At 41.9% G+C, this 57,671-nt stretch carries 58 protein-coding genes, 1 pseudogene and 4 riboswitches (2 of these 63 running past the window's edge); of the genes and pseudogenes, 43 read left to right on the top strand and 16 right to left on the bottom strand.

From position 1 onward, the window contains the following. Positions 1-1,801, bottom strand: the 5' portion of a protein-coding gene (locus SB658_RS08055) for an EAL domain-containing protein (RefSeq protein WP_029726983.1). The gene continues 602 nt to the left of window position 1, outside the view; 1,801 of the gene's 2,403 nt are visible here — the first part of the coding sequence; its start codon is at positions 1,799-1,801; its stop codon lies beyond the left edge, outside the window. Positions 1,802-1,981: 180 nt separating this feature from the next. Here SB658_RS08055 and SB658_RS08050 point away from each other — a divergent pair, with 180 nt between their 5' ends. The 4 genes from SB658_RS08050 (at position 1,982) to rsgI (ending at position 5,859) form a co-directional block, all read left to right on the top strand. After that, on the top strand, positions 1,982-2,647 hold the full coding sequence (locus SB658_RS08050; protein WP_029726984.1) for a DedA family protein: 666 nt from the start codon (positions 1,982-1,984) through the stop codon (positions 2,645-2,647). Positions 2,648-2,694: 47 nt separating this feature from the next. Continuing rightward, a riboswitch (yybP-ykoY riboswitch) is annotated at positions 2,695-2,798 on the top strand. Positions 2,799-2,903: 105 nt separating this feature from the next. Then, positions 2,904-3,698, top strand: coding sequence for a TerC family protein (locus SB658_RS08045; protein ID WP_003245669.1), 795 nt, complete (start codon positions 2,904-2,906; stop codon positions 3,696-3,698). Between the two features lie 263 nt (positions 3,699-3,961). Further along, a complete protein-coding gene (gene sigI / locus SB658_RS08040; protein ID WP_003245855.1) occupies positions 3,962-4,717 on the top strand; it encodes an RNA polymerase sigma factor SigI in 756 nt (251 codons plus the stop codon). After that, positions 4,714-5,859 (top strand): anti-sigma-I factor RsgI, encoded by a 1,146-nt coding sequence (gene rsgI / locus SB658_RS08035; protein ID WP_029726985.1) that lies wholly within the window; start codon positions 4,714-4,716, stop codon positions 5,857-5,859. The genes sigI and rsgI overlap by 4 nt, the downstream gene beginning before the upstream one ends. 10 nt (positions 5,860-5,869) lie before the next feature. Here rsgI and sspD read toward each other — a convergent pair whose 3' ends face one another. Together sspD and htpK are read right to left on the bottom strand one after the other, a co-directional pair. Continuing rightward, positions 5,870-6,064 (bottom strand): acid-soluble spore protein SspD, encoded by a 195-nt coding sequence (sspD, locus tag SB658_RS08030; RefSeq protein ID WP_003218568.1) that lies wholly within the window; start codon positions 6,062-6,064, stop codon positions 5,870-5,872. A gap of 130 nt (positions 6,065-6,194) precedes the next feature. Beyond that, positions 6,195-6,896: a transcriptional regulator HtpK gene (gene htpK, locus SB658_RS08025; RefSeq protein ID WP_003245220.1), complete on the bottom strand. Its 702-nt coding sequence runs from the start codon at positions 6,894-6,896 to the stop codon at positions 6,195-6,197. Positions 6,897-7,066: 170 nt separating this feature from the next. Between htpK and htpX the strand changes: the two genes are divergently transcribed. The 4 genes from htpX (at position 7,067) to SB658_RS08005 (ending at position 9,971) form a co-directional block, all read left to right on the top strand. Then, the gene (gene htpX, locus SB658_RS08020) at positions 7,067-7,963 is read left to right on the top strand and encodes a protease HtpX (RefSeq protein WP_029726986.1); all 897 of its coding nucleotides are present in this window, start codon (positions 7,067-7,069) and stop codon (positions 7,961-7,963) included. 173 nt (positions 7,964-8,136) lie between these two features. Continuing rightward, the gene (gene ktrD / locus SB658_RS08015) at positions 8,137-9,486 is read left to right on the top strand and encodes a Ktr system potassium transporter KtrD (RefSeq protein WP_003244672.1); all 1,350 of its coding nucleotides are present in this window, start codon (positions 8,137-8,139) and stop codon (positions 9,484-9,486) included. A gap of 144 nt (positions 9,487-9,630) precedes the next feature. Beyond that, positions 9,631-9,786 (top strand): hypothetical protein, encoded by a 156-nt coding sequence (locus SB658_RS08010; protein WP_003232510.1) that lies wholly within the window; start codon positions 9,631-9,633, stop codon positions 9,784-9,786. Between the two features lie 2 nt (positions 9,787-9,788). Then, positions 9,789-9,971, top strand: a complete 183-nt coding sequence (locus SB658_RS08005; RefSeq protein ID WP_015715779.1) for a hypothetical protein — start codon at positions 9,789-9,791, stop codon at positions 9,969-9,971. Positions 9,972-10,012: 41 nt separating this feature from the next. Here SB658_RS08005 and SB658_RS08000 read toward each other — a convergent pair whose 3' ends face one another. After that, on the bottom strand, positions 10,013-11,035 hold the full coding sequence (locus SB658_RS08000; RefSeq protein ID WP_003245573.1) for an acyltransferase family protein: 1,023 nt from the start codon (positions 11,033-11,035) through the stop codon (positions 10,013-10,015). Between the two features lie 252 nt (positions 11,036-11,287). Here SB658_RS08000 and kinE point away from each other — a divergent pair, with 252 nt between their 5' ends. From kinE to SB658_RS07985, 3 genes and pseudogenes are all read left to right on the top strand, one after another. Further along, positions 11,288-13,504, top strand: coding sequence for a sporulation two-component system sensor histidine kinase KinE (kinE, locus tag SB658_RS07995; protein WP_041850901.1), 2,217 nt, complete (start codon positions 11,288-11,290; stop codon positions 13,502-13,504). Next, positions 13,501-13,990: pseudogene (gene ogt / locus SB658_RS07990) on the top strand (methylated-DNA--protein-cysteine methyltransferase). The gene kinE and the pseudogene ogt overlap by 4 nt, the downstream one beginning before the upstream one ends. 90 nt (positions 13,991-14,080) lie before the next feature. Beyond that, complete coding sequence (locus SB658_RS07985; protein WP_003232500.1) at positions 14,081-14,206, top strand: hypothetical protein; 126 nt, start codon at positions 14,081-14,083, stop codon at positions 14,204-14,206. 33 nt (positions 14,207-14,239) lie between these two features. Here the strand turns inward: SB658_RS07985 and mtnA are convergent, their stop codons facing one another. The 3 genes from mtnA to SB658_RS07970 all read right to left on the bottom strand — a co-directional run bounded on the left by mtnA (position 14,240) and on the right by SB658_RS07970 (position 17,614). Continuing rightward, positions 14,240-15,301: an S-methyl-5-thioribose-1-phosphate isomerase gene (gene mtnA / locus SB658_RS07980; RefSeq protein ID WP_021479417.1), complete on the bottom strand. Its 1,062-nt coding sequence runs from the start codon at positions 15,299-15,301 to the stop codon at positions 14,240-14,242. Positions 15,302-15,308: 7 nt separating this feature from the next. Continuing rightward, the gene (gene mtnK, locus SB658_RS07975; protein ID WP_144500798.1) at positions 15,309-16,502 is read right to left on the bottom strand and encodes an S-methyl-5-thioribose kinase; all 1,194 of its coding nucleotides are present in this window, start codon (positions 16,500-16,502) and stop codon (positions 15,309-15,311) included. Between the two features lie 92 nt (positions 16,503-16,594). Then, positions 16,595-16,751: riboswitch (SAM riboswitch) on the bottom strand. A gap of 83 nt (positions 16,752-16,834) precedes the next feature. Continuing rightward, positions 16,835-17,614 (bottom strand): carbon-nitrogen family hydrolase, encoded by a 780-nt coding sequence (locus SB658_RS07970; RefSeq protein ID WP_144500797.1) that lies wholly within the window; start codon positions 17,612-17,614, stop codon positions 16,835-16,837. Between the two features lie 94 nt (positions 17,615-17,708). Between SB658_RS07970 and mtnE the strand changes: the two genes are divergently transcribed. The 5 genes from mtnE (at position 17,709) to mtnD (ending at position 22,188) form a co-directional block, all read left to right on the top strand. Then, positions 17,709-18,905, top strand: a complete 1,197-nt coding sequence (gene mtnE / locus SB658_RS07965; RefSeq protein WP_017695072.1) for a methionine-glutamine aminotransferase — start codon at positions 17,709-17,711, stop codon at positions 18,903-18,905. 38 nt (positions 18,906-18,943) lie between these two features. Beyond that, a riboswitch (SAM riboswitch) is annotated at positions 18,944-19,044 on the top strand. 84 nt (positions 19,045-19,128) lie between these two features. After that, a complete protein-coding gene (gene mtnW, locus SB658_RS07960) occupies positions 19,129-20,346 on the top strand; it encodes a 2,3-diketo-5-methylthiopentyl-1-phosphate enolase (RefSeq protein WP_032677426.1) in 1,218 nt (405 codons plus the stop codon). Beyond that, a complete protein-coding gene (gene mtnX / locus SB658_RS07955) occupies positions 20,343-21,050 on the top strand; it encodes a 2-hydroxy-3-keto-5-methylthiopentenyl-1-phosphate phosphatase (protein ID WP_003232486.1) in 708 nt (235 codons plus the stop codon). The genes mtnW and mtnX overlap by 4 nt, the downstream gene beginning before the upstream one ends. Beyond that, positions 21,008-21,637, top strand: a complete 630-nt coding sequence (locus SB658_RS07950) for a methylthioribulose 1-phosphate dehydratase (RefSeq protein ID WP_003232485.1) — start codon at positions 21,008-21,010, stop codon at positions 21,635-21,637. Before mtnX ends, SB658_RS07950 begins: the two co-directional genes overlap by 43 nt. A gap of 14 nt (positions 21,638-21,651) precedes the next feature. After that, a complete protein-coding gene (gene mtnD, locus SB658_RS07945) occupies positions 21,652-22,188 on the top strand; it encodes an acireductone dioxygenase (RefSeq protein ID WP_003232483.1) in 537 nt (178 codons plus the stop codon). A gap of 40 nt (positions 22,189-22,228) precedes the next feature. Here mtnD and SB658_RS07940 read toward each other — a convergent pair whose 3' ends face one another. After that, positions 22,229-22,549, bottom strand: coding sequence for a YkvA family protein (locus SB658_RS07940; protein ID WP_003232481.1), 321 nt, complete (start codon positions 22,547-22,549; stop codon positions 22,229-22,231). Positions 22,550-22,751: 202 nt separating this feature from the next. Here SB658_RS07940 and spo0E point away from each other — a divergent pair, with 202 nt between their 5' ends. Further along, positions 22,752-23,009 carry an aspartyl-phosphate phosphatase Spo0E gene (gene spo0E / locus SB658_RS07935; RefSeq protein WP_003232480.1) on the top strand — a complete coding sequence of 86 codons (258 nt, stop codon included), beginning with the start codon at positions 22,752-22,754 and terminating at the stop codon, positions 23,007-23,009. Between the two features lie 85 nt (positions 23,010-23,094). After that, positions 23,095-23,526 carry a hypothetical protein gene (locus tag SB658_RS07930; RefSeq protein WP_003232479.1) on the top strand — a complete coding sequence of 144 codons (432 nt, stop codon included), beginning with the start codon at positions 23,095-23,097 and terminating at the stop codon, positions 23,524-23,526. 27 nt (positions 23,527-23,553) lie between these two features. Here the strand turns inward: SB658_RS07930 and kinD are convergent, their stop codons facing one another. Further along, a complete protein-coding gene (gene kinD, locus SB658_RS07925; protein ID WP_072557174.1) occupies positions 23,554-25,074 on the bottom strand; it encodes a sporulation kinase KinD in 1,521 nt (506 codons plus the stop codon). 192 nt (positions 25,075-25,266) lie between these two features. Between kinD and mhqR the strand changes: the two genes are divergently transcribed. Next, on the top strand, positions 25,267-25,704 hold the full coding sequence (gene mhqR, locus SB658_RS07920; RefSeq protein WP_003232475.1) for a MarR family transcriptional regulator MhqR: 438 nt from the start codon (positions 25,267-25,269) through the stop codon (positions 25,702-25,704). A 39-nt stretch (positions 25,705-25,743) separates the two neighbouring features. Here mhqR and motB read toward each other — a convergent pair whose 3' ends face one another. From motB to clpE, 3 genes are all read right to left on the bottom strand, one after another. Then, entirely contained in the window at positions 25,744-26,529 is a 786-nt protein-coding gene (motB, locus tag SB658_RS07915; protein WP_003232473.1) for a flagellar motor protein MotB, read from the bottom strand. Then, entirely contained in the window at positions 26,501-27,313 is an 813-nt protein-coding gene (gene motA, locus SB658_RS07910; RefSeq protein ID WP_003232471.1) for a flagellar motor stator protein MotA, read from the bottom strand. Before motA ends, motB begins: the two co-directional genes overlap by 29 nt. 382 nt (positions 27,314-27,695) lie before the next feature. After that, complete coding sequence (clpE, locus tag SB658_RS07905; protein ID WP_029317717.1) at positions 27,696-29,795, bottom strand: ATP-dependent protease ATP-binding subunit ClpE; 2,100 nt, start codon at positions 29,793-29,795, stop codon at positions 27,696-27,698. A gap of 365 nt (positions 29,796-30,160) precedes the next feature. Between clpE and SB658_RS07900 the strand changes: the two genes are divergently transcribed. The 5 genes from SB658_RS07900 to queF all read left to right on the top strand — a co-directional run bounded on the left by SB658_RS07900 (position 30,161) and on the right by queF (position 33,857). Further along, on the top strand, positions 30,161-31,204 hold the full coding sequence (locus SB658_RS07900; RefSeq protein WP_003232467.1) for a YkvI family membrane protein: 1,044 nt from the start codon (positions 30,161-30,163) through the stop codon (positions 31,202-31,204). 138 nt (positions 31,205-31,342) lie between these two features. Continuing rightward, positions 31,343-31,387, top strand: a riboswitch (PreQ1 riboswitch). A gap of 129 nt (positions 31,388-31,516) precedes the next feature. Then, positions 31,517-32,176, top strand: a complete 660-nt coding sequence (queC, locus tag SB658_RS07895) for a 7-cyano-7-deazaguanine synthase QueC (protein ID WP_003232465.1) — start codon at positions 31,517-31,519, stop codon at positions 32,174-32,176. Beyond that, positions 32,169-32,618 carry a 6-carboxytetrahydropterin synthase QueD gene (gene queD / locus SB658_RS07890; RefSeq protein ID WP_003232462.1) on the top strand — a complete coding sequence of 150 codons (450 nt, stop codon included), beginning with the start codon at positions 32,169-32,171 and terminating at the stop codon, positions 32,616-32,618. Before queC ends, queD begins: the two co-directional genes overlap by 8 nt. Further along, a complete protein-coding gene (gene queE, locus SB658_RS07885) occupies positions 32,611-33,342 on the top strand; it encodes a 7-carboxy-7-deazaguanine synthase QueE (protein WP_003232460.1) in 732 nt (243 codons plus the stop codon). Before queD ends, queE begins: the two co-directional genes overlap by 8 nt. A 17-nt stretch (positions 33,343-33,359) precedes the next feature. Further along, entirely contained in the window at positions 33,360-33,857 is a 498-nt protein-coding gene (gene queF / locus SB658_RS07880; RefSeq protein ID WP_003218613.1) for a preQ(1) synthase, read from the top strand. A 581-nt stretch (positions 33,858-34,438) separates the two neighbouring features. Here queF and SB658_RS07875 read toward each other — a convergent pair. Further along, positions 34,439-34,798 carry a winged helix-turn-helix transcriptional regulator gene (locus SB658_RS07875; protein ID WP_038428878.1) on the bottom strand — a complete coding sequence of 120 codons (360 nt, stop codon included), beginning with the start codon at positions 34,796-34,798 and terminating at the stop codon, positions 34,439-34,441. A gap of 168 nt (positions 34,799-34,966) precedes the next feature. On the opposite strand from SB658_RS07875, the gene SB658_RS07870 reads away from it, so the two are divergent. From SB658_RS07870 to SB658_RS07850, 5 genes are all read left to right on the top strand, one after another. Continuing rightward, a complete protein-coding gene (locus tag SB658_RS07870) occupies positions 34,967-35,713 on the top strand; it encodes an SDR family NAD(P)-dependent oxidoreductase (RefSeq protein WP_101172465.1) in 747 nt (248 codons plus the stop codon). A 651-nt stretch (positions 35,714-36,364) separates the two neighbouring features. Then, a complete protein-coding gene (ykvP, locus tag SB658_RS07865; RefSeq protein WP_410601438.1) occupies positions 36,365-37,564 on the top strand; it encodes a spore protein YkvP in 1,200 nt (399 codons plus the stop codon). Positions 37,565-37,579: 15 nt separating this feature from the next. After that, positions 37,580-37,807, top strand: coding sequence for a LysM peptidoglycan-binding domain-containing protein (locus tag SB658_RS07860; RefSeq protein ID WP_017695061.1), 228 nt, complete (start codon positions 37,580-37,582; stop codon positions 37,805-37,807). 96 nt (positions 37,808-37,903) lie between these two features. Then, on the top strand, positions 37,904-38,839 hold the full coding sequence (locus SB658_RS07855) for a glycosyl hydrolase family 18 protein (protein WP_029726995.1): 936 nt from the start codon (positions 37,904-37,906) through the stop codon (positions 38,837-38,839). Positions 38,840-39,573: 734 nt separating this feature from the next. Continuing rightward, positions 39,574-39,864 (top strand): YkvR family protein, encoded by a 291-nt coding sequence (locus tag SB658_RS07850; RefSeq protein ID WP_032677385.1) that lies wholly within the window; start codon positions 39,574-39,576, stop codon positions 39,862-39,864. A 120-nt stretch (positions 39,865-39,984) separates the two neighbouring features. Here the strand turns inward: SB658_RS07850 and SB658_RS07845 are convergent, their stop codons facing one another. Continuing rightward, entirely contained in the window at positions 39,985-40,170 is a 186-nt protein-coding gene (locus SB658_RS07845; protein ID WP_003232446.1) for a YkvS family protein, read from the bottom strand. Positions 40,171-40,335: 165 nt separating this feature from the next. Between SB658_RS07845 and SB658_RS07840 the strand changes: the two genes are divergently transcribed. From SB658_RS07840 to pfeT, 5 genes are all read left to right on the top strand, one after another. Beyond that, a complete protein-coding gene (locus SB658_RS07840) occupies positions 40,336-40,530 on the top strand; it encodes a hypothetical protein (RefSeq protein WP_003218622.1) in 195 nt (64 codons plus the stop codon). Between the two features lie 298 nt (positions 40,531-40,828). Continuing rightward, positions 40,829-41,455: a cell wall hydrolase gene (locus tag SB658_RS07835; RefSeq protein ID WP_003232442.1), complete on the top strand. Its 627-nt coding sequence runs from the start codon at positions 40,829-40,831 to the stop codon at positions 41,453-41,455. A 117-nt stretch (positions 41,456-41,572) separates the two neighbouring features. After that, the gene (gene ykvU / locus SB658_RS07830; protein ID WP_003245552.1) at positions 41,573-42,910 is read left to right on the top strand and encodes a sporulation protein YkvU; all 1,338 of its coding nucleotides are present in this window, start codon (positions 41,573-41,575) and stop codon (positions 42,908-42,910) included. Between the two features lie 50 nt (positions 42,911-42,960). Continuing rightward, a complete protein-coding gene (gene stoA, locus SB658_RS07825) occupies positions 42,961-43,458 on the top strand; it encodes a sporulation thiol-disulfide oxidoreductase StoA (protein WP_032677382.1) in 498 nt (165 codons plus the stop codon). Positions 43,459-43,693: 235 nt separating this feature from the next. Beyond that, positions 43,694-45,607, top strand: a complete 1,914-nt coding sequence (gene pfeT / locus SB658_RS07820; protein WP_003232436.1) for a metal-transporting ATPase PfeT — start codon at positions 43,694-43,696, stop codon at positions 45,605-45,607. A 37-nt stretch (positions 45,608-45,644) separates the two neighbouring features. Here the strand turns inward: pfeT and SB658_RS07815 are convergent, their stop codons facing one another. Continuing rightward, positions 45,645-45,848 (bottom strand): hypothetical protein, encoded by a 204-nt coding sequence (locus tag SB658_RS07815; RefSeq protein WP_014476643.1) that lies wholly within the window; start codon positions 45,846-45,848, stop codon positions 45,645-45,647. A gap of 165 nt (positions 45,849-46,013) precedes the next feature. Here SB658_RS07815 and papB point away from each other — a divergent pair, with 165 nt between their 5' ends. From papB to splB, 8 genes are all read left to right on the top strand, one after another. Beyond that, positions 46,014-47,105 (top strand): di/tri-peptidase, encoded by a 1,092-nt coding sequence (gene papB, locus SB658_RS07810; protein ID WP_003232433.1) that lies wholly within the window; start codon positions 46,014-46,016, stop codon positions 47,103-47,105. A 281-nt stretch (positions 47,106-47,386) separates the two neighbouring features. Beyond that, entirely contained in the window at positions 47,387-48,352 is a 966-nt protein-coding gene (locus SB658_RS07805; RefSeq protein WP_032677380.1) for a LacI family DNA-binding transcriptional regulator, read from the top strand. Positions 48,353-48,414: 62 nt separating this feature from the next. Beyond that, positions 48,415-49,281, top strand: a complete 867-nt coding sequence (gene glcT / locus SB658_RS07800) for a glucose PTS transporter transcription antiterminator GlcT (RefSeq protein ID WP_003232429.1) — start codon at positions 48,415-48,417, stop codon at positions 49,279-49,281. Positions 49,282-49,509: 228 nt separating this feature from the next. After that, on the top strand, positions 49,510-51,609 hold the full coding sequence (gene ptsG / locus SB658_RS07795) for a PTS glucose transporter subunit IIABC (protein ID WP_003232428.1): 2,100 nt from the start codon (positions 49,510-49,512) through the stop codon (positions 51,607-51,609). 97 nt (positions 51,610-51,706) lie between these two features. Next, positions 51,707-51,973 (top strand): phosphocarrier protein HPr, encoded by a 267-nt coding sequence (locus tag SB658_RS07790; protein WP_003154654.1) that lies wholly within the window; start codon positions 51,707-51,709, stop codon positions 51,971-51,973. Beyond that, positions 51,973-53,685 (top strand): phosphoenolpyruvate--protein phosphotransferase, encoded by a 1,713-nt coding sequence (ptsP, locus tag SB658_RS07785; RefSeq protein ID WP_003218638.1) that lies wholly within the window; start codon positions 51,973-51,975, stop codon positions 53,683-53,685. The genes SB658_RS07790 and ptsP overlap by 1 nt, the downstream gene beginning before the upstream one ends. 90 nt (positions 53,686-53,775) lie before the next feature. Next, complete coding sequence (gene splA, locus SB658_RS07780) at positions 53,776-54,015, top strand: splAB operon transcriptional regulator SplA (RefSeq protein ID WP_003218644.1); 240 nt, start codon at positions 53,776-53,778, stop codon at positions 54,013-54,015. A 77-nt stretch (positions 54,016-54,092) separates the two neighbouring features. Continuing rightward, entirely contained in the window at positions 54,093-55,121 is a 1,029-nt protein-coding gene (gene splB / locus SB658_RS07775) for a spore photoproduct lyase (RefSeq protein ID WP_003232425.1), read from the top strand. Here the strand turns inward: splB and SB658_RS07770 are convergent. Continuing rightward, entirely contained in the window at positions 55,114-55,815 is a 702-nt protein-coding gene (locus SB658_RS07770) for a GNAT family N-acetyltransferase (protein WP_003232423.1), read from the bottom strand. The genes splB and SB658_RS07770 overlap by 8 nt on opposite strands. 134 nt (positions 55,816-55,949) lie before the next feature. On the opposite strand from SB658_RS07770, the gene mcpC reads away from it, so the two are divergent. Then, on the top strand, positions 55,950-57,671 hold the 5' portion of the coding sequence (mcpC, locus tag SB658_RS07765) for a methyl-accepting chemotaxis protein McpC (protein WP_032677375.1). It continues 246 nt past the right edge of the window; only the first 1,722 of its 1,968 coding nucleotides appear in the window; its start codon is at positions 55,950-55,952; its stop codon lies off the right edge, out of view.

Below are 57,671 nucleotides of genomic sequence, written 5' to 3'. Positions count from 1 at the left end.
CACCGATGAATTCTCCGGGCGGACGCAGTTGCCCGTCTGGTGTCACAAGGCGTATCAGTGCTTCTGCTCCTGTCATTTTTTGTTTTTTCACACTGAATTGCGGCTGATAATGCAAGACAAATCTATCGTTTTCGATTGCTTCTCTGAGTACCATCTCTTGGTTAAGCTTAACGGTTTCTTTGTTGCCGATTGAAAAAGAATAGTATCTGTATTTGCTTTTGTTTCGTTCTTTAGCCGCATACATCGCCATATCAGCCTTTTTCATCAATTCAAGGCCATCCGTCCCGTCTTTTGGAGATATCGCAATCCCGATACTGACAGATGTGACAAGGGTGTGATCTTGAATTTTGAAAGGTTTTTTGAATTTTTGGATAATTTTTCTTGCTAAAACATCTGCTTCGCCTGTTCCTGTATTGGCGTCTGTTAATATAATAATAAATTCATCACCGCCAAGACGGGCGATAAATCCGTTATCAGGGACTACAGATGACAGGCGTTTAGCTGCAAACTGAAGCAATTGATCACCGACATTATGCCCTAATGCATCGTTAATCACTTTAAACCGGTTTAAGTCAAGAAAGAATACAACAGTGTTATAATGCAAGGAATGCTCGCGATTCAGCACCTTTGTTAGATGAGAGATGGCATGCCTTCTGTTAGGTAAGTCTGTAAGCGAATCATAATGAGCCATTCTATGGATTTCTTTTTCTGCTTTGTACTGCTTCGTCATGTCTTTACAAATGACATAAATGCTGTCTAGTTCCTGATTGACCTCAACAGGTATAAGCGTAATATTTAAGTGAAACTGGCCTTTTTCAGTGATAAGATCGCTATCGCTGTTCATCGCTTGTTTATCTTTTTTAACTTGCTCAAAAAGGCGCTTAATCTTCTGTGATGTGTAATTCCTCCAGTCATGCATGCTGAAGCCAAATTTGCTGATCATTTCCTCACCAGCGTGATTGGAAGATATTATGTCTCCTTCTAATGATAAAATAAAGATTGCATCAATATTGTGGACGATTAAAGACTGAAATCGCTGTTCGTTATCCTTTATGCGTTCGCTCTGTTTAATAAACTTTCGATCTGCATGGGAACTGAATAACAATAACGTTTGGATACAAAAAATAATTAAAGTAACAAAAATTGACCAATGAAACGTTTGCACCTCCATATGGCTTCCGGGCGGAGCCATGTCCTTATGGAAAGTTGCCGCAAGCATCCCTGTGTAGTGCATGCCCGAAATCCCAATACCCATTACAATTGAACTGACGACTTTATAGAATATAAGATGCTCAGAATGTTTTTTCACGGCCAAGTCAAAGAATATTTTTAACGAGACGAAAGAGGCTGCAATCGCAATGATAATTGAAACTGTAAATAAAATCGGTTCGTAAACAATCATTACCCGGGAAATGGCAGACATTCCGATATAGTGCATAGAAGCAATAGATGCGCCAAGCACAACTGATCCGGTAAGCAGTCTGTAATATGTAAGAATGTATCGGCTGACAAAATATAATGACACAAATGATCCCGAAACAGATGCGCCAATGGCTGCCATTAATGGCATGAATTCATATTCCATCGGCATTTCCATATGGACGGCCATCATCCCTACAAAATGCATTGACCAAATACCGAATCCCATAATAAGTGAGCCGCCGATCAGCCAAATTTTACTTTTTAATCCTGTATTGATGGTGACTTTCCTTGATAGTTCAAGGGAAATATACGAGGCGGTACAGGCAATTAGAATAGATAAACATATGAGCGTCGTATTATATGTAACGTGTATTTCCAAATGGAGATTCCCCCCGTATCGTGTGTTCCAGTCTTGTTGACTCTCTTTATTATCGGCTGCTTAACCGCAGAGTTTCAGCCTTCAAAACGATAGAAATACGAGGGAGATCTATTTTTAGTTCAACTGACCGTGAAAAATGTGTTAAAATCATCTTGACGTTTTCCGAAAAAACAAAAATGTATAATACATAAACATGAAACAAGGGAGTTGGTGGCTATCGAAGAGCTGGTTATGTCATGGATAGAAGCATTTAAAAGCTTATCTTATTTTGGAATATTTCTAGCGCTCAGTATTGAGTTTATCCCGGCCGAAGTCGTCTTGCCGCTTGCGGGCTATTGGGTATCTAAAGGCGATATGACACTTGCCGGCGTTGTTTTGGCAGGATCGCTTGGAGGAGTGGCCGGTCCGCTTACGCTGTATTGGATAGGCCGGTACGGAGGAAGGCCGTTTCTTGAACGTTTTGGGAAGTATCTCTTTATTAAACCTGAAGCGCTTGATAAGTCAGATAAATTTTTCAAAAAACATGGTGGCTTTGTCGCGTTCAGCGGCCGTTTCTTGCCTGGCATCAGGACATTGATTTCCATACCGTGCGGAATTGCAAAAATGAATGTTTGGGTGTTTTCGCTTTATACATTCATTGCTATGCTTCCGATTACATTTGTATATGTTTATCTCGGTGTGAAGCTCGGTGAAAATTGGAAGGAAGTCGGCTCTATTCTTGATCAATATATGCTTCCGATCGGGATAGCCATTTTGGCGCTTTTCCTGCTCTACTTACTGATGAAAAAGAGGAAGAAACGCACGCACTCCGAACAATTATCTGTATTTTTGAAAAATAAACGTTGACAAATCATTGCGCTGCGCATATCATTGACGTATAAAATCATATTTCTTGAAATCCCAAAGGGGAGTAGCGTCCGGAATGTATTCCGGAAACAAAGTCGTCATTTCATGGATTGTATCCATCGGCTTTGTTGGCATGCCTGAATTCATGTCTAGCAAGACCTTTGCCTTATGTCGGCAAAGGTCTTTTTTGCATGGTCCGGCCGGCATAAGATCGGATGAAGAGAAAGAAAACAACTTTTTTGGGAGGGTATCATTTATGGATGCAGCATTATTATTAGAGTATGGTTGGGTTCTTCTCGTCTTGATCGGGCTGGAAGGGATTTTAGCCGCCGATAACGCGCTGGTTATGGCGGTAATGGTAAAACATTTGCCGGAGGAAAAAAGAAAAAAAGCGTTATTTTATGGATTGGCAGGGGCTTTTGTTCTGCGATTTGGCTCTTTATTCGCCATTTCATTTTTGGTCAACGTATGGCAGGTTCAAGCGATTGGCGCGATCTATTTGCTGTATATCTCAGCAAGCCACTTATTGAAAAGATATGTATTTAAGAAAGAAGACACACATAAAGAGACGAAGCAAAGCGGTTTTTGGCCGACTGTTTTAAAAGTTGAACTGGCAGATATCGCGTTTGCTGTTGATTCCATCTTAGCAGCAGTAGCGCTGGCGGTTACACTTCCTGGGACATCACTCCCGAAGATCGGCGGACTTGACGGAGGACAATTTCTCGTCATTTTGGCCGGCGGTATCATCGGACTGGTGATCATGCGGTTTGCGGCTTCCATGTTTGTGAAGTTATTAAAGGAACGTCCAAGCCTAGAAACAGCAGCCTTTGTGATTGTCGGCTGGGTCGGAGTGAAGCTTGCTTTATATACGCTTGCCCATCGCGACATAGCGGTTGTTTCTGAGCACTTTATCCATTCTGGAACATGGAAGCTGATATTCTGGGGTGTCTTAGCAGCAATCGCGGTTTGCGGCTGGTTTATGTCAGGTGGGAAAAAACAGCCGGAGGGCGCACAAAACGAACAAAAAAACAGCACCCGTGAACGGGCGTAATCTGAAAGACTCTGCTTAAAAGCAGAGTCTTTTTGTGTTTGAAGCGTTTTCATAAGCGAAATAAAATAACATTTTTATAACATCTTTGTTACAAAAAACACGCATAAAACCCCCTTAATTCTTTAGAAAGGCACGAAATCATGTATAGGACGACAGAATGGTTTGTCATAATTGAGACATTGGAAATCAATATTTCTTTTTCTCCTTTGCGAATCCCTATCAAATTAGCTATCATTAATGAGTAGTTATAGGGAGGAACTGAGGTGAAACCAGTGCTTAGCCTTTTGTTTAAATTGGGAAAAAAGAAGCAAACACTTGAAAAAGCTGTTGAGAGTATACAAAAAGGCAATAAAGATCTGCAAAATGAATTAATACAGCAATATAAGCCATTTATCGCAAAGACGGTTTCATCCGTTTGTAAACGATATATAGATGAAAAAGACGATGAGTTCAGTATTGGACTGATCGCGTTTAATGAAGCTATAGAAAAATATTCACCTGAAAAAGGAAATTCTCTGCTCGCATTTGCTGAGCTTATTATAAAAAGAAAAGTCATTGATTACATTAGAAAAGAAGCCAGAAGCGCACAAAATATAAATATCGATTTACAGGAAGGAGACGATCAGGAGTCATCACAAAGCCTGATTGAAGCCGAGCTTTCCATAGATGAATACCGCCGTCAGATTGAACAGGAGCAGAGGCGGGAGGAAATCCTCTATTTTCAAAAGCAGCTCAAGGATTATGGTTTATCGTTTAAAGAACTGCTTGAAAATTCTCCAAAGCACACGGATGCAAGGCAAAACGCCATAAAGGTGGCAATGACGCTTGTTGAACATGAAGAATTGGCCGCTATCCTGTATACAAAGAAGCAGCTTCCGGTCAAACAGCTTGAACAGCTTGTCTCTGTAAGCCGAAAAACGATTGAGAGAAACAGAAAATATATTATTGCGATGTGTATTATCATTACGGGTGATTATATTTATTTAAAAGATTATCTTAAAGGGGTGCTGCACTCATGAGAAGAGGGATTATAGTAGAGAAAAATAAAAAATTCGTCACGTTGCTGACCCCTGACGGACAATTTTTAAAAGCCAAAAATGATCGACACAGCTATGAAATCGGTGAAGAAATCATGCTTCCGAGTGAAACACGCATGGGCAGAAGGGCCAGCTTTTTTGATTTTTTTAAACTGCGCCCTTTCAAAATGGGGATTTTTACGATGACTGCTATTATGCTTTTTATTTTTATAGTTCTCCCCGTTTTTTCTAATAATAAGGCCTATGCGTATATGACAATCGATATCAATCCAAGCGTCGAAATGGCGTTAAACAGCGATTATGAAGTGATTGAACTGACACCTCTAAACGATGAGGGACAGAAAGTCGTGAATGATATAGATGATTGGGAGAAGACTGATTTTAAAAAGGTGATTGACGATATTATAACCGACTGCAGTGAACACGGGTATGTAAAGAAATCGAAAGAAATATTGATTTCCACTGTTTATGAAAACACAGAAGACAATACATATAAAAAGGCTGTGAAAAAACAGCTGAATGATGTGACTGAAAAATATAAAACGACATACCGCATGGAATCTCTCGAGTCAGATATGCAAACGAGGGAAAAAGCGAAGAAAGAAGGCGTCTCAACAGGCAGCTACATCAAATCAAATGAAAAGAATGACAATAAAGATTTAAAAGATGACTCCAGCAAACCATCCGGGGAAGAGGATCAAAAGAGTGATGAAAATGAGGATGAAAACACCGATCAAACTGACACCCAGGACAGCAAGCAAGGAGATAATGAACAGCTGAATGATGCGGATTCCGGAGACCAGAAAGAAGAGAAAGCGGATGACCAGATTGATGATAGTGACAAAGATAAAAAAATAAAGGAATCAGATGAAAACACAAATACCGAAAAAGATGGGGACCATGAGCAAACCCCAATACAAGATCCTCAAGATAAAGGAAATGAAAATAACGGCGCTGACAAGGGCCAAAGCCAATATCACAGGGACTGGAACAATGGTGAACAAGGCAAGAACCGTTCTTCGTCCAGAAGGGATAACGCTTCAGACCGACGTAATCCAAACGGCTACAGCAGTGATAATAATTCAGCTAAAAATGAAGATTCGCCGAGTGCCCCCGGCGAATAAAGACCTGAATTTATTTAGTTGTGCCATTTAATTGTGATTGTGCTTGCTGTACCAGCCGCTTTGTCATTTCTCCGCCTACAGAGCCGTTAGCGCGTGCGACTGTATCAGAACCAAGGTTCACACCGAATTCTTGAGCCACTTCGAGTTTAAATTGGTCTAGTGCCTGCTCCACCCCTGGAACAACGAGTTTATTTCTGCTCGCCATCTTTTTCATCTCCTTTTTCGATAAAGAAATTCTTAACGCGTATTTAGTTTGAAATATACGGGGTTTATTTATGCTGGCAATTGTTGTGGAGAAAAATAAAACCCCGGCCTCTGAGCCGGGGTGGCGCAGACTATAGAATGTCTGCTGTCATTTTATGTGCGGTTGCCTGAATATGGAATGTCAAAATGGAGAGGACTGTAATGGCGATAATCTGTCTGATTTTAAGCCATTGGCTGTCATTCAGTTCTTCAAAACGGTGACGGAGACGCTCTGTCTCCTGTTCGGCGATCTCCTGCAGATTTGATTCTTTCATAGAAGGAGTATCTTGGTGATGGATGGCATCAAGCACATATGCGCAGCTTTCATAATAAGCAATCGGGCTGATGACATCATCAGATCTGTCTGAGATTGTGTTAAAGGCCACTTTTAAAATAGCCCGTATGTGTTCAAAGTCATAAATGGATTTTAAATCACGTACAATTAAAAGAATAACTGCCTGTTCAATTGAGTATTTTTTGCCTAGCTCAGGGTGTCCGATCAGATCTTTGATATCACGCTTTACCCAGTTTTGAATCGCGGTTGACTTTAACGAAGTCAGCTCGCATAAGTTGCCAAGCTCTACGATTTCATTTGTAGACAGTCCGTATTCTTTTTTCTGTTTTTTTCGTTCATATCTTGTAAGAAATTCAGGAATTTCTAGATGATTGGCTGCTTTTTCTGCTGACATGTTCGCTGATTGGACGAGAATGTCGAGCGGGCTATGTTCTCCTTGTCCTTTTAGGGAATAGAGCAGCCGCACCATATCGGTTCGAGAGAGTTTAAAAATGTTCATTGTTCACCTCTTTAAACAATTTGACGCGGATATAGGTCTATGTATAAGTTCAAAATTCAAGCGTCAGCAAATTACATTAACATCATACGTCGAATTCCTTGCATTTTCAAATGGATGTTTTATAATTTAAATATACAGGTTCTTTTGAACTTAAAATAACGGAGGTTGTTATGGCGAAAAGAATTTTTCTGTTTATTCTAACGAATATTTTGGTGCTTACAACAATCGGGATCGTTTTGTCTGTTTTAAGCTCTGTTACAGGAGTCGGGACGTACTTTACAGCTGATGGCGGTATCGATCCAATGGCGCTTCTTGTGTTCAGTTTAGTCGTTGGATTTGTCGGTTCCTTTACGTCTCTTGCGATGTCCAGATGGATGGCAAAGACGATGATGGGTGTCAGAGTGCTGAATCCGAAAAAACACTCGCTCAGCTATGAGGAACAGCAATTGGTTGATCGTGTTCACAGATTAAGCCGCTCTGCCGGTTTAACGAAAATGCCGGAAGTCGGGATTTACCGTTCACCTGAAGTAAACGCGTTTGCGACTGGACCGTCAAAACGCCGTTCACTTGTCGCAGTATCGTCAGGGCTGCTGGAGCAGATGGATGACGCAGCAGTTGAAGGTGTGCTTGCCCACGAGGTCGCGCATATTACAAATGGTGATATGGTAACAATGACGCTTTTACAAGGCATCGTTAATACCTTTGTCTTCTTTTTATCGCGTATCGCCGCTTGGATAGCAAGCCGTTTTGTCAAAGAAGATCTAGCGCCGATCGTTCATTTTATTGCAATAATTATTTTTCAGATTGTCTTTTCGATACTTGGCAGCCTGGTTGTGTTTGCGTATTCACGCCATCGTGAATTCCATGCTGACAGGGGAGGAGCGGATCTTGCCGGCAAGGACAAGATGATTCATGCGCTGCGGACGCTTAAAAGCTATTCTTCCCGGATTATGGAAGACGATCAGACAGCTGTCCAAACGTTAAAGATTAATGGCAAGAAGCGCTCTTCGCTTTTCTCTACTCACCCTGATTTAGATGAGCGAATCAGGCGGCTGGAAGCTAAATAATACAAACACATTGTTCCTCTGAGAGAATTCTCAGAGGTTTTTTATTTTATCCATTGACTAAAATCATAAAAAAATAAGCAAGTTAAGAAAATGTTTCGTAAAAGCCTTTAAAAATGGACCTAATATCTTTAGAATAATTACCGTACTTAAAAAGAGAGGCAGAAGGATTTTACATGAGATTAAAGTTTGGAAAATTGATACAGGCCTTGTCACCGGCCCAGTTGATCGCATTATATTATTTTCTTGCTGTTACTGTGGCCGTTATATTGCTGAGTTTGCCGGCGGCCCATAAACCGGGGGCGGATTGGACGTTTATTGATGCGCTTTTTACAGCTGTCAGTTCAGTCAGTGTAACGGGGCTGACGGTTGTTGATACAGCTGATACATTCAGCACAATAGGGATTTTTATATTAGCATTTGTTCTGCAATTTGGCGGAATCGGAATTATGACGCTCGGAACGTTCATTTGGCTGATCATGGGAAAACGAATCGGGCTGAAAGAACGGAAGCTGATTATGGTTGATCAAAACCAATCCCAGTTTTCAGGAATTGTCAATCTGATGAAGCAGGTACTGTTTCTGATCTTGTGGATTGAATTTTTTGGCGGGCTGATACTCGGCACATATTTCTTAACCTACTATGACTCCTATCAGGAAGCTTATTTACACGGATTTTTTGCCAGTATCAGTGCAACGACAAACGGCGGATTTGATATTACCGGTAATTCGATGATTCCATTTCGCCACGATTACTTTGTGCAGTTTATTACAATGCTTTTAATTATATTTGGAGCGATTGGATTTCCCGTGCTTGTTGAAGTAAAGGATTTCCTGTTTTCAAAGCATCGGCGTTATCCATTTACGCTTTTTACAAAGATCACGACGATTACGTTCGGCTCACTTGTCTTGTTTGGAGCCATTGGCATCTTTGCCCTGGAAGCAAACCATGCGTTCGCAGGAAAATCATGGCATGATATTTTGTTTTTGTCCTTGTTTCAATCAACGGCAACCCGAAGCGGGGGACTGGCAACAATCGATATCAGCCAATTATCAGATTCCACACTCTTTTTTATTTGTGCGCTGATGTTTATCGGAGCGTCGCCAAGCTCAGTTGGGGGAGGCATACGGACAACGACTTTTGCTTTGAACCTTCTTGCGCTGTTTCATTTTGCCCGCGGCAATAAGGCCGTAAAGGTATTCAAACGGGAGCTTCACCCTGCTGACTTGATGAAGTCGCTTGTTGTCACGATGATGGCGATCCTGCTCGTTTTTGGCGCGACACTCATTCTGACCATTACAGAAAAGCATTCCCTGCTGGAGCTTTTGTTTGAAGTGTGCTCGGCATTCGGTACAACCGGCCTGTCGCTTGGAATTACAGCAGATTTGAGCAGTGTTGGAAAATGCGTCATTATGATTGTCATGTTTATCGGGCGAATCGGCATTCTAACCTTCCTGTATCTAATCGGAAGAAAGGAAATTGAAGCGAACTATCACTATCCGAAAGAAAGAGTGATTATCGGATAGGCAAAACACCGCATACTTTGCGGTGTTTTTTGATTGCCAAAAAAAAGATGTGTGCCTCCTGTTCAGTTGGAGAACCTAACTTCGACAGGTGCAATTTACGCTCCTGCATCTTAAAATGTCTGAAAACTGGCGAGGAGGATTCGTATGAAGCGTAAAGCTGAAGTGAATGAAGCCATTAAAAATAACAATACACCTACCGAGAGCATGGACCCCAATTCATATAAGACACAATATCATGACGACCCCAATTTTAGAGGGGCAAACCGCAATTCCAAACAGGGCCAGCAGGGAGGCATGTAGTTGTGAAGAAAAACCGTCATAGCAGAGACATGCAAAATCATAAAAAGCCTATGAATAAAAAGGTGCTGGAGGAAGAGTTCTCAAGTGAACTTGGGGATTACAATGCCGGGAAGATCATCGAAACGCTGGAAGTCACCAAGCCTGAAAAGAAAAAAGAAAAAAACAAAAATAAAAAACAAAAATAAAAAAGACCTCTTAGGCGGCGTCCGCTTAAGAGGTGCTTTTTCTATTTTAAATAAGCATTTTTGCCCGTTCCTCTGACAAATTGCAATAAGCTGGTCATCCTCAGCTCAATGAAGGGCTGAGCGACTGTCTTAACAAAGTTGCTGGAGAGGACTGATGTCAGGGCTGCTGTTAAAAGCAAGAGGATCACTAAGCTTTGATAGTCAGTAAGCCAATCCTCAAGCCCGACCTGCCGTAATGTTTTAATAATAAACCCGTGAAGCAGATACACGTAAAATGTCCGGGTTCCCCATTTAGTAAAGAAATACCTTTTTTGCGGAACAAGCGCTAAAAAGCTGAAGGTTGCCCCAAAGGCGAGTACATACCAGCCGATTCGGGATAGTCCGCTTACCAGGGTAACGTCTCCAAATGAAGAATACGGTTTTGAACCAAACAGAAAAGAATAGTCAAAATCGATGCCCCAGCAGATGACGAATACTGCGGCAAGCACTCCGAGCGCAATTTGTTTGCCGCGTTTTGATCTCAATAAATCAAAATGATGTTTATTTAAATAAAAACCGACAAGGAACATCGGTAAGAATACGAATGTCCGTGACAAGCTCAGCGTGCTGCTGACAAAGTCCAGATAACCGATCAGCACGGCGATTCCGCAGCTGACAAACAGCGCCCACTGTTTTGAAAGCTTTGAAAAAGGATATAGGAGCAGGTTCCAAAAGAATAAGCTTACAAGAAACCATAACGACCATTGCGGATCAATCGGGTTCACATTTGCCATGCTTTCATCTTGCATAATGTAATAAAAGACGGAATAAATGATTTGGAAAATCAAATACGGAATAATCAGCTTGACCGCCAGCTTTTTTACATATCCCGCCCGTTTAAAGCCTTTCGCGAAATAACCGGATACAAGAATAAATGCAGGCATATGGAATGTGTAAATGAACTTGTAGAGGTAGAGCATAAAATGATTATCATTAATAAAGGAACGAAGGATATGACCGAATACAACAAGGAATATTAATAAAAATTTTGCGTTATCGAAATAACTGTCCCGCGATTTACTCATAGCATCACCTTCTCTTTCATCAATCACTAAGAGATTATTCCCTGCTGGTACATATTTTAAAATAAAAGATGAAAAAGGAATCTAAAAAAATGCTGATTGTTAGGTCGATGTAAAGTGACGGTAAGGATCGTAGAAAATGTCTTCGTAATGTAATGGCGCTGAAATTTTCTGAAATTTATAGGGCAAATGAAGGAAGTTCCCGCATTTTGTAGAAATATTGAGGGATAGGTTTTGAAGAAGGAGTGTACATGCATGGAAACTCTTGGTGTCCAGACAAACTCGGAGCTGCGAGAGGAACTGAATCGCCTCAAAGAAGAAAACGCGCGACTGAAAAAGGAATTGAATCAGCATCAAGTGATTGTCAACAATACGCTCGATGCTATTTTTATTTGTGATAACGAAATGCGGATTGTTCAGGCAAATGAAGCAACAGAAAGGATGCTTCAAGTTGACTCGGAAGATTTGAAAAAGCGTTCTGTTTTGGATTTTTTGTTTTCCATTCCAAAGGATGAACTGAATCTTTCCGTAAAGAAGTTTTTTAAAAAAGGCTTTCTGTGGAAGGAGGTTCCGATCAGGCTTGATTGCGGGGCAACAAAATACATAGAGTTTCTGGCCAAAAGAGGTATTGGTGAGGATTTCTTTTTTGTTGTCATGAGGGACATATCTTCTAAGAAGATTCTGGAGCGGGAATTCTCTATGAATGAACAGCTTTTTAAGGACTTGTTTGACAGAGCAGTTGACGGAATCGTCCTGTTTGATAAAGATGGCGGTTTTATTGATGCCAATTTGTCCTTTTGTAAAAGCTTTGAAATCAATCATAATGAGCTGTCTCATTTATCTTTGTATGAGTTCATAGACAGCGGCTCACGAAAAGATTTCGACAATACCTGGAAGGCGCTCAACCGCAAGGGAAAAGCGAAGGGGGAGCTGCCTGTCAAGCTTCGTTCAGGAGTTCAAAAACTATTTGAATTCACGATTACATCAAACATCATCAGCGGTTTTTATATGTCCATTATGAGGGATATCACAGAGAAGCGGTCTATGGAGCTGCAGCTCTTTAAAAGTGAGGAGCGCTTCAGAGAAATCTTTGAAAATGCAATGGACGCCATCATCATCTGGTCGAATGACGGAAGAATCGTAAAAGCGAATCAATCAGCCTGTAAAATTTTTGAGCTGCCGATGAATTTGCTGTTGAAAAGAAAGCTGTGTGATTTTCTCGTAGACTCGCAGCAGAAATACAGCATAACGAAAAGGAAATACGCAAAATACGGAGAGATTAGAGAAGAGCTGCTGTTTCAAATGGGGAACGGGCAATTCAAAGAGCTTGAATTTACTTCAAAACGGACAATCCTTGAAAATCAGCATTTGACGATCTTAAGAAATGTAAGCGACAGAAAGCGGATGGAAAAGGAGCTTCGGGAAAGCGAGCTGAAATTCAGAAAAGTGTTCAACGGCTCAATGGACGGCAATGTATTGTTCGACAATCAATACAGGATCATCGACGCAAACCCGTTAGCAAGCCATATTTTGGGCCTGTCACATGAAGAGATAAAACAGCACAGCCTGTTAGACATTATTTCTGCTTATGAAATAGAAAATCTGGCATCACCGGCAAGGCAGATTAATTTTGATGAAATGGACAACGAAATTCCATTTTTGCTGAGCAGCGGTGATAACAGAAAACTCGAATTCTCATTTAAACGGAATATTATTCAAAATATGAACTTGGCTATCTTTAAAGACGTAACAGAGCGAAAAGAATTGGAGGAACGCCTGCGCAAATCAGATACCCTTCATGTTGTCGGCGAACTTGCAGCCGGCATTGCTCATGAAATCAGAAATCCGATGACTGCTCTTAAAGGCTTCATTCAGCTTCTGAAAGGGAGTGTCGAGGGAGACTACGCCCTTTACTTCAACGTGATCACCTCAGAACTAAAGCGCATCGAATCCATCATCACCGAATTCTTGATTTTAGCCAAGCCCCAGGCCATTATGTATGAGGAAAAACATGTTACCCAAATTATGAGGGACACGATAGACCTACTAAATGCGCAAGCCAATCTCAGCAATGTACAAATGCAACTTGATTTAATTGACGACATTCCCCCGATTTACTGTGAACCGAATCAGCTGAAACAGGTTTTTATCAATATATTAAAAAACGCCATCGAAGTGATGCCTGACGGCGGAAATATTTTTGTAACGATAAAGGCATTGGATCAAGATCATGTTCTTATCTCCTTAAAAGACGAGGGAATCGGAATGACAGAAGATAAATTAAAGCGACTTGGTGAACCGTTTTATACGACAAAGGAACGGGGAACTGGACTTGGGCTTATGGTAAGCTATAAAATTATTGAAGAACATCAAGGCGAAATTATGGTAGAAAGTGAAGAAGGGAAGGGCACCGTTTTCCATATTACGCTTCCTGTCAGACAGAATGCTGAAGAAAGAAGGAATGATGAATGAACTACTATACGACAGCCGAAACGCCGCTCGGTGAACTTATCATTGCCGAAGAGGATCACTCGTCTATTTCTCAGTCAGGAAGATTGGGTGGATTGGAAAGAAACGGTTCAGAATACTGAGCACATGGAAACACCTAATCTTGCAGAAGCGAAACAACAGCTTCAAGAATATTTCGCAGGCGAAAGGAAGACATTCACCCTGCCGCTCAGCCAAAAGGGCACTCCTTTTCAGCAAAAAGTGTGGCAAGCGCTGGAGAGGATTCCATATGGTGAATCCCGAAGCTATGCGGATATTGCCGCTGCGGTCGGCAGTCCGAAAGCGGTGCGCGCTGTCGGGCAGGCTAATAAACGTAATGACCTGCCGATTTTTGTCCCGTGCCACAGAGTGATCGGCAAAAACAGTGCGTTAACAGGATACGCCGGAAGCAAAACGGAGATCAAAGCATTTTTGCTAAACATCGAGCGAATCTCCTATAAAGAAAAATAAAACATATGGCACGTTCCCTTTTTTTCACGGCCGACATATCATTTTATTAAGTTAAAAAAGTTGGTCTGATGAAAAAGGAGGACAAAGCAATTGAAGCCGAGCCGCTCTGAGAAACTTGCCGTTTTTGCCGAACTGTTTGTGAAACTGCATATCTTATCAAGCGCTCAAAAAGATGAAATCATCAATGTTAACAAAAAGAAACAAAAAAACCGCTGACTCGGCTCCAAATGAGCAAAGTCCAGCGGTTTTTTAATGCACCTTTTCTCCTCTAAACAGCTGTTCAATCTCTTCTTCATAGTTTCCGGTCATAATCCCTTTTTCTGTGATGATTCCTGAAATGAGATCATGAGGTGTAATGTCGAAAGCGGGATTAAAGACAGGCACATTGGATGGAGCGGTCCGAACTCCGGAAATCTGCCTGACTTCCTCGGGATCTCGTTCCTCTATCGGGATATCAGCGCCGCATTTGACCTTTGTATCAAAGGTAGATAAAGGTGCGGCGACAAAAAACGGAATGTCAAAGGCGTTTGCTAAAATAGCAAGACCGTATGTGCCGATTTTATTTGCCGTATCACCGTTCTTTGCAATTCGGTCGGCTCCGACGATAACAGCGGAAATTTGTTTTTCCTTCATCGTATGGGCGGCCATGCTGTCTGTGATCAGAGTGACATCAATGCCCCCCTGCATCAGCTCCCAAGCAGTAAGGCGTGAACCTTGCAGGACAGGCCTTGTTTCACAGGCATAAATGTGTAATCCCAAATCTTTTTGTTTGGCCAAGTAAAACGGAGCTAGCGCCGTTCCATAGCGGCTTGTCGCGATTGAGCCGGCATTGCAGATCGTCATGATCCTGTCGCCTTTTTTGAAAAGCTGCAGGGCGTTTTGGCCGATCAACCGGCAAGTTTCCTCATCCTCGACCTGAATCTGAATGGCTTCATGGACAAGGTTTGTTTTTGCTTCATTTACGGAAATCGCGTTTTCGACCGAATGACTCAGTCTCTCAAGCGCCCATGACAAATTAATGGCGGTAGGCCGTGAGCTGTTTAAATATTGTTTGATGTCTTCCAGTCTGCGGCGGAATTCCGTGACATTATCTGTTTCAATGTTTTTGGCAGCAAGCGCCAGTCCGAAGGCAGCCGTAATGCCGATCGCCGGAGCGCCCCTTACTTTGAGCGTGACAATCGCATCAAATACATCCTCTTTCGTCGTCAGCTCCAAATATTCCGTCTCATCAGGAAGCTTTTGCTGATTTAAAATGGTAATAGCTGTTTCTTTCCATTCAACAGAACGTGGAACAGCAAATGAATGGGTCATGAATAGATCATTCCTTTACAAGTAACTTAAATAATTCAATAACATCTGTTATCGTTTTGAATTCCGAACGTTTTTCGATAAAGGCTGTGCCGGTTTCGAGCGCCAAGCGTTTTCTGCCGATTCGTTTATCAAACGGCACGATCGTATCCAGGTCAGCTACATGGGCAAGGCCGATCGTGCGTCGTATCAGCTCACAGCCCGCAAATCCGATTGCTTCTTCAAAAATATGGCTGAGCGTATCAGTGAGGTAACCGTCGATGTTGGCGTAAACATCCAGACTGTCCTTCCGCCAGGCTTCACTAAACGTCTCTTCAAACGTTTCCCAGACCTGGTTGACATGTTCATATAACGGCTCTCTGTCAGCCCCGTCACGGCTGAGTGCGTTCAAAAATAAGTTGGCGATAAATTGCCCTACATCAAAGCCGATCGGTCCGTAAAAAGCAAACTCAGGATCAATCACCTTTGTTTCGTGCTCACTTGCGAAAATGCTTCCTGTATGCAAATCACCATGAATCAACGTTTCTGCAGACGTTAAAAATGACTTTTTCAGCTTAGCGGCTTCGATTTTAACGCTGTCATTATTCCAAAGCTTTTCGACAAAAGGACGAAGCTCTTCTTCAAAATCATTTGTGTTATGGTCGAAGAAAGGATCTGTAAAAACAAGTCTTTCCGTAATGTCGCATAGCTCTGGATTTGTAAACTGTTTAACAAGCTGTTTTTTCACCTTAGGTTCAAGCGCGTAATCTGATGAGTAGAAAAGTGTTTTTCCTAAAAATTCACCGATGTGCTGCGACAGATGAGGATAGTTTTCACCCTCAATGAGTCCTTTTCTTGCGATCTTGAGGTGAGAGAGATCCTCCATGACGGTAACCGCCATTTCCGTATCAGAATAAAACACTCTTGGAACCAGGTGAGGCACATGCTCGCCCTGACGGATGAGAGCGCTGCTTTCGATTCTTGCACGGTCGATTGTCAGCGGCCAGCTTTCTCCCACCACTTTTGCATACGGAACCGCCTGTTTAATGATCAATGCTCTGTCATGTTCTTGATCATAAATATGAAAAACGTAATTTAAGTTGCCGTCTCCGATCTCCTGGCATGTCAGCGTGCTTTTGCTTGGAAATAGGCCAAGCTTCACCGCCAACGCCACAGCGGAGCTTTCATTTAACGTTTCGTATAAAGGTGTTTTTGTGACTCCCATCATCATAACCTCCAATTATGTAATTAATTAATATGTGGCCGTAAAAAAGCCTCCTTCTCAGAGAGAAGGAGGCTTAACATCTATGTCCGCCTCTCTTATCTCTCAGATCAGATCTGAATGGAATTAGCACCGTGCCTTAAGAGACCAGCGTCTCGGCGCGAAAAAAATGCGCCCCATTTCACAATGGAATTACGGTCGGTTGCTGTTGGGGTCAAAAGGCCAAATCCCTCGCCCAACTCTCGATAAGAGAATATATTCACTTGTTTGACAATTCTAATTTATCAGTTGATGAACATGGTAACAGGTAATTTAGTTAGTTGTCAATATATTTTTTAATATAAATCTTTTCTGATATCATCGAAAACAGGAATGCTCTCCCGAACTTCTGTGCTTTCTTGAAGGTCGATTTCCGCTCGGACTATGCCTTCTTCCCGGCCGCCTTCAGCAAGTACACGCCCCCATGGATCAATAATCAGGCTATGTCCTGCAAATTCATTATCCGGATTTGAACCGGTACAATTGCAGGCTGCGACAAAGCATTGGTTTTCAATGGCCCGCGCAATAAGCAGGCTTTTCCAATGATCAAGGCGGGGAAGAGGCCATTCCGCAGAAATAAACAGCACGTTGGCGCCTTTTGTCGTATGTTTTCTGATCCATTCCGGAAAACGGATATCGTAACAGATCAATCCAGAGCTTTTGACGCCGTCAAGCTCAAAGTATCCGTCTTCGGAACCGGCTGATAAATACAGATGCTCATCCATCAGCTGAAAAAGATGGGCTTTTCTGTACTCTTTAATGATTTGCCCTTCCTTATCCGCGATGTACATTGTATTATAAACATCAGAATTCTTCCTGACAGCGACCGACCCGGCGACAATATGAACACCATGTTTTTTTGCCGTTTTCTTCAGCCAGCTCTGAGCGGAGCGGCCGTCTTCGTCAGCGAGTTCATCAAGATTGGCCAGATCATATCCGGTCGTCCATAATTCAGGCAGAACAAGAACATCAGCATGTTTGCTTTCTTTTCCGATGAAAAATTCAGCCTTTTTTATATTTTCCGAAGGTTTGCCGTATGAAATATCAAATTGAAGACAAGATATCGTCCATTTCATCTTTTTAACACCCCAAATTTTTCTTTACTTTTTTCATTTAACCATATATGATGATGGACTATCATTTCAAGATTTTTTTAGAAGGTGAGAATAGATGAAATTTGAACAGTCTCATGTATTGAAGGAATTGCCTAAACAATTCTTCGCTTCTCTGGTGCAGAAAGTGAACCGAAAGCTCGCAGAAGGACATGACGTTATCAATCTAGGACAGGGAAATCCAGATCAGCCGACTCCTGAACATATTGTCGAGGAGATGAAACGAGCTGTTGCTGATCCTGAGAATCATAAATATTCGTCTTTTCGCGGCTCATACCGTCTGAAGTCAGCGGCTGCTGCATTTTACAAAAGAGAGTACGGCATTGATCTGGATCCGGAAACCGAAGTCGCTGTATTATTCGGCGGAAAAGCCGGTCTTGTCGAGCTCCCGCAATGCTTGTTGAATCCCGGTGATACGATCTTAGTTCCCGATCCGGGTTATCCAGATTACTGGTCGGGTGTCACACTTGCAAAAGCAAAGATGGAAATGATGCCGCTCGTAAAGGACAGGGCGTTTCTCCCTGATTACAGCAGCATAACCGCTGAAGTAAGGGAACAGGCGAAATTGATGTATTTGAATTATCCGAATAATCCGACCGGAGCTGTTGCTACTTCTGAGTTCTTTGAAGACACCGTGCGTTTTGCGACTGAAAATGGAATCTGCGTCGTTCACGATTTTGCTTACGGCGCTGTAGGATTTGACGGCTGCAAGCCTTTAAGCTTTTTGCAGACTGAAGGTGCGAAGGATATCGGAATTGAAATTTACACGCTGTCAAAAACGTATAATATGGCAGGATGGCGGGTTGGCTTTGCCGTCGGAAACGCTTCGGTCATTGAAGCGATCAATCTTTATCAAGACCATATGTTTGTCAGTCTTTTCAGAGCGACTCAAGAGGCTGCAGCAGAGGCACTGTTAGCCGATCAGACGTGTGTGGCAGAGCAAAATGCCAGATATGAGAGCAGGAGAAACGCTTGGATCACGGCATGCCGGGAAATCGGCTGGGATGTAACAGCTCCCGCAGGTTCTTTTTTTGCATGGCTACCTGTGTCTGAAGGCTATACTTCTGAGCAGTTCTCAGATCTTTTGCTGGAAAAAGCGAATGTGGCGGTTGCGGCTGGAAACGGCTTCGGTAAATATGGCGAGGGCTACGTCAGAGTCGGACTTTTAACAAGTGAAGAAAGACTTAAGGAAGCCGCTTATCGAATTGGCAAACTGAACCTGTTTACCCAAAAAAGCATTGACAAGACCTTATAACGATGGGATAATTCAAAATAATTTATAAAATCTATATTTTCTTATCAAGAGCAGGCAGAGGGACGAGCCCGATGAAGCCCGGCAACCGACTTATAAAGCACGGTGCTAATTCTTGCAGCTAGCGGCTGAGAGATAAGATTCGGACGAGAAACGAAACCTCTTTAGACGCGATTGCAGTTTGAAGAGGTTTTTTGATATGGATGAAAATGAAAGGAGCTCTGGCATGAGTGAGTTATTAGCGACATATCTCCTGACCGAACCGGGAGCCGATACAGAGAAGAAAGCAGAACAAATCGCAACAGGATTGACAGTAGGCTCCTGGACTGATCTGCCCCTTGTAAAACAGGAGCAAATGCAAAAGCATAAGGGGCGGGTGATAAAAGTTGAGGAGAGAGAGGGAACTCCTGCATCAGCAAAACAAGCGGTCATCACAATTGCCTATCCTGAAATCAATTTTTCTCAGGATATTCCGGCTTTGCTGACAACAGTGTTTGGCAAGCTGTCCCTGGACGGAAAAATCAAATTAATCGATCTTCACTTCTCTGAAGCATTTAAGCGTGCACTGCCGGGACCGAAGTTTGGCGTATACGGCATCCGAAAGCTGCTGGGAGAGTTTGAGAGACCGCTGTTAATGAGCATATTTAAAGGCGTAATCGGAAGGGACCTGAGTGATATTAAAGAACAGCTCCGGCAGCAGGCGCTTGGCGGAGTTGACTTGATTAAAGACGATGAAATTTTCTTTGAGACTGGTCTAGCGCCTTTTGAAACAAGAATTGCAGAAGGAAAGCAAATATTGAAAGAAACGTATGAACAAACCGGTCATAAAACGCTGTATGCGGTGAATTTGACCGGACGTACGGCTGATCTGAAAGACAAAGCGAGACGCGCCGCCGAGTTGGGAGCGGATGCGCTTTTGTTTAATGTCTTCGCTTACGGCTTGGACGTTATGCAAGGCCTTGCAGAAGATCCTGAAATCCCAGTTCCGATTATGGCGCATCCAGCAGTGAGCGGAGCGTTTACGTCTTCTCCGTTTTACGGTTTTTCTCACGCTCTTTTACTCGGAAAATTAAACCGATATTGCGGTGCTGACTTCAGCCTCTTTCCGTCTCCATATGGTTCGGTTGCGCTTCCAAGAGCAGATGCACTGGCGATTCATGAAGAATGTGTGAGAGAGGATGCTTTTAACCAAACATTTGCTGTTCCGTCAGCAGGCATTCATCCCGGCATGGTTCCGCTATTAATGCGTGATTTCGGCATAGACCACATTATTAACGCCGGAGGAGGCGTACATGGACATCCGAACGGTGCCCAAGGCGGGGGGCGAGCGTTCAGAGCCATTATTGATGCGGTCCTAGAGGCCCAGCCGATTGATGAAAAAGCCGAACAATGCAAGGATCTTAAGCTTGCGCTAGATAAATGGGGAAAGGTTGAAGCCGTATGACGACTCGAAAACCTTTTATTATTTGTGATTTTGACGGAACAATCACGATGAACGACAACATTATAAATATCATGAAAACATTTGCTCCCCCAGAGTGGGTGGCATTAAAAGACGGCGTACTTTCCAAAACGCTGTCGATCAAGGAAGGTGTCGGGCGGATGTTCGGCCTTCTGCCCAGCCGTTTAAAAGAAGAGATTACAAGTTTTGTATTGGAAGATGCAAAAATCAGGGAAGGCTTTCGGGAATTTGTAGCATTTATCAATGAGCACGAGATTCCGTTTTATGTCATAAGCGGTGGAATGGACTTTTTTGTATATCCTTTGCTTGAAGGCATTGTGGAGAAAGACCGCATTTATTGCAACCATGCTTCATTTGACAATGACTATATCCATATTGACTGGCCTCATTCCTGCAAGGGCACATGCAGCAATCAATGCGGGTGCTGTAAGCCGTCGGTCATCCATGAACTTTCTGAACCGAACCAATATATCATCATGATCGGTGATTCGGTTACAGATGTGGAGGCAGCAAAGCTGTCTGACCTATGCTTTGCAAGGGATTATTTATTAAACGAATGTCGGGAGCAAAACCTCAATCATCTTCCGTATCAAGATTTTTATGAGATCAGAAAGGAAATTGAGAATGTAAAGGAGGTACAGGAATGGCTGCAAAACAAGAACGCTGGCGAGAGCTCGCTGAAGTAAAACGGGAATTGGCAGAGAGAGATTGGTTTCCGGCGACTAGCGGTAATCTATCAATTAAGGTTACAGATGAGCCTTTAACATTTCTCGTCACTGCAAGCGGAAAAGATAAACGTAAAGAGACGGTTGAAGATTTTCTGCTGGTCGATCAAAACGGAGAGCCTGCTGAAAGCGGGCATTCTCTGAAACCGTCAGCAGAAACGCTTTTGCATACACATTTGTACAATAAAACCAATGCCGGGTGCTGCCTGCATGTCCATACGGTAAACAATAATGTGATTTCAGAGTTATACGGAGACCAAAAGAAAATCACATTCAAAGGCCAGGAAATTATAAAAGCACTCGGCTTGTGGGAAGAGAACGCAGAAGTGACCGTTCCGATTATAGAAAATCCGGCACATATCCCGACGCTTGCGGCACTGTTTGCGGAAGAGATTTCAGAAGATTCAGGAGCTGTTCTGATCCGAAATCATGGTATTACGGCTTGGGGGAAAACAGCATTTGAGGCAAAAAGAGTGCTTGAAGCGTATGAATTTTTGTTCAGCTACCATTTGAAATTGAAAACACTCCAGCATCAGCTGGTTAAATAAAAGGAGGAATTGAAATGGCTACAATTCGAATTCATGATGAGGCAAATACAACGATTGAAAATCAAGAGGAAGTGGCAAGCTTTCTGGACAGTCAAGAGGTTATTTATGAGCAATGGGATATCACGAAGCTTCCGGAACATCTCTCAGAGAAATATGACCTGACAGAAGAAGAAAAACAGCAAATTCTTGATACCTTCGAAACTGAAATTAAAGATATCTCAACCCGCCGCGGCTATAAAGCACAGGATGTTATTTCATTGTCAGACAGCAATCCGAAACTTGATGAACTGCTTGAAAACTTTAAAAGAGAGCATCACCATACAGACGATGAGGTTCGTTTTATTGTAAGCGGACACGGTATTTTTGTCATTCAAGGCAAGGACGGCACGTTTTTTGATGTCCGTTTAAACCCTGGAGATTTAATCTCTGTGCCTGAGAATATCCGCCATTACTTCACGCTTCAGGAGGACCGCAAAGTTGTCGCGGTGAGAATTTTTGTCACAACTGAAGGCTGGGTTCCGATTTATGAAAAAGACAGCGTGAATCAATAAGCATGAGAAAGCCCCGTTCATCGAACGGGGCTTTTTATATTTATTGCAAACGCCACTTTTCATACTGTGACAGTTCTTTTTTAATCAGTGTCCAAATCAAACCTAAAACAGCTGCATCGTCAATGAATCCAAGACCGAGGATGACGTCTGGAATGATATCGAGCGGCATGACGATATACAGGATTGCGGCAGTTAACAGCAAAAGTGTTTTAACCTGTGAACGAGGGTAGTCGCCATTTCGCCAATCGCGAAGCATCTGAAAAAAAGTAGTGATGTGCTGAATACATTTTTTTCGGTTTTTCCTCTTCAAAATTGCTTTTCCGCCTGCCGCTCCGAGCATAATTGCTTTCTTTTTCTTCATTGGGCATACCTCCTGCCTGGCGGCGTGTTTAAGATATTCTTCACCTGGGTATTGTTCTTCTAATCCTATCAATATATCTATTATACCTGAAAAATTAACTTATTTAATGAAAATATGTTTACAAATAAAGTATAATCTGTAATAATGCACAATAACCCAATCAAACTTGTTTCCTATTTCTTAGCGGCGAGGGGTGAAGTGAATGGGCGGTTCTTCTGAACAAGAAAGATTGTTGGTGTCTATTGATGAAAAAAGAAAGTTAATGATAGATGCCGCTAGAAAGCAGGGATTTACAGGGCATGACACGATCAGGCACAGTCAGGAGCTGGATTGTTTAATAAATGAATATCACCAGCTTATGCACGAAAACGAACATTCCCAAGGGATTCAAGGCCTTGTAAAGAAATTAGGCTTGTGGCCCCGCAGAGATGTTATGCCAGCATATGATGCAAATAAATAGCGGCCTATCAGATGCATATATAAAGAGAGAGCTTTTCGGAAGCGCTCTTTTTTTCTGGAAAAAATTCATATGAAAGAGGGAACTAATGAAGGAACTGGCGATTCTCATTACCGAAATGGTCAATCAATTTCATGATGCTTTTATTTCCTTATGCGGAATATTTGGCATTTATTTAACTGACAAAGAAATGCATTTTTGGGTGATCGGCATTTTTGGCATATTCTTTTTCGGCGTCACTCACGCTGTGTTTACATGGCTTTCTAAATGGAGTATGACAGCCTTGTCCTTTATCTATACCGTTACAGTCATCATTGTCATCGTATTTGCGATTGAGATTCAGCAAAAGGTGACGGGGAGAGGGAATATGGAGTTTTTAGATGCCACGGAAGGTATAAAGGGTTTTTTAGTATTTTTTATGTTTTTTTTGCTTTTGAAAATGCTGTTGCGTTTCATCAAAATCCTTTTTTCTGGAAGACCAGCAAGCAAATCGAATGGCAATACCCGATCACGAAGATAAAAAACCCTCCTGACATGGTCAGGGGGGTTATGATGCGGATACGGGGAGGGTGATCGTCACCTCTGTGCCTCTTCGCACTTCACTTTCAATATGAATAGAGCCTCCGTACATCAGCACGATCCGTTTACAAACAACAAGGCCGAGACCGGTTCCTTTTTCTTTAGAAGTAACAAAGGGAAGGAAGATGTGATCCAGCATTTCCTGAGAAATCCCTTCACCGTTATCCACAACTTTGATTATGGCTTTTTTATCTAAAGCTCCTAGGGAGATCGTCAGTTTGCCTCCTTCAGGCATTGACTCGAGGCCATTTTTTGCTACATTTAAAATCACTTGTTTAATATGATCTTTTGTACATTTTACGAGTAAGGGCTGCTCGGTTAAATACTGTAATTCGACTTCAACATTGTATAGATTGCCCTCAGAATAAATGATCGGCATAATTTCTCCGATAATGTCCTGAAGTGAGTTCAGCTCCCATTTTTCAGCTGTCGGCTTGCCGAGAACGAGAAACTCACTCACTATTTGATTGATGCGTTTGATCTCCTGTTCGATAATGGAGAAGTAAAGCTGATCTTCCTCACCTTTATATTTCTTTTGCAACAGCTGAATAAAGCCGCTTATCCCGGTGAGGGGGTTACGGATTTCATGGGCTGTGCTGGCAGCAAGCGTCCCGATCAGCTCTAATTTTTGCGCCTCATTTTCTGAGCGCTCCAGCTGGGTCTGCCGCTTCAGCAAATAATACAGCACGAGAATAAAAAGGATATTCAGCAGAACAATAATACATGAAAGCGGAAGCACTAGGCTTTTCGTCAGTTCTTCTATTGTGACCGGGTTCGGATAGACTTTCATATTCCAGCTGATATCATCCAGATATCCGCTGACAGGTTTCTGATCCTCTGCATGAGAGGCTTGTCCGCTCGCAAAAATCATTTTCCCGTCTTGGTTCACAACTTCAATATAAACATCAGGGCTTAGTAAGTTAATGAGATTTTTCAAATAATCAATTTGAATTGCTGCGACAAGATAATCTGTCACATTACGTTTTGAGTCCAAAACAGGCACACAAATTGTGAAAATTGGCTGACCAGTAATTCTGCTAGAATAACTATCTGAAATGACTGTCTTTTTAGTTTCCTTTGCTTTTGTAAAAAAAGATCTGTCGGCCAGGTTTACTTTCGTTTTTAATTCGGTTGTGCTTGCGGTGACGTCTCCTTTGGCATTGAGAAAATAGAGACCGGAAAATCTCGGCTCTGAATCAAAGGTCTTTTCCAAAATTGACTGCATTTTCTTTATATCAACCGGTCTGTCGATGGCGATGGACAAGGAGGTCATTCTCGCCATTGTTTCTCCGATTAAATAATTGATTTTGTTGCGGTGAAGGTTTAGCAGGACACTTGCTTCTTGTTTATGTTCTGCAGCTATTGTATCTTTTTCTTTTTCATATACGAAAAAGCTGATGACGATTGCCGGAATCACGACCAGTATGATATAAAGTTTGACTCTCCCGCAGGCGCCTTTTAGTATTTTCAATTTGCATCGCTCCAACATACACCTGATTAGAGGTATTATATCATTGTTTCTTCTTCTTTAATAAGAAAAAATAACCAAAAAAATTAGAAAAAGGTGTTGGCAAGCTTACATTTTAAAAAAGAAGAGAAATATTGGAAAGATTTTTATTGACATTTTGGTCTTTGTTTATTAATGTTTCTCTGTAACGGTTTCTAAAAGGATGATTGAGACATGACAGAAAAATCACTGAAGTTATTTATCGTGCTGTCGCGCGCGTATCGGTCTATTAACGATCATATGAATAAGCATATTCATAAGCATGGGCTGAATCCGACTGAATTTGCTGTGCTAGAGCTTTTGTACCATAAAGGTGATCAGCCGCTGCAGCAGATTGGAGATAAAATTCTCTTGGCTAGCGGGAGCATCACATACGTTGTAGATAAGCTGGAGCAAAAAGAACTTCTCATTCGGAAAGCGTCTCCTACAGACAGACGAGTGACATTTGCGCAAATTACTGAAAAAGGCATCGGTCTTTTGAACGATATTTTCCCTGATCACGCTGCTGAAATTGATGAAATGATCAGCGTATTAAGCGAAGAAGAGGTAGAGATGTGCACCGAAATGTTAAAAAGAGTAGGATTAAACGCAAAACAGTTTCATAATAAGTAAAAAAAGGAAGCCTGATATGTCACAAGGCTTCCTTTTTTGCTATTTTTCATTTGTTTCCGCTGCGCCTCTTGGCAAAATGAGAACTTCAACCCGCCGGTTTTTGCTTCGGCCTTCCGCAGTTTTATTGGAAGCCACCGGTTTATACTCGCCATAACCCTTGGCGCTGAACACTTTTGCATCGAGCTTGGGGTTTTCAATCAGGAGCCCCATAAAGTTTACCGCTCTCATGACGCTTAAATGCCAGTTTGATTGGAATTCAGAATTTTTAATTGGCATATTATCAGTATGTCCGCTGATAATGATATTTCTTGGCGGGTTAATCACAAGAAGATTTGAAATCTCTTTTGCAAGCGGCACATCTTCCTTACGGATGGTCGCTTTTCCAGAATCAAAGAAGATGCTGTCTTTAATCGTAATCAGAAGGCCTTCACTAGTCATCTTCGTCTCCAGCTGATGTTCCAGCTTTTTATCTTTGATGAACTTTTCCACCTGGCTCTTCACATTTTCAAGTTCTTCTTGATCAGCTGCTTTTTCTTTTTCTTTCTTGTTTTTCTCTTTCTCTTCTTTTTCCTTTTTCACTTCATCGATGCCGTCTGACTCGTTTTCAGGAGGAGTGACACTGGAGTAGTCCAGTACACCGGTTCCGCCTGTAAAAACTTCATTAAATGATTTTGAGAGCATTTGAAACTTAGCTGCGTCAATCGAGCTGCTCGCGTACAGCACAATAAACAATGCCAGGAGAAGAGTAAGGATGTCGGCGTAAGGAACGAGCCATGATTCATCAACGTGCTCGTCCTCATGCTTCTTCTTCTTTTTTCTCGCCATTTTGCGCCTCTCCTTGTTCTGCAAATTTCAAGCGGTCCTTCGCAGGAAGATACATTAAAAGCTTTTGTTCGATGACTTTCGGTGCTTGTCCTTCTAAAACGGATAAAACACCTTCAATCATGACCTCACGCAGTTTTACTTCCTGTTTTGATTTTCGTTTTAATTTATTTGCGAAAGGATGCCATAACACATACCCTGTAAAGATACCGAGAAGTGTGGCAACAAAGGCAGCACTGATGGCGTGTCCAAGCTCATCTGTGTTATCCATATGAGAGAGAGCGGCAATCAGCCCGATTACAGCGCCGAGTACTCCAAGTGTCGGAGCGTACGTTCCTGCTTGTGTAAAAATAGCGGCTCCTGTTTGGTGCCTGTCCTCCATTGCTTCGACTTCCTCTGTCATAATATCTCTTATAAATTCCGCGCTTTGCCCGTCAACAGCCATGCTGAGCCCGTTTTTCAAGAAAGCATCATCTACATCCTCAATGCTTGCTTCTAAAGCAAGCAGACCTTCGCGGCGTGCAAGCTGAGCCCATTCAGAGAACATAGGAATGAGTTCCTCTATTGTGAGCTGTTTATTTTCCTTAAATAACACTCGAAACAGCGTAGGCACTTTTTTAATTTCTTTTGTTGGGAACGCAATAACGACTGCTGAGATTGTCCCGGCGATAATAATTAAAATGGCAGCGGGGTTTGCAAGGGCGCTGAAACTGACGCCTTTCAGAACCATCCCGACGCTCAATGCCACAAAAGCAAGAATAATACCGATTAACGAAGTTTTATCCATAGTTTTCACCAAATCCTTTTTTACTAGCTTGTCTATGGTTAATATCGGTTTTGGTGCCCGGAACTTTAGGGACATTGTGAATTTGTTCATGAAATATTCAAGGAAGAGGCATAGAAGGGAGAAATAAACAAAAACGGGCTCTCCAAAATTGAAAAGCCCGGGGGTCTACTGAAATTAGCAGCTTGCTTGCAAGCTGTCCTTCAGACGGTATTCATATAATAGTAGAAATACATATTCACTGTATATAAACATGTTCCATCCCTCCTTAAAAAAAGTGTAAAGGATGAAGGGAAGTAGCGCTTCAGGAGAAGGGACGGTAATTTCTAAGTCAAGAGTATGAAAGTATAAAAAAAGCGGCTTCCTAAAAGGAAACCGCTGATTGTTATTTTGCTCGCACTTTGATTTTATCATCTTCTAAAATCACGTGAAAACTGGTGATCTCGCCATTATCAAGCAGCAGATCGGTCATTTCATCCTCAACCCATTCTTGGATGGTTCTTCTAAGCGGACGTGCACCGAATGAAGGGTGGTAGCCCAGCTCAGCGATTTTTTCTTTCGCTTCATCTGTCACATTCAAGCTAATGCCCCGTTCAGCCAATGTTTCTTCAAGTTCTCCAAGAAGAAGGCTGACGATTTTGACAAGATGTTCTTTTTCCAATGAGCGGAACTCAATAATGCTGTCAAAACGGTTGAGGAACTCAGGTTTAAAGAACATGCTCAGTGAATCAATCAATGTTTGTTCTTCGATGACACTGTCATCTGATTGGAAACCGACTTTCGTTTGTTTCTCACCAGCACCCGCATTACTTGTCATGATGATCACTGTGTCTTTGAAGCTTACAGTTCTGCCTTGGCTGTCTGTCAGACGGCCATCTTCCATAATTTGCAGGAACATATGCTGAACGTCTGGGTGTGCTTTTTCAATCTCATCCAGCAACACAATGCTGTAAGGATTGCGGCGCACTTTCTCAGTTAATTGTCCAGCTTCCTCATGGCCGACATATCCAGGCGGTGAACCGATAATTTTAGATACGGCGTGTTTCTCCATGTATTCGCTCATATCGAGTCGGATAATAGCGTCTTTTGTGCCGAATAATTCATCTGCCAGTGTTTTAGAAAGCTCTGTTTTCCCTACGCCGGTAGGACCGACGAAGAGGAAGGAGCCGACTGGTCTGTTTTTGGATTTTAAACCGGCGCGGCTTCGTCTTACCGCCTTTGCCACTTTTTGAACAGCGGCTTCTTGTCCAATCACGCGTTCATGAAGTTTTGCTTCAAGCTCTTTCATTTTCGTTTGTTCGTCTGCCTGCAGTTTGCCGACAGGGATGCCTGTTTTTTGTTCAACAATTTCCTGAATGTGCTCAGCTTCCACAGTGACAGCGGTATGAGCGGAGGAGCTGTTCAGTTTTTTCTCCAATGCGAGTTCTTCATCACGGAGTTTTGCCGCCAGTTCGTAATTTTCTTCTTCCAGGGCTTTTGTTTTTTCGGCTTCAATTGCAGTTAAGCGTTCAGCGGCATCCTCATCATTCAGTTCATCAATTAACAGGTTGGCTTTTGAACCTGCTTCATCTAATAAATCAATTGCTTTATCCGGCAGGTGTCTGTCCTGAATGTAGCGGGATGATAAAGTGACACACGCTTTGATTGCTTCATCACTGAATGTTACGCCATGGTACGCCTCGTATTTGTCTTTAATCCCTTGCAGAATGAGGATAGCCTGTTCAATTGAAGGCTCCTGCACCATGACAGGCTGAAAACGTCTTTCCAGCGCGGCATCTTTTTCGATTTGACGATATTCTTTCAGTGTTGTCGCGCCAATGACTTGCAGTTCGCCTCTGGCTAGGGCCGGTTTGAGAATGTTGCCGGCGTCCATTGATCCTTCTGCAGAGCCTGCGCCGACGAGAAGGTGAATTTCATCAATGAACAGAATGACATTTTTTCGTTCCTTCAGCTCAGTGATCAGCTGTTTCATTCTCTCCTCAAATTGGCCTCTGATCCCTGTGTTTGCAACAAGGGATGCAACATCAAGCAAATATAGCTCTTTGTTTTTCAGTTTGTTTGGAACATCACCTTCAGCAATTTTTAAAGCGAGCCCTTCAGCGATGGCAGTTTTCCCTACACCCGGCTCACCAATAAGAACCGGATTGTTTTTGTTCCGGCGGTTTAGAATTTCGATCACTCGCGCCACTTCATCATCACGGCCGATGACGGGGTCAATGAGACCGGCTTTTGCACCGTTTGTAATATTTTGAGCCAGCTCATCAAGCAACCCTTTTTTTCCGCTTTGTTTTGCTGCGCTCTTTTCTTTCGGCTGGAATGCCTGTTCAAACGGAAATCCGAAAGATTGAGGACCCATACTCATTGAAGGTTTACGGGTCAGTTCGTTATAGCAAGTTTCACAAAGAACCATCTGTTTATGAACGGAATTTATTTGCATGTTAAGGCGAATCGTCGCCTCGTTTTGATGACAATGTTGACAACGCATTTGCCAAAACCTCCTTAATAATTTGATCTTCTTTGACCAATGAAAGTGAATAAAAAGGTCTATTGGATTTGACCTTCTTTGACTATTAGTATACGGCAAACTTAACGGCATTCAAACCAATATGCTCAAAGCAGACTGAATATTTGACTATCTTTGACCAATTGATTTTTAAAAAAGGCCGGTTTGTTTGACCAACTTTGATTAACAGTATACTCTGACTATCTTTGACTTTCAAGTCTTATGCACAAAAAATTTTTGATTTGTTACAAAGTAAAACATGTTTTCTTCGTCTTTTCAAGGAACTTGTCTCATAGGTTATAAAAAGGCATATATGGACAAAACTGCGGTTCGTTCGGAGGGAAGAAATGGAACAATCAAAAGGGTCTGCAAGTCAGCTTGCCTTTGTGTATGTCGGCACAGTAGTCGGAGCTGGATTTGCGACTGGCAGAGAAATTGTTGAGTTTTTTCTGAAGTTCGGCTGGTTCGGTTTATTCGGCATTCTCGTCAGCGGCGGAATGTTTACGTTTCTGGGCGCCAAGCTGATGATCATTTCAAAGCGAATCAATGCCAAGTCATATCAAGAAATGAACATCTTTTTGTTCGGGGCGGCGGCTGGGCGGATTATCAATGTATTTATGCTGTTTGTTCTCCTCGGAGTTACATCTGTCATGCTTTCAGGAGCAGGGGCGCTTTTTGAGGAACAATTGGGGATGTCCGCTCAGATTGGGATGCTTATTACAATCGGTCTGAGCTTAATTGTGATGACTAGAGGAGTAAAAGGCATTTTCGGTGTCAATGTGTTTGTTGTTCCCCTTTTAATCCTCTTTTCAATGATTGTAGTGGCCGACTCTTTTATATTCAGCGAATCACGAAACGTAGCTCAGTGGGTCTGGCCGCATCGCTGGGATTGGCTGTTATCAGCTGTTTCTTACGGGGCTTTGAATTTATCGCTTGCCCAAGCAGTTTTGGTTCCGCTGGCGAATGAAATGTCCTCGGAGAAAGTGATCAAAAAAGGCGCTTTAATCGGAGGGACGATGCTGACGATTGTGCTGTCCGCGAGTTTTCTGTCTTTGTCGACTCTTCCGGATGTATTTTTATATGATATACCGATGGCGCAAGTGGTTTATCTCTTTGCACGTTCTGTCCATTTGATTTATTTACTCATTATTTTCGGAGAAGTGTTCACATCAGTTATCGGTAATCTATATGGATTAGAAAAACAAGTGCAAAGCTTTCTTCCAGTGAAAAGCAAATATATCTTTGCGGCCATTATGATCACGGCTTATATTACGAGCCAAATAGGGTACGGCAGGCTTATTTCAACGATTTATCCCTTGTTTGGCTATGTGAGCCTGGCCTTCATAGGCGCTTTGCTTTGCAAAAAAGCTCCTCGGCGGCGCAGTTTATAAATATATATAATGAAACGAACCGTCACTATAGAGCGGTAATTGATCTAGGAACCGGGGACTGACTTTTTTATTGTCAAGAAAAACATCATTATGGTAAGATAGCAGAAGTGAAAAAATTGAAGAAAATCCGTGCGATATGCGGGAGAGGTTCTAGCTACACCCTCTATAAAAAACTAAGGACGAGCTGTATCCTTGGATACGGCCTTTTTTATGTTTTTCTAGAGCACCTTCCGAAAAAAGGTGTTTTTTTGCGTGAATTAGCTGTAGCGATGTCTCTCGCCGGCGTTTTTATTGCGGAGAAGGAGAGGAATCATGAAAAAAGAAAAAGCAATTGTCGTATTTAGCGGCGGTCAAGACAGCACAACATGCTTACTGTGGGCCTTAAAAGAATTCGAAGAAGTCGAAACGGTGACTTTTCATTATAATCAGCGACATTCGCAGGAAATTGAAGTGGCAAAATCCATTGCGGAAAAGCTTGGTGTGAAAAATCATTTGCTTGATATGTCACTTTTAAATCAGCTTGCACCGAATGCCCTGACTAGAAATGATATTGAGATAGAAGTAAAAGACGGCGAACTGCCATCCACATTCGTTCCAGGCCGCAATTTGGTATTCTTATCCTTTGCGTCTATCCTGGCTTACCAAATTGGCGCGCGCCACATTATTACAGGAGTTTGCGAGACAGACTTCAGCGGTTACCCTGACTGCCGTGACGAATTCGTGAAATCTTGCAATGTAACGGTGAATCTGGCGATGGAGAAGCCGTTTGTGATCCACACGCCTCTCATGTGGCTCAATAAGGCGGAAACGTGGAAGCTTGCAGATGAGCTTGGCGCGCTGGAGTTTGTGAAAAACAACACGCTGACATGCTATAACGGCATCATCGCCGACGGCTGCGGCGAATGTCCGGCATGTCACCTTCGTTCAAAAGGTTATGAAGAATATATGATGATGAAAGGAGAGCGTGCATAAATTGTTATCTCAAATTTATCCGCAGGCCCAGCATCCTTATTCGTTTGAACTGAATAAGGACATGCATATCTCAGCCGCTCATTTTATCCCTCGGGAAAGTGCGGGAGCGTGCAGCAGGGTTCACGGACATACGTATACCGTAAATATAACCGTTGCCGGCGACGAACTTGACGATTCAGGCTTTCTTGTCAATTTCAGCGTACTCAAAAAACTGGTGCACGGAAACTATGATCACACGCTATTAAATGATCATGAAGATTTTTCTCAGGACGACCGGTATTCGCTGCCGACAACTGAAGTCGTGGCGAAAACGATTTATGATAACGTACAGGCTTATTTAGACACTTTGGAGAATAAGCCGACCTGTGTACAGGTGTTTGTCCGTGAAACACCGACAAGCTACTGTGTCTACCGTCCGAAAAAGGGTGGTTTGAATGGCTAAAGGAATTCCTGTATTAGAAATTTTCGGCCCGACGATTCAAGGAGAAGGCATGGTGATCGGACAGAAAACGATGTTCGTCCGGACAGCCGGCTGCGATTATTCCTGCAGCTGGTGTGACTCCGCTTTCACTTGGGACGGGTCTGCTAAAAAAGATATTCGCTGGATGACGGCGGAGGAGATTTTTGCGGAGCTTAAGGACATTGGGGGAGACGCGTTTTCTCATGTGACGATCTCAGGCGGCAACCCGGCTCTGTTAAAACAGCTGGATGCTTTTATTGAACTGCTGAAGGAAAATAACATCCGTGCAGCGCTTGAAACTCAAGGGACCGTTTATCAGGATTGGTTTACGCTGATTGATGACCTGACAATTTCTCCAAAACCGCCAAGCTCAAAAATGGTAACGAACTTTCAAAAGCTTGACCACATTTTAACTTCACTTCAAGAGAATGATAGACAGCATGCTGTCAGCTTGAAGGTTGTCATCTTTAATGATGAAGATCTGGAATTTGCCAAAACTGTGCACAAGCGGTATCCGGGAATCCCGTTTTATTTACAAGTCGGAAATGATGACGTGCATACGACAGATGATCAGTCACTGATTGCACATTTGCTTGGAAAATATGAAGCGCTTGTTGATAAGGTAGCTGTCGATGCGGAGCTGAATCTCGTCAGAGTGCTCCCGCAGCTGCACACCCTGTTATGGGGCAACAAACGCGGAGTATAATAGAAAGGAAGATGAACATGACGACAAGAAAAGAATCAGAATTAGAAGGTGTAACATTGCTAGGCAATCAAGGTACAAATTATTTGTTCGAATATGCACCGGACGTGCTGGAATCCTTCCCGAATAAACATGTAAACCGTGATTACTTTGTAAAATTCAATTGCCCGGAATTCACATCTTTATGTCCTAAAACAGGCCAGCCTGACTTTGCGACAATCTACATCAGCTACATTCCTGATGAAAAAATGGTTGAAAGCAAATCATTAAAGCTGTATCTATTCAGCTTCAGAAACCATGGTGACTTCCACGAGGACTGCATGAATATCATCATGAACGACTTGATTGAATTAATGGACCCGCGCTACATTGAAGTATGGGGCAAATTCACGCCAAGAGGCGGAATTTCCATTGATCCGTACACAAACTACGGAAAGCCGGGCACGAAGTATGAGAAAATGGCCGAGTACCGTATGATGAATCATGATTTGTATCCGGAGACGATTGATAATCGCTAATCATTCCGTTGTGTGATACGGAGTGTGAAGCGAAGTGTGGTCACAGTAAAATCCGAACATTTAGCGTTAATTTTCAGCGGAAATGTGACCTGGTCACAGCGAAGGGTGACCCGAAGTGACCGGAGTGTGACCCGCACTAAGCTCAATAAAAGTGGGAAAAGTCACACCTGAAAATGGCTCTACTCATGGGAATTGTATTAAAAAGTGTGACCTGAGGTGCAACCTGAACTGTGACTTTTATGCAGTGAAAAATTGATAGTACAGAAGCAGATTAAGGCGTACAATTTGTACGTCTTTTCTTTTTTATCCGAAAGAAAATATGCCTATCTAGAGATCATAGGCATTAAATATTATTATCAATATCTTCATTTATTTTTTGGCTAAGTTTCTGAACCTTCTCTTTAACATTTGAAACAGCTCTTTTTTGAATTTCATCAAAGTTCTCCTGAATATAGTCGATGACACTTCTTATTAGAACTTCACTTTCAAAATTGAATATCTCATTTATTTCTGACTGTTCTTCATCTGTTAGGTGATGGTATTGAAGTTGTTTAGCATTTACTTCAGCAGCTACATCAATCCTAACTTAGTTGTTCTGGTTGTACAATTTCATATTCACCTTCTGTATACTTTTGCTCCGCATAATGGCTTCCCCATTGACAGAGCTCCTGCAAGATAGGTTTAAGAGATTCTCCAAGTTCAGTGGATGAATATTCAACCTTCGGTGGCACTTGATTATACATCTTTCTGCTCACAAGTCCACTGTCTTCAAGCTCTCTAAGTGTTTGAATCAGCATTTTCTGAGTTATATTTGGGATAATGCGCTTTAATTCACTCGTTCTCTTTGGTCCATTCATTAAAAAGTATAATACAAGGCCTTTCCATTTTCCGCCAATAACTTCCTTTGTCACTTCAAACCCACAACTAAATTTTTTTTTCATGTCTAAAGCTCTCCATTCCACATTTATTACTTTTTAGTTACTATATCACAAAAAAGTGGGTACTTCCGATAATGTGCTTACTGAAGGATACTATATCTTGTAAGTTGTTCTTCAAGTACTTAAAGGTACTAGACATAAAATAATATTAATTCTAAAGGAGTGTTAAGTATGGGTAAATTTGAAGGTAAAATAGCGCTTGTAACGGGTGGAACAAGTGGGATTGGTCTTGCTACGGCACAAAAATTTGTAAACGAAGGTGCATATGTTTATATCACGGGACGTAGACAAAACGAACTTGATAAAGCTGTTAACCAAATTGGCAAGAACGTAACCGGTGTTCAAGGTGATATTTCTAAGCTTGAAGACTTAGACAAACTATATGACATTATAAAGCAGGAAAAAGGTAAGTTGGACATTCTTTTTGCTAATGCAGGCATCGGCAACTTCCTTCCATTAGGTGAAATTACTGAAGAGCAGGTTGATAGAACGTTCAACATTAACGTTAAAGGAACCATCTTTACTGTTCAAAAAGCATTATCACTATTCCCAGACAAAGTAGGTTCTATTATTGTAACGGGCTCTACTGCTGGATCAATTGGCAACCCGGCGTTTAGTGTATATGGAGCATCTAAAGCAGCATTAAGAGCACTGGTTCGAAACTGGATTCTTGACCTAAAAGGTACTGAAATCCGTGTAAATGTGGTTAGTCCAGGAGTTATTCTTACACCTGCCTACGATGAGCTTTTTGGTGATGCACTTGAAGAAGTAATGGAAAATAGCAGACATACTGTTCCAGCTGGAAAAGTTGGGACACCTGAAGAAGTAGCAAACGCTGTATCTTTCCTTGCTTCAGACGAAAGCAGTTACTTGACGGGTGTTGAATTGTTCGTAGATGGCGGGCTAGCACAGGTATAATTTCACTGCGCAGAGATTACAAATAGTCCCCAAAAAAGGTTGATGGGAATTTACTTGAAGAAGTCGTATAAAAAAGTCGTTTTCCTTAAAGGACAGGGAATTCGACTTTTTTATGTTTGAATTTGATTAACGTTATAAATTCGCATTTTCCTGGGGCTACCACTAAATGACCTGTAAAAAAGATTACACTGTGAATAAATGTACTTAAAGTAACGGGGGCGTTAGTTGAAAAACAAACAACACCGTTGTTGTAGTAAATGAGGTCATTTGTTGTACAAAAAAAGGATAGTTGAATACAGGCATTTTCACCCTGTTCATCTATCCTCTCTTTTTGTTTATAAAATGTGTGACATTTCATTTGGTTTCTTAATTATTAATAAAATTAAACATTTTCTTGACTTTTAATAAAAAATAATATCCCTGTCCTTGTATTCTAATACTTTTAAAAATATTTAAAGGAATCCTTATGTCCTGAATAACCACATAGGAAAATATGTTGTAGGTTGCTTTCTTTTTTTGTGGGGCATCCCACACAAGCTATCTTGTGATCTCACACCTGAACGTTTTTTATAGACTAGTACCGCGACAAGTTATATTACATATACATACCAATAAAGTAGACATTAAAAGTGAAAGAGAGGATGGAAATGTGTGAAAATTCTTTTCCTTGAGAGTCATCCCATGTGGCTCTATGGTATACCGAATGGGTTTAGGGAAGCAGGACATACCGTAATGATTTCCGGTCCTGTAAGTCGGGAAAATATCACTGAAATGATAGACGAATTTAAACCAGATCTAATAGTATCTATGGGATGGACACCAGAGCATTCAAGGGAAAAGCAGGCCTGGATTCGCAACGCTACTAAAAAGGTGAATATCCCTCTCGTTTATTGGGCTACTGAAGACCCGCTGCACACTCAAAACTTTACTATCCCATTAATTAAAAAGATGAAACCGGATTTTGTTTTCACGGTTACGCCTTCTCTGTGTAAAACTTATGAAAGCATGGGGATTAAAGCAGCTCACTTAGACTTTGCATTTCACGAAAGTATACATCACCAGATTAAACCATTAGCGAAATACAGTTGTGATATAGCAGTGGTGGCTAATGCTTACCCTAATTTTCTTGAAGAACATCCGGAAGTGTTCCGTTCGTCCTCTTTAAAAACGCTTATTCGTCCTCTTATACGGAAGGGTATTCGCATTGATTTTTGGGGGAGAAATTGGGAAAAAATGAGTAAATATATAGGAAGAGAAATTCCCCGCAATTGGATCCATGGATACCTTGATTATACTGAAGCATATAAAGTTTACAGTTCAGCAAAAATCATTATCGGTTTGCAAAACTGTGAAAGCCAACTTACGCAACGCACCTATGAGATTCTTGGTTCCGGGGGGTTTTTATTGACATCGGATACACCATCAGTTCGAGGTAAATTCAAACCTGGCCGCGATCTCATCGTTTCTTCCTCCCCAAAAGAAACATTGGAGAAGGTTAAATACTATTTGAATCATGATAGCGAGAGAAAAAAGATTCAGATAAACGGTAAAAAGGCTGTAAAGAATGATTCCTATCGGCATAGAGCCGAGAGAATGCTTGAGGTGCTAAAAAGCAGAGGAATTATAAGAAACTTAGGGGAAACCATTCATTATGTAGATGTTCTCAAAGAAAAATACGTGATCCATCATGTTACTCCCGGTGAAACATTATCAATAATTGCCAGGAAGTATAACGTTTCCCTGCAGCAACTCATGGAGCTTAATCATTTCAAATCAGATCAAATATATGCTGGACAAATCATTAAGATTAGAGAGAAACGGTTTAGAAATATTAATAACAAATTATTCTAAAGGAGAGTAATATGAATGAAAGGGAAAATACCTAAAATAAGAAATCAAGCGAATAAAGTAAAAAGAACGCCTCGTTATATGGAATTTCCCGTGACATACGAAGTATATCATGTGGAATCCGGCGATACATTATGGACGATTGCCAAATCCTTTAAAATTCCGGTACAACAACTTATGAATCTTAATAAGCTTTCTTCAGATAGAATTTATCCTGGACAAATTATAAAGATAAGAGAAAGATAATCTTTGAGGTTTCGGAAACGAATCAAATTGAAATGACAATCCTTATTTTTTTATTTGTGGGGAACTTGATATTTTTGGGGATGAAGGGGTTATGAGATGTTTCAAATGAGCTATTTCTATTCTGGATTAGGATGGGATTTTATTCAACACGTTGATCAAACGAACGGAGTATTAAATGTTGTGTCTCCTGATTTTTTCTATATCAGAAAAGATGGATCATTACTTCTCCGTTCAGCTAATCCCGATGTGATTAAAGCTCTTCATAGAAGAAAATTAAAAGTAGTTCCTTTTCTAAGCAATCATTGGGATCAGGATTTGGGACGATTTGCATTAATGAACCGAGTTCGTTTAGCTAAACAAATTTCTCATGCAATAGAAGAACTGGATTTGGACGGAATTAATATCGATATAGAAAACCTTACAGAAAAAGATCGGAATCTATTTACAGATTTTGTTAGATTGGTAAGGGAAAGTATTCCTAGACATAAAGAAGTATCAGTTGCAGTGGCGGCAAATCCTTTTGGCTGGACGAAGGGCTGGCACGGATCATATGATTACGAGTATTTAGCTAAATATGCAGATTATCTTATGGTTATGGCCTATGATGAAAGCCGCCTTGCTGGGCCTACCGCAAGTGTAGGATGGGTGGAAAAGTCCATTCAATATGTTCTGACCCAAAAAATCTCTCCTCAAAAACTAGTTTTAGGATTGCCATTCTATGGCCGCTGCTGGATGGAAGGCCAATCTGCCTCTCAAGCCATTCCCCTTTACCTTGTTGACTCATTAGTAAAAAGGCATAGCGGAACAATTATTTTTGACACCAAGAGTCAATCTCCAAAAGCTATTTTTACTGTCAATCACGATAACAAGGGGCCGTTGCCTTCGGGAACATATACATTATGGTTTGAAAATGAACAGTCACTCAGAGCAAAAATAAAACTCGCTCAAAAATATAATCTGAAAGGTCTTGGCAGCTGGAGTCTTGGACAAGAAGATGCGTCAGTCTGGAATACAGTGTTTAAAAATATATAATGATTTATAGTTCAGAACAAAATTCGAAGATAATTGCAATGAATCTCTAAATGGACATACTGAAAGGAGTTTATTACGAGTGTGGGTAAAACAGTGTGGGCATTCCATAGGCCCTTCTCCCGGAATGTTCTATACGAGGCATTACATTGGGCTTGAAATCCCCATTCAAACTTATGTTATAGTACGCATTTCAAGTAATTACGGATGTGTTGAATTTATTCTGCTTCCATGATTTAAGTCATACACATGCTACCTTAATAGCAGGATTATTGCATTTCATTCAGAATTGTTCAGGATCGATATGGAAGCGCACGACTAACTAGAACTTTAAAAACATACACTCATATACTTCCTGAATGGATGCTGGTTTATCTAAAAAACATGATGAGAATTGATTGGCCGCTCTCATTAAAGGATGGGGAAATTCAAGGCGCCAAGGTACGCATGGTGAAACATGACTTGTTGATAATCGACCATATAGTTTCTCCTTAGAAATGAGGGGGTTTTTACATAAAAAAGACGAGCGAATCCGGGGGGGAATTCCACTCGCCGCTTTCTAATGAAAAGACGGGATGCTGGATGGCAGCTCGTCTGTTTTATTATAATTTAACGAACGTATGTTTGTAAAGATGTCTTTTCGAATGAATTGGTTCATATAACCGTTAAGAACAGATTCATTGTAAACATTCGCTAAGGTATGCTAAGATGCATGGACTATAAAGGAGTGATATGAAGTGAAGACATTGCGGTTAAACAATGTAACGTTAGAAATGACTGCATATCAAGAGGAGAGCGAGCCGAAGCGAAAAATTGCATTTACCTTAAACGTTACGAGTGAGACTTACCATGATATCGCTGTCCTGTTGTATGAAAAAACGTTTAATGTCGAGGTTCCGGAACGCGATCTTGCCTTCCGGGGGGAAATGACAAATTATTCAACATCATTGACCAACCTGTACGAACCAGGGGCCGTCAGCGCGTTCTATATAGAAATAACGGAAATAGACAAAAACGCCGATTCATGATCGGTGTTTTTTATGTAAAAAAGCTGCCGGCCGGCAGCTTTTGAGAAAGCGAATTTCATATGTAAGGTGTTAAATTGTCCGTCTTGCAGTTTTTTGAATAAATGTGGAAATAAGGAGGTTTTAATAGGAGTCTCTGATGATCTTATAATTTTTATGATTAACAACTGTCAATGAATCTAACTCAAGATCCCGATAGTTATCCATGATCGTCACATCAACGATAACAGAATTCTCATTTACTTTTTCAACAACACCGGTTAATCCGTTTTTAAATTCAATGACATTCCCAACCTTAGCGATTTTCACAAGCTTCCTCTCCTTTAAACATAATAATGCCTTTTGAAAGTATTTTGCAGTATTTTCATTGAGAAGTAAAGCGATAAGGAGTTTTATCTCCCTTATGAATTGTTCTGTCGCTATAAAGATGATATATTGATTTTCGTCAATAGAAAGAAAAGGGGGGAATTTTTGTTGCGTCCCGAAGAAATAACAGAAATGATTGAACAGCTGCGCACCGGCGCCATAAACGAACTGAGAGTCCAGAAAGAGCATTTTCTTGATTTCAGGGCCGTGTTATCTAAACAAGATGATTTTAAACATTTCCGAGGAATTGCCCAGCAAGGCGGAGATGTTATCTTTCAATACTTAGAACAGCCAAGAAGCTGAAGGTTTCTCATACGTGAGAAGCCTTTTTATCATATATGACAGAACACAAGCCTTTTATTACAGCTGTCTGTAACAGGTGTAAATAAAATGTAAAGTGTCAAAAATGGATAAACATGTTTTAATTTGACAATATTTATAGAATTTCAAACTGTTTTTTTGCCATTAAGCAGTGAGTCATCCTCTTTATTCCATCCTGATACCTCCTTGGGAGAGTTGGAAAATCTTTTTCCGTGAAAATGAATGGATCTCTTGTTAAGGTTATGAAGTGTTTTTTGGAGCACTTTAAGGAGGAAACTGTATGACAACGAAATTCACTGCTCTGGCTGTTTTTCTTCTTTGTTTCATGCCTGCAGCCAAAATTGAGCATACACAAGCTTCACTACTGAGCGCAAAGAAGACAAAACATGAAGAAGCGAAATGGCTTACACATATAGATCGAAATACGAATGAATCTTTCCCTTCACTGTCTGCTGATAAAGACAAGAAAATAAAACCGATTAAGCTATCAGCACACACCGAAAAGAAAGAGAAAGATAAACCGGACAAAACAAATGATGAGAAAGAAACATATACACAGTCTGAAAAAGAGTTGCTGTCCCGTCTCGTTCACGCAGAGGCCAAAGGAGAATCATATAAAGGCAAGGTCGCTGTAGCAAGCGTTGTACTGAACAGAACGGAGAAAAAAGGTTTTCCTGATACGATAAGAGGAGTTATTTATCAGAAAAACGCCTTTGAACCGGTCGCAAACGGGAGCATTAACCAAAAGCCTGATAAAGAATCGATTGAAGCTGCCGAAGAAGCGCTGTCCTCAAAAAATAGAGAAACAGATGCCATATTCTTTTATAATCCGAAAACAGCGTCAGATAATTGGATTCGTTCAAGAAAAATCGTAGAAAAAATCGGCAGACACGTTTTTGCCGTCTAAGCATAGAAGAGACAATTTGTCTCAGCTGTGCTTTTTTTCATATAAAGAGTAAAAATAAAATAATTTTTGAACTTGTCTCATATGATGTTGGTAGTACAAGAGACAAGGAGAGACATCATGAATCGATTTGTGAAAGGGATCATTCTTTTATCCATTGCCGCCTTTTTCGCTGAATGCCTTGAATTTGTCGTCAATATGATTTTGGCGCGGGAGCTTGGCGAGCATGGGATGGGGCTTTACATGAGTATTTTGCCCACGATCTTTTTAATTATTGTCATCGCGAGCCTGGAACTGCCGATATCCATTTCTAAATTCATTGCCGAGTCAAATCCTAAGCTTCATGAAAGCATGCTGAGGCACGCTTTCAGAATGACAGCCATTTTTACTGCTTTTTCTACTGCCGCCGCTAGTATTGCGCTTCCGTTTATTCCGGTATTTGATACATACCACCCGTTTATTAAAGGGATTGTCATCGGCTTAATTCCTGTTGTCGCCTTTACTTCAATCGCCAGGGGCTACTTTATGGGTGTGCAGAAAATGGGGAAGATCGCAATTGCCAATGTGCTGAAAAAAATCATCCAGCTCTTGTGCTTATTCCTCTTTTTTCAATGGTACTCATTTGAATTGGACATGGCTGTGCTGATTTCCTTGTTTGTTCTAGTCGTGAGTGATGTGGTCGTGCTTGTTTACTTATATTCACAATTTATCATGGCAAGGCGGGCGTTATCCGGCCAGCAGCACATTCATTTGCGCGGAAAGGATGTAAGGAAAAGACTGCTTGCTGTTTCAATTCCTACAACAGGACTGCGTATTTTTCATGCGGTTGTCAATGCAATTGAACCCTTTTTAGTAAAAGGAGCTCTTTTGGCTGCGGGCGTTGCCGGGACAGCGGCGATCGATCAATACGGAATGCTGGCAGGAGTGGCTGTGACGATAGGGTCGTTCCCTGCTTTTATTGCCCATTCGTTAATGGTCGTCATGATACCGAGTATTTCGGAAGCTTATGCGCTTTCTCAGTATGACATCGTGTTAAAAAGACTGAAGCAGTCGATTTTCATTACATTAGGTTACGGTATACCTGCCGTCTGGGTCATGTTCCAGTTTGCGGGACCTCTCACGCATTTGTTTTTTCACTCTCCTGAAGCGCAGTATTACCTACAGCTGTTGTGGCCTTACTTTCTCTTTCATCTGTTTGTCATGCCGCTGCAGGCGTGCTTAATCGGGATGGGTTTTGTGAAAGAGGCTTTTTATCACAATGTATGGAGCCATATCGTTGCGCTAAGTATGATGTATGTACTGGGATCAATGGAGAATCTGCAAATGCTCGGGATTATCCTTGGAATGAACACTGGCATGATTCTTTTGACGAGCCTGCACTATGCCACGATCTGCAAAGCATTGAAGGTATCCGTATTTCTTACGGGAGGGACCAGAACGCCGCGAATTGAAGGATGATAAAGGAATTGCGGGGGCAAGCTAATTGAAAAGCATGAAAGGAAGATTCCATGTTGACGAAGCGCTTGCTTACTATATACATTATGTTATTAGGGTTGATTGCATGGTTTCCATGTGCGGCACAAGCTGAGGAAAAACAGCCTGCTGTTCCCGCTGTTTTTCTTATGAAAACGATAGAAGGGGAGGACATCTCGATTCCGAATAAAGGGCAAAAAACAATTCTCCATTTTTGGACGTCATGGTGTCCGCCCTGCAAAAAGGAGCTTCCACAGTTTCAATCGTTTTATGATGCCCATCCATCCGACAGTGTGAAGCTGGTAACGGTGAATTTAGTGAATTCGGAACAAAATCAGCAAGTCGTTGAAGACTTTATTAAAGCAAACAAGCTGACGTTTCCAATTGTCCTTGACTCAAAAGGGGAATTGATGAAGGAGTATCATATCATCACGATCCCAACATCATTTTTGCTGAATGAAAAGGGAGAAATTGAAAAAACAAAAATTGGCCCGATGACAAAGGAACAACTGAAGGAATGGACGGTAGAATAGCTGAGAGCATAGACTCTCAGCTTTTTTCATATAGAGAAGAAGTGAATAAACATTAATGATAATTATTATCAAAAAGAAATTAAAATAATTATAATTGAAATTCTCTTCGTGCGTGCTATAATAAAGGAAGACATCAAGAAATAACTGACGATAAAGCTGCCTTTTGGGCAGCGATTTTGTTTTTATAAGAGAAATGAAGATGATTTACGTTCTCAATTAGAGAGGAGAATTCGATATGAATGAACAAGTTATCGTTCAACGCGACCCGCACGAGCCATTGAAAACAGACAAGAGGGAAAAAAACTGGGCACAGCACGCGGAGCTTATTGCAGCACTTGTATCAGGCGCTCTTATTTTGGCAGGCTGGCTCTTATCCGGATATCAGGTATTATCCATAATACTTTTCTTGCTGGCTTTTGTGATCGGCGGATTTGCTAAAGCAAAGGAAGGAATCGAAGAAACACTCGAATCCAAAACGCTGAATGTAGAACTTTTAATGATTTTCGCTGCCGTTGGTTCCGCCTTGATCGGATACTGGGCAGAGGGTGCTATTTTAATATTTATTTTTTCCTTAAGCGGAGCTTTAGAAACATACACGATGAATAAAAGCAGCAGAGATTTAACGTCTTTAATGCAGCTTGAGCCTGAAGAAGCGACATTGATGGTCAATGGTGAAACCAAAAGAGTTCCGGTTTCAGACTTGCAGGCCGGTGATATGATTGTGATTAAACCTGGAGAACGCGTAGCGGCAGACGGTATCATTGAATCGGGCTCGACAAGTCTTGACGAGTCGGCTTTAACAGGTGAATCAATGCCTGTAGAAAAAAACAGAGGCGACGCTGTATTCACAGGAACGGTGAATCGCAATGGCTCCTTGACTGTCCGTGTCACGAAAGCAAATGAAGATTCGTTATTCAGAAAAATTATCAAACTGGTTGAATCAGCGCAAAATAGTGTTTCACCCGCGCAGGCTTTCATCGAACGATTTGAAAATGCTTATGTGAAAGGTGTGCTAATTGCGGTGGCGCTCCTTTTATTCGTCCCGCACTTTGCGCTGGGCTGGAGCTGGAGTGAAACCTTCTACCGCGCAATGGTGTTTATGGTTGTCGCGTCACCTTGTGCGCTTGTCGCCTCTATTATGCCGGCGGCGCTGTCCCTGATTTCAAATGGCGCCCGCAACGGTATGCTTGTGAAAGGAAGCGTCTTTCTTGAACAGCTGGGCTCAGTGCAAATGATCGCCTTTGATAAAACCGGCACTGTAACAAAAGGCCAGCCTGCCGTAGAGACGATTAGAATAGCAGAAGGATTCAGTGAAGCGGAAGTTCTTGAGGCTGTCTATGCCATCGAAATGCAATCAAGCCATCCGCTCGCCCAAGCCATAACGGCGTACGCTGAAAGCCGCGGCGTGAATCAGTCTGGCTACATATCTATAGAAGAAACCTCAGGGTTTGGCGTTATGGCAGAAGTGTCGGGTGCGAAATGGAAGGTCGGTAAAGCAGGTTTTATCGGCGAGGAAATGGCAGCACAATTTTTGAAACAAACAGCATCAGATGTCATTCAAAGCGGTCATACAATTGTATTTGTGAAAAAGGATGATCAAATAGCAGGCTGTATCGCACTGAAGGACCAAATCAGGCCTGAAGCAAAAGAGGTCATGGAAGAACTGAACCGATTTGGGATTAAAACGGCCATGCTGACAGGAGATCACGAAGACACGGCTCAAGCGATTGCCAAGGAAGCCGGCATGACAACTGTCGTAGCAGAATGCCTGCCGGACCAAAAAGTGAATGAAATCAAACGGTTAAAAGAAGAATTCGGAACGATTGCAATGGTGGGTGACGGAATCAATGATGCGCCGGCACTCAAAGCGGCGGATGTCGGCATTGCGATGGGCGGCGGAACAGATGTAGCACTTGAGACCGCTGATATGGTCCTCATGAAAAACGATTTGAAAAAACTCGTAAACATGTGCCGCTTGTCTCGGAAAATGAACAGGATCATCAAACAAAATATCGTGTTTTCTCTAGCTGTAATCTGCCTGCTGATTTGTGCAAACTTTTTGCAGGCGATGGAATTGCCATTTGGCGTGATTGGTCATGAGGGCAGTACGATTTTAGTCATACTAAACGGTTTAAGACTCCTAAAATAAAACCAGCAGCCTAATCAGGCTGCTGGCTTTTTATGTATCAAGCTTTCCCTTCATTTTTGTCTTTATCAGATCTTTTCATAACTAGGATGAGAGCGAGGATGCAGCAAAGGAAACCCGCTGCACAGCCTATGATAGAGCTGTAATAATAAAAGCCCACCATCTTCATCCCGATAAAAGGAGCGGAAATTCCCAAAACCGTTAAGAGCATAACTGCTTTTCGTCTGAAAAAATTCATCAGCAAACGGAACAACCCCCCTGCGATTGAACGTTACTGTCAGTATACAGGAAGAGGAGCAGGAAATAAAATGCATTAGAAAATGAAGGCGTCGTGAAAGGCAAACACCGGTAAAACCTGTTACAATGGAAGACAGAACAATGCATTGCAAATGGCAGGGAGGAACAAGAAGTGAATAGAATACAACGCGTCTCTTCATGGCTGAAGGAAGCGGGGCATACTGCCGCATTTATTCATACGAAAGAAAATGTTTTTTACTTAACCGGTTTTTACACAGAGCCGCATGAAAGATTAATGGGGTTATTTATTTTTCAAGAAGAGGAGCCTTTCTTTGTTTGTCCAGGAATGGAAGCAGGACAGGCCCGCAACGCAGGCTGGAATCATGAAATCATTGGCTATGCGGATCACGAAAATCCGTGGGAGCTGATAGAGAAGGCCTTGAAAAAGCGAAATATCAGCATACATACGCTTGCGGTAGAAAAGGATTCAATCTCGCTATCACGTGCAGAACAGCTGAAGCATGCGACGGGCGGGGCTCAATTTGTTTCAGCAGAAGAAACACTCAATCAATTTCGACTGATTAAAGATGACAATGAGATTCGTTTGCTGAAAGAGGCGGCAAAGCTTGCAGATTACGGTGTTGAAGTCGGCACAGCCGCTTTGCGTGAAGGCATCAGTGAAGTGGAAGTGCTCGCTCAAATTGAGTATGAGCTGAAGAAAAAAGGAATTCAGGGCATGTCTTTCTCTACAATGGTTTTATTCGGAGAAAAATCTGGCCAGCCTCATGGAAATCCTGGTACAGCCACGTTGAAAAAAGGTGATTTTGTTTTATTTGATCTCGGTGTTATTCTTGATGGCTATTGCTCTGATATTACAAGAACGTTTGCATACAAAACCATCAATCCGAAGCAGGAGGCCATTTACGAGACTGTGCTTCAAGCGGAAAAAGCCGCGATTGAGGCAAGCAAACCCGGTGTGAGAATCGGAGATCTGGATTTAACTGCCCGCGGAATCATTGAAAAAGCGGGATACGGTGATTATTTTCCTCACCGGCTTGGGCATGGACTCGGAATTTCTGTCCATGAGTATCCATCCATGAGCCAGGCCAACGATACACTGTTGCAGGAAGGCATGGTCTACACGATCGAACCGGGGATTTATGTGCCTGAGATCGGCGGCGTGCGCATTGAGGATGACGTTCACGTAACAATGGAAGGAGCAGTTGCTCTGACCCAATATCCAAAGGATTTGATCATACTGTAATAGAAATAAAAAAGGACTTTGTTCTCGACATCGTCCTTTTTTATCTGCATTAAATAAAAAAATCATCAAATGTTCGAAAGGGTTTAATTTCATGTTTTTGGTTGAGAGGTTTTACAGCAAGACAGCTGCCACCGAGAACAGTGAGACATAACCCAATTAAAATGAAGAAACCCATGTGATCTTCTCCTTTCAGCTTAAAACACAAAAAGATATCTGGTACGTCCATATCATATTGTATGAAACGCATTCCAGATCAAGGGGATTTAGAAAGAAGGGAATCTATGGCTAATATTAAAGACATTGCAGAAAAAGCCGGTGTCTCTGTTACAACGGTTTCCCGAGTCATAAACAATCATCCATACGTCAGTGAAGACAAACGAAAAAGAGTGTTTGAGGCAATGGAATCATTGAAGTACACGAGAAATATTCACGCTGTACATTTGTCGAAAGGATTTTCAAACATGATTGGTGTTGTCTTGCCGACGGTTAATCTGCCATATTTTGCAGAGCTGATTGCAGGAATAGCCGACGCAGCCGCGGAATCCGGGGTTCACCTCTCTTTATTCCAAACAAACTATGAGGTACAAAAAGAAATCTTTGCGCTGTCCCAATTAAAGCAGCGCCAGGTTGACGGCCTGATTTTTTGCTCAAAGGCGCTTGCTGATGAGAAACTCATGGAATGGGAGGGCCCGATTTTGCTTTGCCAGAATTCAGATAATGCCCGCTTCCCAACCATCAGCATTCCTCACCAAGAAGCATTTCGGAACGGCTTGGACTATTTAATTGCCAAAGGGCACAAAAAAATAGCCATCTGTTTGGCAAGAAAAAAAGGCATGAACAGCCATTTTCGAATCAAAGCCTACAAAGAGGCATTGGAAGAGATCGGCGAGGCATTTCGTGAAGACTGGGTAATTGAGAAAGCGATTACAATCAATGATGGGAAGGCGCTTTTTCATAAATGGAAAACGTGGAAGGAAAAGCCGACGGCTATTTTTGTTGCCAATGACCAAGTCTCAGCAGGACTTTTTCTTGAAGCAAAGAACCAGCGGGTGTCAGTACCGGATGAGCTTGCAATCTTAAGCGTTGATAACCACGAAATCAGCCAAGCGCTTGGAATCACAACGATCGATATTCAGACAAGGGAAATGGGAAAGCAGGCATTTGCCATACTGGAAAAAAGAATTCAAGGACAGCCAATTGAAAGGAAAGTTCTGGATTACCGTCTCATCGAAAGATCGACTGTTTAGTGAATGCATTGAAAAAAGGTTTGACGTGCATTCCGTTCGTTATGTACGATATGAGGTATTGAATGACAAAGGAGCTGAGGATCGTGAATGGGTCCTTCACAGTGAAAAAGGTACTGAATAATAACGTATTAATTGCTTCTCATCATAAATACAGCGAAGTCGTTTTAATCGGAAAAGGTATTGGTTTCGGAAAAAAACAAGATGATGTCATTGAAGATAAAGGCTACGATAAAATGTTCATTTTAAAAGACGAGAAGGAACAAAAGCAATTTAAAAAGCTCCTTGACTATGTTGATGAAAAGCTCGTTGATATTTCAAACGATGTCATCTATCACATAAGAAATAGGACTAATCACTCATTAAATGAACATATTCACATTGCGTTGACAGACCATATCGCATTTGCGATCAAAAGGCAGCAGCAGGGATTTGATATGAAAAATCCATTTCTAATGGAGACTCAGTCACTATATCCTGAGGAGTACCAAATTGCCAAAGAAGTCATAGATATGATCAATGAAAAAGCGGGAATCTGCCTTCCGGAAGGGGAGATTGGTTTTATCGCTCTGCATATCCATTCAGCGTTGACAAACCGTCTGCTGTCCGAGGTCAATCAGCACTCTCAGCTCATGGCGCAGCTTGTCGAGGTGATTGAAGACTCATTTCAAATGAAAGTAAATAAGGAAAGTGTCAACTATTTGCGGCTGATCAGGCATATCAGATTTACAATAGAAAGAATTAAAAAAGAAGAACCGACTAAAGAACCAGAAAAATTAATGTTGTTATTGAAAAATGAATATCCGCTATGCTACAATACAGCTTGGAAATTGATTAAAATCTTGCAGCAAACATTGAAGAAACCAGTTCATGAGGCGGAAGCGGTTTATCTGACGCTTCATCTGTACCGATTAACCAATAAAATTTCATAAATTCAGTTTATCCTTATAACGTGTTACTGATTCGATCAGGCATGAGTGATTGAGGGAAAAAAACGGGAAGTTCATTCTCGTTCTTTTGCGCACCCAATTTTGCTCATGCCTTTTTGTTGTGTAAAAGGGCAAATGTAAACGGTTAAACTGGAAGACTTACGCCTGTGAATTCGTTGTCATGATTTTTAGCTGTAAGGTCAGACTAGTAAAAAGAGGAGGTCAATTCTTATGTTTAAAGCATTATTCGGCGTTCTTCAAAAAATTGGGCGTGCGCTTATGCTTCCAGTTGCGATCCTTCCGGCTGCGGGTATTTTGCTTGCGATCGGGAATGCGATGCAAAATAAGGACATGATTCAGGTCCTGCATTTCTTGAGCAATGACAATGTTCAGCTTGTAGCAGGTGTGATGGAAAGCGCTGGGCAGATTGTTTTCGATAACCTTCCGCTTCTTTTCGCAGTAGGTGTAGCCATCGGGCTTGCCAATGGTGATGGAGTTGCAGGGATTGCAGCAATTATCGGTTATCTTGTAATGAATGTATCCATGAGTGCGGTTCTTCTTGCAAACGGAACCATTCCTTCGGATTCAGTTGAAAGAGCCAAGTTCTTTACGGAAAACCATCCTGCATATGTAAACATGCTTGGTATACCTACCCTGGCGACAGGGGTGTTCGGCGGTATTATCGTCGGTGTGTTAGCTGCATTATTGTTTAACAGATTTTACACAATTGAACTGCCGCAATACCTTGGTTTCTTTGCGGGTAAACGTTTCGTTCCAATTGTTACGTCAATTTCTGCACTGATTCTGGGTCTTATTATGTTAGTGATCTGGCCTCCGATCCAGCATGGATTGAATGCCTTTTCAACAGGATTAGTGGAAGCGAATCCAACCCTTGCTGCATTTATCTTCGGGGTGATTGAACGTTCGCTTATCCCATTCGGATTGCACCACATTTTCTATTCGCCGTTCTGGTATGAATTCTTCAGCTATAAGAGTGCAGCAGGAGAAATCATCCGCGGGGATCAGCGTATCTTTATGGCGCAGATTAAAGACGGCGTACAGTTAACGGCAGGTACGTTCATGACAGGTAAATATCCATTTATGATGTTCGGTCTGCCTGCTGCGGCGCTTGCCATTTATCATGAAGCAAAACCGCAAAACAAAAAACTCGTTGCAGGTATTATGGGTTCAGCGGCCTTGACATCCTTCTTAACGGGGATCACAGAGCCATTGGAATTTTCTTTCTTATTCGTTGCTCCAGTCCTGTTTGCGATTCACTGTTTGTTTGCGGGACTTTCATTCATGGTCATGCAGCTGTTGAATGTTAAGATTGGTATGACATTCTCCGGCGGTTTAATTGACTACTTCCTATTCGGTATTTTACCGAACCGGACGGCATGGTGGCTTGTCATCCCTGTCGGCTTAGGGTTAGCGGTCATTTACTACTTCGGATTCCGATTTGCCATCCGCAAATTTAATCTGAAAACACCTGGACGCGAGGATGCTGCGGAAGAAACAACAGCACCTGGGAAAACAGGTGAAGCAGGGGATCTTCCTTATGAGATTCTGCAGGCAATGGGTGACCAGGAAAACATCAAACACCTTGATGCTTGTATCACTCGTCTGCGTGTGACTGTAAACGATCAGAAAAAGGTTGATAAAGACCGTCTGAAACAGCTTGGCGCTTCCGGAGTGCTGGAAGTCGGCAACAACATTCAGGCTATTTTCGGACCGCGTTCTGACGGGTTAAAAACACAAATGCAAGACATTATTGCGGGACGCAAGCCTAGACCTGAACCGAAAACATCTGCTCAAGAGGAAGTAGGCCAGCAGGTTGAGGAAGTGATTGCAGAACCGCTGCAAAATGAAATCGGCGAGGAAGTTTTCGTTTCTCCGATTACCGGGGAAATTCACCCGATTACGGATGTTCCTGACCAAGTCTTCTCAGGAAAAATGATGGGTGACGGTTTTGCGATTCTCCCTTCTGAAGGAATTGTCGTATCACCGGTTCGCGGAAAAATTCTAAATGTGTTCCCGACGAAACATGCGATCGGCCTGCAATCCGACGGCGGAAGAGAAATTTTAATCCACTTTGGTATTGATACCGTCAGCCTGAAGGGCGAAGGATTTACGTCTTTCGTATCAGAAGGAGACCGCGTTGAGCCTGGACAAAAACTTCTTGAAGTTGATCTGCATGCAGTCAAACCGAATGTACCATCTCTCATGACACCGATTGTATTTACAAACCTTGCTGAAGGAGAAACAGTCAGCATTAAAGCAAGCGGTTCAGTCAACAGAGAACAAGAAGATATTGTGAAGATTGAAAAATAAGGGTGTTAGTACGCCGTGCTTGTCAGATGACAAGTACGGTTGTATGATATAATATTGTGAAGTAATTAAGCTTTAAGTTAAAAGGAGAATGATAAAAATGGCACAAAAAACATTTAAAGTAACTGCAGATTCTGGAATCCATGCTCGTCCTGCGACAGTTCTTGTACAAACTGCTAGCAAATACGACGCTGACGTTAATTTAGAATATAACGGCAAAACAGTTAACCTTAAATCTATTATGGGTGTTATGTCTTTAGGTATCGCTAAAGGCGCTGAGATCACAATCTCTGCTTCCGGAGCTGACGAAAACGATGCTCTTAACGCTTTAGAAGAAACAATGAAAAGCGAAGGACTCGGCGAGTAATGCAAGAATTAAAAGGGATTGGTGCTTCAGCCGGCATCGCGATTGCAAAAGCATACCGGCTTGAAGAGCCAGATTTAACGGTTGAAAAGAAAAACATCTCTGATTCTGAAGCGGAAGTAAGCCGTTTTGATGAAGCGATTGCACGTTCAAAAGAAGAGCTCGAAAAAATCAAAGAGCACGCTTTGAAAGAACTGGGTCAGGATAAAGCTGATATTTTTTCTGCTCACCTTTTAGTTCTCAGTGACCCTGAGCTTCTGAACCCTGTGAAAGAAAAAATCAGCACTGATTCAGTGAACGCTGAATTCGCTTTAAAAGAAACGTCTTCTATGTTCGTTACCATGTTTGAATCTATGGACAACGAATATATGAAAGAGCGTGCGGCAGATATCCGCGATGTAACAAAACGCGTAACCGGCCACCTGCTTGGCGTCGAAATTCCAAACCCAAGCATGATCTCAGAAGAGGTTATTATTGTAGCTGAAGACTTAACACCGTCTGACACAGCCCAATTAAACCGTGAGTTCGTAAAAGGATTCACTACTGATATCGGCGGACGCACATCTCACTCTGCCATCATGGCACGTTCTCTTGAGATTCCAGCAGTTGTTGGAACGAAAGCGGCTACAGGCACGATCCAAAACGGCGTGACTGTTATCGTTGACGGTATCAATGGCGATGTCATTATTGACCCATCTGCGGAAACTGTAAAAGAGTATGAAGAAAAACATAATGCTTATTTGGCTCAAAAAGCTGAGTGGGCGAAGCTTGTCAATGAACCGACTGTCTCAAAAGACGGACATCATGTAGAGCTTGCAGCGAACATCGGTACTCCTGATGATGTAAAAGGTGTTCTTGAAAACGGCGGAGAAGCAGTTGGCCTTTACCGTACAGAATTCCTTTACATGGGAAGAGATCAGCTGCCTACAGAAGATGAGCAGTTTGATGCTTACAAAACGGTTCTTGAGCGTATGGAAGGAAAATCAGTCGTCGTGCGTACACTTGATATCGGCGGAGACAAAGAGCTTCCTTACCTGCAGCTTCCTAAAGAAATGAACCCGTTCCTGGGATATAGAGCGATTCGTCTTTGCCTTGAAGAGCAAGAAATCTTCAGAACACAGCTTCGCGCGCTGCTTCGTGCAAGTACATACGGAAACTTGAAAATCATGTTCCCTATGATTGCGACAGTTAACGAATTCAAAGAAGCAAAAGCGATCCTTCTTGAAGAGAAAGAAAAGCTCGTAAAAGCGGGACAGGCTGTATCTGACGATATTGAAGTCGGAATGATGGTTGAGATTCCGTCAACTGCAGTCATCGCTGATCAGTTTGCTAAAGAGGTTGATTTCTTCAGTATCGGAACAAACGACTTGATCCAATACACAATGGCAGCTGACCGTATGAATGAACGTGTATCTTACCTGTATCAGCCATACAACCCGGCAATCCTTCGCTTAATTACACTGGTAATTGAAGCAGCACACAAAGAAGGAAAATGGGTTGGCATGTGTGGAGAAATGGCAGGAGACGAGATTGCGATTCCAATCCTTCTCGGCTTAGGCTTAGATGAGTTCTCAATGAGCGCAACGTCTATTCTTCCGGCAAGAACACAGATCAGCAAATTGTCTAAACAAGAAGCTGAGTCATTCAAAGAGAAAATCTTATCTATGAGCACGACAGAAGAAGTTGTCGCGTTCGTAAAAGAAACCTTCAAGTAATGTACAAAAACCAGACGGCCTCCGGCCTGTCTGGTTTTTTTCATAAGTAAGGGTATAGAAGGACACAATAACATGGCTAGGAGGGATAGTATGTCAAACCAATTTAACGCAGGAGATACTGTTTATGTGATCTACAGAAATCCGCACGCCGCCAATGTAGCCCACATAAAGGAAGCCGAAATTGTGCACCATCCATACCATGAAGGTGAGCTTTCCCTGTTTATTTATGAAACCTATCACCCGTTCGCAGAGGACGATGCTGTGTTTGCAAGCTATGAAGAAGCTAAATCGCTTTACAAAGAACTCTTTGATATTGATCCGTATGAGTAACAAGGAAATCATTACAACTCATATCCTTTCCGCCTAGTGAGAAAAGTAACGTTAGTAAAGGAAAAGGATGTGGCATCATGCAGAACCCATTTGTTCCGCAGCTTGTATATATAGAACCGAGGGCACTGGAATATCCGCTAGGCCAAGAATTACAAGAAAAATTTGAGAATATGGGCATTGAAATCAGAGAAACAACATCCCACAATCAGGTGCGTAATATTCCTGGGAAAAATCATCTTCAGCAATATCGCAATGCGAAATCAACTTTAGTTATCGGTGTCCGGAAAACATTAAAGTTTGATTCATCCAAACCCTCGGCTGAATATGCCATTCCGTTTGCAACAGGCTGTATGGGGCATTGTCATTACTGCTACCTGCAAACAACCATGGGATCAAAGCCGTATATCAGAACTTATGTAAACGTCGAAGAGATTTTGGATCAGGCAGATAAGTATATGAAGGAGCGCGCACCAGAGTTCACAAGGTTCGAAGCATCATGTACGTCAGACATTGTAGGAATTGATCATCTGACACACACGCTGAAGCGCGCCATTGAACATTTTGGCCAAAGTGATCTCGGAAAGCTCCGATTTGTAACGAAATTTCATCATGTCGATCACCTATTAGACGCAAAGCATAACGGGAAAACGAGATTCAGATTCAGTATTAATGCCGACTATGTGATTAAAAACTTTGAGCCGGGAACTTCACCTCTTGATAAGCGGATAGAGGCGGCAGTAAAAGTTGCAAAAGCAGGCTACCCGCTAGGCTTTATTGTTGCTCCGATTTATATTCATGAAGGCTGGGAAGAAGGATACAGACATCTGTTTGAAAAGCTTGATGCTGCTTTGCCGCAGGACGTTAGACATGACATAACGTTTGAATTAATTCAACACCGTTTTACAAAACCGGCCAAACGAGTGATAGAGAAAAATTATCCGAAGACGAAGCTCGAATTAGATGAAGAAAAGCGCCGTTATAAATGGGGACGCTACGGGATCGGAAAATATATTTATCAGAAAGATGAAGAGCATGCACTTCGAGAAGCACTTGAATCCTATATTGATACCTTTTTCCCTAACGCGAAAATTGAATATTTCACTTAAACGGGCTGTTGTGATCAACAGCTCTCTTTTTATAAAAAGGATTTTTCCATTCCATCAAAACGCCGTAATTCAATGATTCTTTATCCTCTACGTAATTGCTGACTACACGAATAGGTGAACGCCCGCAACGGAGGAGAAAGGACAGTACAGGGTCGTTTTTCCTGCCTTCCATCACATCTTCAACGTACTGAACAGCGCTGATCTCGTGTGCGTATTTATGATATAAAGGAATGCGGCCGCCGCCGAGAAGGCGCTCCAGTCTCTTATCAACAGTCAGCTCATACATCGTATTCATCAGCCATTTTCCGATTCCAAGCTTTCGATAATGAGGAGAAACAGAAATATCCACTACATATAAAGTATTTCCATGAGGTTCATGATTTTTAATCGATCCGTTGTCTGTTGCTTGTGCCCAAGTATGATCAGGAGATTCAGGCTCAAATTGTACAATAAGAGCAGTCATGGAACCGATAATTCTGCCATTGATGAGCGCGCATAAAGCGCCTTCCGGAAAGGTTTTGATATGGCTGACAAGCTGGTCCTCTGACCACAGCAATTCCTGGGGAAACGGAGGAGGGAAACATTCTTCTTGAAGAGAAATCAGCCTCTCGATGTCAGTCTCAGTGTAGTTTCTGATGGTCAGAGCCTCAAATTTTCTGCTGTCGAGCACATACATTTGTTTTAGTATGATCATCACTCTCCTTATGTTGTTTCATTATAACGAAGATTGAATTTTCAGTAAATATATTCCGATTTTCTTATAATTTATTTTTTGATTATTCATTTTTCAAACGAAAGGGCCGATATAGAAATTAGGAGGGGATTGGTTTGTTTAAAAAACTTCACATGAAGATTGCTGTTTTTGTTTCGATTATGTTAATCGTCACAGTTGTTCTTTTAATGCTGTCTTCTTATTTGACGCTAAAACCGATGATTACAGAGGATGGGAAAAATACAACTCAAAACGTGACGCAGTCACTTAAACAAAATATTGAATTGCAATTAAAGAGTTATGCCATTTCGTTATCAAGATTGGCTAATGGGGAATTAACGCATACATTTGTAACGAAACCAAGTAAAGAAGTTGCTCGGCTGTTTCACGATGACATTAAGCAAATCAAAGATAACGATGATTATGTTGCGATGGCATACATAGGCACCGCAAAAAAAGAAATGTTTACATATCCAAAAGCGGATTTCGCTGAGGATTATGATCCAGCATCAAGACCATGGTATAAGCTTGCAGCTGAAACCCCGGATCAAGTTGTTTGGACGGAACCTTATAAAGATGTCGTGACAGGAGACATGATTGTTACTGCATCGAAAGCGATCTTAGACGGGCAAAAAGTGATAGGGGTTGCCAGCTATGACTTGAAACTCTCTGCTATCCAGAGTATGGTCAATAAACAAAAGGTGCCTTACAATGGATTTGCCTTTTTAGCTGATACGAGCGGCAATCTTTTAGCCCATCCGTCAAATCAAGGAAAAAATATATCAAAGGATCAAACACTGCAAACCATCGCATCCGAGAAAAAAGGGATACAAGATGTGAATGGAAAAATGGTTGTGTACCAAACGATTGGCGAAACGGGCTGGAAGGTCGGAACGCAATTTGATACCGATCAATTAATGTGGATTTCAGATAAAATGAATCGGGCAAATCTTTGGATATCATTGCTTGCGCTTATCATAACAATTATTCTCAGCTACTTCCTGGCCAAAACGATAACCGGTCCGATACAGCAGCTGATCGCAAAAACGAAAGCTGTTTCCGCAGGCGATTTAACAGTGCGCGCGGAATCAAAATCTAAGGATGAAGTCGGTATTTTAACAAGAGATTTCAATCTGATGGTTGAAAATATGAAGGAAATGGTTGAGCAAGTGAGACTCTCTTCAGGGAAAGTATCTGACACCTCTGAACAACTAACGGCTGTCTCTGCCGAAACTAATGAAACAAGCGGACAAATTGCAAAAGCGATTGAAGAAGTAGCCGCAGGAGCATCGGAACAGGCTTCTGAAGTTGAAACCATTAATGAAAAATCGGAAAGCCTGTCAACGAAAATCAGGCAAATCGCTGAGGAGGCAGGCGGAATTAAAGAACGTTCAAAATCGTCCGAGGATGCAAGCTATAAAGGACTTGACGCGCTCGGCCAGCTGCTGATGAAATCAAACGAAGCCAATATGGAAACGAAAAAGGTTGAAACGATGCTGCTGGATTTGGAAAATCAAACTAAGAATATTGAAGAAGTCGTTACAGCGATTTCAAACATATCTGATCAAACCAACTTGCTTGCCTTAAATGCCAGTATTGAGGCAGCCAGAGCCGGAGAAAGCGGGCGCGGTTTTGCCGTCGTAGCCGATGAAGTGCGGAAGTTAGCTGAGCAATCAGCCCTTTCTACAAAGCATATCAGCGAGACTGTGAAGCTTATCCAGCTTGAGACAAAAGAGGCCTCTCACGCGATGGTTGAGGCAAGCAGAATGAATGATGAACAAAACAGTGCCATTCACGAAACTGGAGAGGTATTAAATACGATAACTGCAGAAATGCAG

Origin of the sequence: Bacillus sp. SIMBA_008 (genome assembly GCF_046535495.1) — a bacterium.
Lineage (GTDB): Bacteria > Bacillota > Bacilli > Bacillales > Bacillaceae > Bacillus > Bacillus subtilis.
This window is presented reverse-complemented; position numbering and strand designations above follow the sequence as displayed.

Bases quoted from the DNA above. Each gene is read 5' to 3' on its own strand.
- SB658_RS07835 (WP_003232442.1), top strand. From the start codon at position 40,829: ATGACAACGAAATTCACTGCTCTGGCTGTTTTTCTTCTTTGTTTCATG.
- SB658_RS07940 (WP_003232481.1), bottom strand. From the start codon at position 22,549: ATGAAGAAAAAGAAAGCAATTATGCTCGGAGCGGCAGGCGGAAAAGCA.
- ptsP (WP_003218638.1), top strand. From the start codon at position 51,973: ATGCAAGAATTAAAAGGGATTGGTGCTTCAGCCGGCATCGCGATTGCA.
- splB (WP_003232425.1), top strand. From the start codon at position 54,093: ATGCAGAACCCATTTGTTCCGCAGCTTGTATATATAGAACCGAGGGCA.
- glcT (WP_003232429.1), top strand. From the start codon at position 48,415: ATGACAAAGGAGCTGAGGATCGTGAATGGGTCCTTCACAGTGAAAAAG.
- SB658_RS07970 (WP_144500797.1), bottom strand. From the start codon at position 17,614: ATGAAATGGACGATATCTTGTCTTCAATTTGATATTTCATACGGCAAA.
- sspD (WP_003218568.1), bottom strand. From the start codon at position 6,064: ATGGCGAGCAGAAATAAACTCGTTGTTCCAGGGGTGGAGCAGGCACTA.
- mtnX (WP_003232486.1), top strand. From the start codon at position 20,343: ATGACGACTCGAAAACCTTTTATTATTTGTGATTTTGACGGAACAATC.
- SB658_RS08045 (WP_003245669.1), top strand. From the start codon at position 2,904: ATGGATGCAGCATTATTATTAGAGTATGGTTGGGTTCTTCTCGTCTTG.
- splA (WP_003218644.1), top strand. From the start codon at position 53,776: ATGTCAAACCAATTTAACGCAGGAGATACTGTTTATGTGATCTACAGA.
- SB658_RS07900 (WP_003232467.1), top strand. From the start codon at position 30,161: ATGGAACAATCAAAAGGGTCTGCAAGTCAGCTTGCCTTTGTGTATGTC.
- pfeT (WP_003232436.1), top strand. From the start codon at position 43,694: ATGAATGAACAAGTTATCGTTCAACGCGACCCGCACGAGCCATTGAAA.
- queE (WP_003232460.1), top strand. From the start codon at position 32,611: ATGGCTAAAGGAATTCCTGTATTAGAAATTTTCGGCCCGACGATTCAA.
- ptsG (WP_003232428.1), top strand. From the start codon at position 49,510: ATGTTTAAAGCATTATTCGGCGTTCTTCAAAAAATTGGGCGTGCGCTT.
- motB (WP_003232473.1), bottom strand. From the start codon at position 26,529: ATGGCGAGAAAAAAGAAGAAGAAGCATGAGGACGAGCACGTTGATGAA.
- SB658_RS08000 (WP_003245573.1), bottom strand. From the start codon at position 11,035: ATGAGTAAATCGCGGGACAGTTATTTCGATAACGCAAAATTTTTATTA.
- mtnA (WP_021479417.1), bottom strand. From the start codon at position 15,301: ATGACCCATTCATTTGCTGTTCCACGTTCTGTTGAATGGAAAGAAACA.
- clpE (WP_029317717.1), bottom strand. From the start codon at position 29,795: ATGCGTTGTCAACATTGTCATCAAAACGAGGCGACGATTCGCCTTAAC.
- queC (WP_003232465.1), top strand. From the start codon at position 31,517: ATGAAAAAAGAAAAAGCAATTGTCGTATTTAGCGGCGGTCAAGACAGC.
- spo0E (WP_003232480.1), top strand. From the start codon at position 22,752: ATGGGCGGTTCTTCTGAACAAGAAAGATTGTTGGTGTCTATTGATGAA.
- kinE (WP_041850901.1), top strand. From the start codon at position 11,288: ATGGAAACTCTTGGTGTCCAGACAAACTCGGAGCTGCGAGAGGAACTG.
- mtnW (WP_032677426.1), top strand. From the start codon at position 19,129: ATGAGTGAGTTATTAGCGACATATCTCCTGACCGAACCGGGAGCCGAT.
- queF (WP_003218613.1), top strand. From the start codon at position 33,360: ATGACGACAAGAAAAGAATCAGAATTAGAAGGTGTAACATTGCTAGGC.
- stoA (WP_032677382.1), top strand. From the start codon at position 42,961: ATGTTGACGAAGCGCTTGCTTACTATATACATTATGTTATTAGGGTTG.
- SB658_RS07875 (WP_038428878.1), bottom strand. From the start codon at position 34,798: ATGAAAAAAAAATTTAGTTGTGGGTTTGAAGTGACAAAGGAAGTTATT.
- mtnE (WP_017695072.1), top strand. From the start codon at position 17,709: ATGAAATTTGAACAGTCTCATGTATTGAAGGAATTGCCTAAACAATTC.
- SB658_RS08010 (WP_003232510.1), top strand. From the start codon at position 9,631: ATGAAGCGTAAAGCTGAAGTGAATGAAGCCATTAAAAATAACAATACA.
- mhqR (WP_003232475.1), top strand. From the start codon at position 25,267: ATGACAGAAAAATCACTGAAGTTATTTATCGTGCTGTCGCGCGCGTAT.
- SB658_RS07950 (WP_003232485.1), top strand. From the start codon at position 21,008: ATGGCTGCAAAACAAGAACGCTGGCGAGAGCTCGCTGAAGTAAAACGG.
- motA (WP_003232471.1), bottom strand. From the start codon at position 27,313: ATGGATAAAACTTCGTTAATCGGTATTATTCTTGCTTTTGTGGCATTG.
- mtnD (WP_003232483.1), top strand. From the start codon at position 21,652: ATGGCTACAATTCGAATTCATGATGAGGCAAATACAACGATTGAAAAT.
- mtnK (WP_144500798.1), bottom strand. From the start codon at position 16,502: ATGGGAGTCACAAAAACACCTTTATACGAAACGTTAAATGAAAGCTCC.
- SB658_RS07860 (WP_017695061.1), top strand. From the start codon at position 37,580: ATGAAAGGGAAAATACCTAAAATAAGAAATCAAGCGAATAAAGTAAAA.
- ktrD (WP_003244672.1), top strand. From the start codon at position 8,137: ATGAGATTAAAGTTTGGAAAATTGATACAGGCCTTGTCACCGGCCCAG.
- SB658_RS07870 (WP_101172465.1), top strand. From the start codon at position 34,967: ATGGGTAAATTTGAAGGTAAAATAGCGCTTGTAACGGGTGGAACAAGT.
- htpX (WP_029726986.1), top strand. From the start codon at position 7,067: ATGGCGAAAAGAATTTTTCTGTTTATTCTAACGAATATTTTGGTGCTT.
- SB658_RS07930 (WP_003232479.1), top strand. From the start codon at position 23,095: ATGAAGGAACTGGCGATTCTCATTACCGAAATGGTCAATCAATTTCAT.
- SB658_RS07790 (WP_003154654.1), top strand. From the start codon at position 51,707: ATGGCACAAAAAACATTTAAAGTAACTGCAGATTCTGGAATCCATGCT.
- kinD (WP_072557174.1), bottom strand. From the start codon at position 25,074: ATGTTGGAGCGATGCAAATTGAAAATACTAAAAGGCGCCTGCGGGAGA.
- htpK (WP_003245220.1), bottom strand. From the start codon at position 6,896: ATGAACATTTTTAAACTCTCTCGAACCGATATGGTGCGGCTGCTCTAT.
- SB658_RS07805 (WP_032677380.1), top strand. From the start codon at position 47,387: ATGGCTAATATTAAAGACATTGCAGAAAAAGCCGGTGTCTCTGTTACA.
- rsgI (WP_029726985.1), top strand. From the start codon at position 4,714: ATGAGAAGAGGGATTATAGTAGAGAAAAATAAAAAATTCGTCACGTTG.
- ykvU (WP_003245552.1), top strand. From the start codon at position 41,573: ATGAATCGATTTGTGAAAGGGATCATTCTTTTATCCATTGCCGCCTTT.
- SB658_RS07770 (WP_003232423.1), bottom strand. From the start codon at position 55,815: ATGATCATACTAAAACAAATGTATGTGCTCGACAGCAGAAAATTTGAG.
- SB658_RS07855 (WP_029726995.1), top strand. From the start codon at position 37,904: ATGTTTCAAATGAGCTATTTCTATTCTGGATTAGGATGGGATTTTATT.